42 protein-coding genes (1 of these 42 running past the window's edge) are annotated in these 57,671 nt (G+C 61.6%); 24 read left to right on the forward strand and 18 right to left on the reverse strand.

The features are described from left to right. Both IB241_RS18020 and IB241_RS18025 read left to right on the forward strand, forming a co-directional pair. On the forward strand, nt 1-335 hold a 335-nt coding region (locus tag IB241_RS18020; protein WP_169903231.1), incomplete at its 5' end, for a ribonucleotide-diphosphate reductase subunit beta. 85 nt (nt 336-420) lie between these two features. Next, nucleotides 421-909 (forward strand): DUF1289 domain-containing protein, encoded by a 489-nt coding sequence (locus IB241_RS18025; RefSeq protein WP_192299580.1) that lies wholly within the window; start codon nt 421-423, stop codon nt 907-909. Nucleotides 910-1,033: 124 nt separating this feature from the next. Here the strand turns inward: IB241_RS18025 and mdeB are convergent, their stop codons facing one another. Beyond that, a complete protein-coding gene (gene mdeB, locus IB241_RS18030; RefSeq protein ID WP_192299581.1) occupies nt 1,034-3,694 on the reverse strand; it encodes an alpha-ketoglutarate dehydrogenase in 2,661 nt (886 codons plus the stop codon). A gap of 192 nt (nt 3,695-3,886) precedes the next feature. Here mdeB and IB241_RS18035 point away from each other — a divergent pair, with 192 nt between their 5' ends. The 3 genes from IB241_RS18035 to IB241_RS18045 all read left to right on the forward strand — a co-directional run bounded on the left by IB241_RS18035 (nt 3,887) and on the right by IB241_RS18045 (nt 6,626). Next, nucleotides 3,887-4,801, forward strand: a complete 915-nt coding sequence (locus IB241_RS18035; RefSeq protein WP_192299582.1) for a class I SAM-dependent methyltransferase — start codon at nt 3,887-3,889, stop codon at nt 4,799-4,801. Between the two features lie 150 nt (nt 4,802-4,951). Then, nucleotides 4,952-5,671 (forward strand): phosphatidylcholine synthase, encoded by a 720-nt coding sequence (gene pcsA, locus IB241_RS18040; RefSeq protein ID WP_192299583.1) that lies wholly within the window; start codon nt 4,952-4,954, stop codon nt 5,669-5,671. 175 nt (nt 5,672-5,846) lie between these two features. After that, complete coding sequence (locus IB241_RS18045) at nt 5,847-6,626, forward strand: TSUP family transporter (protein WP_192299584.1); 780 nt, start codon at nt 5,847-5,849, stop codon at nt 6,624-6,626. On the opposite strand, the gene nudC is transcribed toward IB241_RS18045, so the two are convergent. Next, nucleotides 6,594-7,427 carry an NAD(+) diphosphatase gene (nudC, locus tag IB241_RS18050; protein ID WP_192299585.1) on the reverse strand — a complete coding sequence of 278 codons (834 nt, stop codon included), beginning with the start codon at nt 7,425-7,427 and terminating at the stop codon, nt 6,594-6,596. The genes IB241_RS18045 and nudC overlap by 33 nt on opposite strands. A 5-nt stretch (nt 7,428-7,432) precedes the next feature. Then, nucleotides 7,433-8,245 carry a crotonase/enoyl-CoA hydratase family protein gene (locus tag IB241_RS18055; RefSeq protein ID WP_192299586.1) on the reverse strand — a complete coding sequence of 271 codons (813 nt, stop codon included), beginning with the start codon at nt 8,243-8,245 and terminating at the stop codon, nt 7,433-7,435. A gap of 172 nt (nt 8,246-8,417) precedes the next feature. Here IB241_RS18055 and IB241_RS18060 point away from each other — a divergent pair, with 172 nt between their 5' ends. The 3 genes from IB241_RS18060 to IB241_RS18070 all read left to right on the forward strand — a co-directional run bounded on the left by IB241_RS18060 (nt 8,418) and on the right by IB241_RS18070 (nt 10,742). After that, complete coding sequence (locus IB241_RS18060) at nt 8,418-8,972, forward strand: UPF0149 family protein (protein ID WP_192299587.1); 555 nt, start codon at nt 8,418-8,420, stop codon at nt 8,970-8,972. Between the two features lie 91 nt (nt 8,973-9,063). Continuing rightward, nucleotides 9,064-10,320 (forward strand): 3-phosphoshikimate 1-carboxyvinyltransferase, encoded by a 1,257-nt coding sequence (locus IB241_RS18065; protein ID WP_192299588.1) that lies wholly within the window; start codon nt 9,064-9,066, stop codon nt 10,318-10,320. 32 nt (nt 10,321-10,352) lie between these two features. Further along, on the forward strand, nt 10,353-10,742 hold the full coding sequence (locus tag IB241_RS18070) for a hypothetical protein (RefSeq protein ID WP_192299589.1): 390 nt from the start codon (nt 10,353-10,355) through the stop codon (nt 10,740-10,742). A 1-nt stretch (nt 10,743) separates the two neighbouring features. Here the strand turns inward: IB241_RS18070 and IB241_RS18075 are convergent, their stop codons facing one another. Continuing rightward, on the reverse strand, nt 10,744-11,343 hold the full coding sequence (locus tag IB241_RS18075) for an NAD(P)H-dependent oxidoreductase (protein WP_192299590.1): 600 nt from the start codon (nt 11,341-11,343) through the stop codon (nt 10,744-10,746). Between the two features lie 69 nt (nt 11,344-11,412). Between IB241_RS18075 and IB241_RS18080 the strand changes: the two genes are divergently transcribed. Continuing rightward, a complete protein-coding gene (locus IB241_RS18080; RefSeq protein ID WP_192299591.1) occupies nt 11,413-12,045 on the forward strand; it encodes a TetR/AcrR family transcriptional regulator in 633 nt (210 codons plus the stop codon). 148 nt (nt 12,046-12,193) lie between these two features. On the opposite strand, the gene IB241_RS18085 is transcribed toward IB241_RS18080, so the two are convergent. Further along, nucleotides 12,194-12,871: a GNAT family N-acetyltransferase gene (locus IB241_RS18085; RefSeq protein WP_192299592.1), complete on the reverse strand. Its 678-nt coding sequence runs from the start codon at nt 12,869-12,871 to the stop codon at nt 12,194-12,196. A gap of 28 nt (nt 12,872-12,899) precedes the next feature. Next, nucleotides 12,900-13,793, reverse strand: coding sequence for a LysR family transcriptional regulator (locus IB241_RS18090; RefSeq protein ID WP_192299593.1), 894 nt, complete (start codon nt 13,791-13,793; stop codon nt 12,900-12,902). 113 nt (nt 13,794-13,906) lie between these two features. Here IB241_RS18090 and IB241_RS18095 point away from each other — a divergent pair, with 113 nt between their 5' ends. The 6 genes from IB241_RS18095 (at nt 13,907) to IB241_RS18120 (ending at nt 21,785) form a co-directional block, all read left to right on the forward strand. Then, nucleotides 13,907-15,079, forward strand: a complete 1,173-nt coding sequence (locus IB241_RS18095; RefSeq protein ID WP_192299594.1) for an MFS transporter — start codon at nt 13,907-13,909, stop codon at nt 15,077-15,079. Between the two features lie 54 nt (nt 15,080-15,133). Beyond that, on the forward strand, nt 15,134-15,844 hold the full coding sequence (locus IB241_RS18100; RefSeq protein ID WP_192299595.1) for a FadR/GntR family transcriptional regulator: 711 nt from the start codon (nt 15,134-15,136) through the stop codon (nt 15,842-15,844). 103 nt (nt 15,845-15,947) lie between these two features. Beyond that, the gene (lhgO, locus tag IB241_RS18105; protein ID WP_192299596.1) at nt 15,948-17,141 is read left to right on the forward strand and encodes an L-2-hydroxyglutarate oxidase; all 1,194 of its coding nucleotides are present in this window, start codon (nt 15,948-15,950) and stop codon (nt 17,139-17,141) included. 58 nt (nt 17,142-17,199) lie between these two features. Then, entirely contained in the window at nt 17,200-18,525 is a 1,326-nt protein-coding gene (locus IB241_RS18110; RefSeq protein ID WP_192299597.1) for an MFS transporter, read from the forward strand. Between the two features lie 82 nt (nt 18,526-18,607). After that, nucleotides 18,608-19,459 carry a CAP domain-containing protein gene (locus IB241_RS18115; protein ID WP_192299598.1) on the forward strand — a complete coding sequence of 284 codons (852 nt, stop codon included), beginning with the start codon at nt 18,608-18,610 and terminating at the stop codon, nt 19,457-19,459. 139 nt (nt 19,460-19,598) lie between these two features. After that, on the forward strand, nt 19,599-21,785 hold the full coding sequence (locus IB241_RS18120) for an ATP-binding protein (RefSeq protein WP_192299599.1): 2,187 nt from the start codon (nt 19,599-19,601) through the stop codon (nt 21,783-21,785). Nucleotides 21,786-21,789: 4 nt separating this feature from the next. Here IB241_RS18120 and IB241_RS18125 read toward each other — a convergent pair whose 3' ends face one another. From IB241_RS18125 to IB241_RS18140, 4 genes are all read right to left on the reverse strand, one after another. Beyond that, nucleotides 21,790-22,956 (reverse strand): sensor domain-containing diguanylate cyclase, encoded by a 1,167-nt coding sequence (locus tag IB241_RS18125; RefSeq protein ID WP_192299600.1) that lies wholly within the window; start codon nt 22,954-22,956, stop codon nt 21,790-21,792. A gap of 51 nt (nt 22,957-23,007) precedes the next feature. Then, on the reverse strand, nt 23,008-25,245 hold the full coding sequence (gene glgB, locus IB241_RS18130; protein ID WP_192299601.1) for a 1,4-alpha-glucan branching protein GlgB: 2,238 nt from the start codon (nt 25,243-25,245) through the stop codon (nt 23,008-23,010). After that, nucleotides 25,242-28,583 carry a maltose alpha-D-glucosyltransferase gene (gene treS / locus IB241_RS18135; RefSeq protein ID WP_192299602.1) on the reverse strand — a complete coding sequence of 1,114 codons (3,342 nt, stop codon included), beginning with the start codon at nt 28,581-28,583 and terminating at the stop codon, nt 25,242-25,244. The genes glgB and treS overlap by 4 nt, the downstream gene beginning before the upstream one ends. Before the next feature lie 97 nt (nt 28,584-28,680). Further along, entirely contained in the window at nt 28,681-30,657 is a 1,977-nt protein-coding gene (locus IB241_RS18140) for an alpha-1,4-glucan--maltose-1-phosphate maltosyltransferase (RefSeq protein WP_192299603.1), read from the reverse strand. A gap of 203 nt (nt 30,658-30,860) precedes the next feature. On the opposite strand from IB241_RS18140, the gene IB241_RS18145 reads away from it, so the two are divergent. Then, complete coding sequence (locus IB241_RS18145) at nt 30,861-31,037, forward strand: hypothetical protein (RefSeq protein ID WP_192299604.1); 177 nt, start codon at nt 30,861-30,863, stop codon at nt 31,035-31,037. On the opposite strand, the gene IB241_RS18150 is transcribed toward IB241_RS18145, so the two are convergent. Further along, a complete protein-coding gene (locus IB241_RS18150; RefSeq protein WP_192299605.1) occupies nt 31,015-31,506 on the reverse strand; it encodes an MgtC/SapB family protein in 492 nt (163 codons plus the stop codon). The genes IB241_RS18145 and IB241_RS18150 overlap by 23 nt on opposite strands. A gap of 121 nt (nt 31,507-31,627) precedes the next feature. Between IB241_RS18150 and IB241_RS18155 the strand changes: the two genes are divergently transcribed. From IB241_RS18155 to IB241_RS18170, 4 genes are all read left to right on the forward strand, one after another. Further along, entirely contained in the window at nt 31,628-31,867 is a 240-nt protein-coding gene (locus tag IB241_RS18155) for a DUF3203 family protein (protein WP_192299606.1), read from the forward strand. A gap of 185 nt (nt 31,868-32,052) precedes the next feature. Beyond that, the gene (ccoG, locus tag IB241_RS18160; protein ID WP_192299607.1) at nt 32,053-33,468 is read left to right on the forward strand and encodes a cytochrome c oxidase accessory protein CcoG; all 1,416 of its coding nucleotides are present in this window, start codon (nt 32,053-32,055) and stop codon (nt 33,466-33,468) included. A 160-nt stretch (nt 33,469-33,628) separates the two neighbouring features. After that, complete coding sequence (gene mapR, locus IB241_RS18165; protein WP_192299608.1) at nt 33,629-35,038, forward strand: GntR family transcriptional regulator MpaR; 1,410 nt, start codon at nt 33,629-33,631, stop codon at nt 35,036-35,038. A 66-nt stretch (nt 35,039-35,104) separates the two neighbouring features. Next, entirely contained in the window at nt 35,105-35,362 is a 258-nt protein-coding gene (locus tag IB241_RS18170; protein ID WP_225595589.1) for a hypothetical protein, read from the forward strand. 7 nt (nt 35,363-35,369) lie between these two features. Here the strand turns inward: IB241_RS18170 and IB241_RS18175 are convergent, their stop codons facing one another. From IB241_RS18175 to tpx, 7 genes are all read right to left on the reverse strand, one after another. Next, nucleotides 35,370-36,116, reverse strand: coding sequence for an SDR family oxidoreductase (locus tag IB241_RS18175; RefSeq protein WP_192299610.1), 747 nt, complete (start codon nt 36,114-36,116; stop codon nt 35,370-35,372). Nucleotides 36,117-36,170: 54 nt separating this feature from the next. Next, a complete protein-coding gene (locus tag IB241_RS18180) occupies nt 36,171-38,267 on the reverse strand; it encodes a putative bifunctional diguanylate cyclase/phosphodiesterase (RefSeq protein WP_192299611.1) in 2,097 nt (698 codons plus the stop codon). 395 nt (nt 38,268-38,662) lie between these two features. After that, nucleotides 38,663-40,132: an efflux transporter outer membrane subunit gene (locus IB241_RS18185; RefSeq protein ID WP_192299612.1), complete on the reverse strand. Its 1,470-nt coding sequence runs from the start codon at nt 40,130-40,132 to the stop codon at nt 38,663-38,665. Continuing rightward, a complete protein-coding gene (locus IB241_RS18190) occupies nt 40,129-43,236 on the reverse strand; it encodes an efflux RND transporter permease subunit (protein WP_192299613.1) in 3,108 nt (1,035 codons plus the stop codon). Before IB241_RS18190 ends, IB241_RS18185 begins: the two co-directional genes overlap by 4 nt. Beyond that, nucleotides 43,233-46,334 carry an MdtB/MuxB family multidrug efflux RND transporter permease subunit gene (locus tag IB241_RS18195; RefSeq protein WP_192299614.1) on the reverse strand — a complete coding sequence of 1,034 codons (3,102 nt, stop codon included), beginning with the start codon at nt 46,332-46,334 and terminating at the stop codon, nt 43,233-43,235. The genes IB241_RS18190 and IB241_RS18195 overlap by 4 nt, the downstream gene beginning before the upstream one ends. After that, nucleotides 46,331-47,635: an MdtA/MuxA family multidrug efflux RND transporter periplasmic adaptor subunit gene (locus IB241_RS18200; RefSeq protein WP_192299615.1), complete on the reverse strand. Its 1,305-nt coding sequence runs from the start codon at nt 47,633-47,635 to the stop codon at nt 46,331-46,333. Before IB241_RS18200 ends, IB241_RS18195 begins: the two co-directional genes overlap by 4 nt. A 232-nt stretch (nt 47,636-47,867) precedes the next feature. Then, complete coding sequence (gene tpx, locus IB241_RS18205; protein WP_192299616.1) at nt 47,868-48,368, reverse strand: thiol peroxidase; 501 nt, start codon at nt 48,366-48,368, stop codon at nt 47,868-47,870. Between the two features lie 156 nt (nt 48,369-48,524). On the opposite strand from tpx, the gene IB241_RS18210 reads away from it, so the two are divergent. The 4 genes from IB241_RS18210 to IB241_RS18225 all read left to right on the forward strand — a co-directional run. Further along, the gene (locus IB241_RS18210; RefSeq protein ID WP_192299617.1) at nt 48,525-49,814 is read left to right on the forward strand and encodes a glycosyltransferase; all 1,290 of its coding nucleotides are present in this window, start codon (nt 48,525-48,527) and stop codon (nt 49,812-49,814) included. Nucleotides 49,815-49,886: 72 nt separating this feature from the next. Further along, nucleotides 49,887-50,792, forward strand: a complete 906-nt coding sequence (locus IB241_RS18215) for an AraC family transcriptional regulator (RefSeq protein WP_192299618.1) — start codon at nt 49,887-49,889, stop codon at nt 50,790-50,792. Nucleotides 50,793-50,931: 139 nt separating this feature from the next. Then, nucleotides 50,932-57,327, forward strand: coding sequence for a hypothetical protein (locus IB241_RS18220; protein ID WP_192299619.1), 6,396 nt, complete (start codon nt 50,932-50,934; stop codon nt 57,325-57,327). A 254-nt stretch (nt 57,328-57,581) separates the two neighbouring features. Continuing rightward, nucleotides 57,582-57,671: the 5' portion of an ABC transporter substrate-binding protein gene (locus IB241_RS18225; RefSeq protein ID WP_192299620.1), read on the forward strand. It continues 1,221 nt past the right edge of the window; 90 of the gene's 1,311 nt are visible here — the first part of the coding sequence; the start codon lies at nt 57,582-57,584; its stop codon lies off the right edge, out of view.

Consider the following 57,671-nt stretch of genomic DNA (forward strand, 5'->3'; position numbering starts at 1 on the left):
TCAACCAGATCAAAATCGAAAACCCACACCTGTGGGATGCCGAGATGAAGGAAGAAGCGACCCAGATGATCCTGCAAGGGACCCAACTGGAGATCGAATACGCCCGCGACACCATGCCCCGCGGCGTATTGGGCATGAACGCCGCGATGATGGAGGACTACCTCAAGTTCATCGCCAACCGTCGTCTGTCGCAGATCGGCTTGAAGGAAGAATACCCAGGCACCACCAACCCGTTCCCGTGGATGAGCGAGATCATGGACTTGAAGAAAGAGAAGAACTTCTTTGAGACCCGTGTGATCGAGTACCAAACCGGCGGCGCGTTGAGCTGGGACTGAAAATGTGGGAGCGGGTTTGCTGTGGCGAGCCCGCGTCTACATTATTGGTTTTCGGTGTTCTCTGGATTTTGCAAGCAAGCGACTTATGCCCAACCAAACCATCAAGACCCCGTGCATCGGCCTGTGCTCCACCGTCTACGGGGACCTCGTCTGCCGGGGCTGCAAGCGTTATCACCACGAAGTGATCCAGTGGAACGGTTACAACGCCGAGGAAAAACAGGCGGTGTGGCTGCGTCTGGAACAGTTGCTGGTGCAGGTGATGGCCAGCAAGCTGGAAGTGTTTGATCCGCACCTGCTGCGCCAGCAACTGGAAAGCCGCAAGATCCGCTTTGTGCCGCATCAGTCACCGTATTGCTGGGCGTACCAGTTGATTGCCCGCGGGGCGCGGGTGATTTCCCGGCTGGATGCGTATGGGCTGGTGCTGCAACCGGAATTTCGTGAACGTCATTTGGCGGATCTGCGCGATGCGATTGATCGTGAGTTTTTCCTGTTGTCCGAAGCGCACTACGAGCGCTATATCGCCCCAGGGTTTCTGAAGGAAGCATTTGGGCCGGCCCTGATAGCTACCCTCTAAAGACCAGCACAAAACCCATGTGGGAGCGGGCTTGCTCGCGAAGGCGGTGCATCAGTCAGCACATGCATTGCCTGACACAGCGCTTTCGCGAGCAAGCCCGCTCCCACATTTTGATTTGCGCTTGTCAGGAGATCCAGGACGCCGCACGTTCCGTCTGCAAACCGTATTTCTCAATCGCCAGCTGACCCATCCGCGCATCCAATGCCGTCAACGCCGCCAGCACGATGTGATACCGATCTACCTCAAAAAAGTCGCGCAACGCCGCCCGCGTATCACTGCGCCCGAACCCGTCAGTACCCAGCACGGTGTAGCGACTGTCCAGGTACGAAGCGATCATCTGCGGCACCGCCCGCACATAGTCAGAAACCGCGATGACCGGCGCGCCGTGGGGCAAGCAGGCATTCACATGGCTTACCCGTGCAGCCTCTTGCGGATGCAACCGATTCCAGCGTTCCACCTCCCGCGCATCCCGCGCCAGTTCGCTGTAACTGGTGACGCTGAACACCTCGCTCGTCACTTGCCAATCCTCGGCCAATAGCTGCGCCGCCGCCTGGGCTTCGCGCACCAGCGTGCCCGAACCCAGCAACCGCACCTGGGCGCCAACCGTGCCTTCCAGACGGTACATGCCCTTGATGATCGCCGCTTCAACCCCTTGCGGCAGGCTCGGCTGCGGGTAGTTTTCGTTCATCAGCGTCACGTAGTAGAACTCGTCCACCTCGTGCTCCAGCATCTGGCGCATGCCGTGGTCGAGGATCACCGCGAATTCCCCGGCGAACGCCGGATCGTAGGCGCGGCAATTGGGCACGGTGGCCGCCATGAGATGGCTGCTGCCGTCCTGATGTTGCAAGCCTTCACCCCCCAAGGTAGTGCGCCCGGCCGTCGCGCCGAGCAGGAAGCCACGGGCACGCTGGTCGGCGGCGGCCCAGATCAGGTCGCCGACACGCTGGAAGCCGAACATCGAGTAATAGATGTAGAACGGCAGCATGCGCAGGCCATGCACCGAATAGCTGGTGGCCGCCGCGACCCAGGAGCTGATGGCGCTGGCTTCGCTGATGCCCTCTTCGAGGATCTGCCCGTCGGTGGCTTCGCGGTAGCTGAGGATTGAGCCGATGTCTTCCGGCTCATAACGCTGGCCGACGCTGGAGTAGATGCCGATTTGCTTGAACAGGTTGGCCATGCCGAAGGTGCGCGCCTCATCGGCGACAATCGGCACAATGCGCGGCCCCAGGGCCTTGTCCTTGAGCAGGTTGGTCAGCATGCGTACGCAGGCCATGGTGGTGGACATTTCCTTGCCGTCGGCCGCCGTGGCAAACCCGGCATAGCCCGCCAGCGGCGGCACGCTGAGCGGCGCGGCAAGCGGGCTGCGGCTCGGCACATAACCGCCGAGCGCCTGGCGGCGCTGGTGCAGGTAGCGTATTTCCGGGCTGTCGTCGGCGGGCTTGAAGAAGCTCAGGGATTCGGTCTGCGCATCGCTCAGGGGCAGTTGGAAGCGATTGCGGAAAGCAAGCAACGCGTCGCGATCCAGCTTCTTCTGCTGGTGGGTGGTCATCTTGCCCTGCCCTGCTTCGCCCATGCCAAAGCCCTTCTTGGTCTGGGCGAGGATCACCGTGGGTTTGCCTTTGACCCGGCGCGCGGCATGGTAGGCCGCGTGGATCTTGACCATGTCATGGCCGCCACGCTTGAGGCGGTCGATCTGCTCGTCGCTCATGCCTTCCACGAGTTTGGCCAGGGCTTCACTCTGACCGAAGAAGTGCTCGCGATTGAAGGCGCCGTCCTTGGCGGCGAAGGTCTGCAATTGACCGTCGACGGTATGCGCCAAGGTGTTCACCAGCGCGCCGTCGTGGTCCTTGGCCAGCAAGGGGTCCCAATCCGAGCCCCACACCAGCTTGATCACGTTCCACCCGGCGCCGGCGAACAACGCTTCCAGCTCATCGATGATCCGCCCGTTGCCGCGCACCGGGCCGTCAAGGCGCTGCAGGTTGCAGTTGACCACCCAGGTCAGGTTGTCCAGGCCTTCGCGCGCAGCCAGGGTCAGGGCCGACATGCTTTCCGGTTCGTCCATCTCACCGTCGCCGAACACCCCCCAGACGTGGCGGTCAGTGGTGTCCAGCAGGTTACGGTGTTGCAGGTAACGCATGAAACGCGCCTGGAAAATCGAGCTGATCGGGCCGATCCCCATGGAACCAGTGGGGAACTGCCAGAAGTCAGGCATCAGCCACGGGTGCGGGTAGCTGGACAGGCCACGTGCGCCAGCCTTGGGCCCGCCGATTTCCTGGCGATAATGGGCCAGGTCTTGCTCGCTGAGGCGCCCTTCAAGGAAGGCACGGGCGTAGATACCGGGCGCGGAATGGGGTTGATAGAACACCAGGTCGCCGCCAAATCCGTCACGGCGGGCGCGAAAGAAATGGTTGAAACCCACTTCGAACAAATCCGCCGCACTGGCATAGCTGGCGATATGCCCGCCCAACTCGCCATAGGCCTGGTTGGCGCGGACCACCATGGCCAGGGCGTTCCAGCGGACCAGCGAGGCCAGGCGTTCTTCGGTGGCCAGGTCGCCGGGAAACGCCGGCTGCTGCTCGACGCTGATGCTGTTGACGTAGGGCGTGCCGTGGCGCGGTTTCCAGTCGATGTGCGCAGCGCTGGCGTCCTGGGCCAGTTGGTCGAGGATCTGCCGGGCCCGCGCAGGACCGGCGTTGGCCACCAACGACGCCAGGGCGTCGCGCCACTCGTCCAACTCTTGCTGATCCAGGGCGGTGTGATTGACTGCGCTCGCGAAACCGTTCATGGGCATCTCCAGGCCTTTTTTTCCAGTTTATGTCGACGCCCAAGGATTTTTTGCCTGTTTTCAGGCGTAAAATTCTGAATTTTGAGCATGAATCACTGGTATTGCGATTTTTCCCAGCACGTTGTGCTCAACCACCCCGTAACCTTGCCATTGTGTTTAAAATGCCGCCCGCTCAATGACTGACGTTTAATGATGAACCCAGACGCACTCGCTACCCTGCACGCCCACCTGCTCGACGCCTTGGCGACCCCACCAGACGAAACCCGGCGCCTGTTCCACGGCCGCGGGCGCTGCTGGCCGGGCCTGGAGCAACTGACGGTGGACTGGCTGCAAGGCGTGATACTGGTCGCATTGTTCAAGGAGCCGGAACCGGCCCAGTTGGAAGCCCTGAAACAGTTGCTGCAAACGCAGTTGAGTGCCTACACCGTGGCGCTGCAACACCGCTACCTGCCGCAAAGCACCACCGAATGGCTGGTGGGCAGCCCCATCGACGAGTTGACCATCACCGAAGGCGGCCTGCGTTATTTGATCGACCTGGGTAAAAAGCAGAACAGCGGACTGTTCCTCGACATGCGCTACGGCCGCAACTGGGTGCGCGAACACGCCAAGGGCCAGCGCATCCTCAACCTGTTTGCCTACACCTGCGGCTTCTCCGTGGCCGCCATCGAAGGCGGCGCCGACCATGTGGTGAACCTGGACATGGCCCGTGGCGCCCTCAGCCGTGGCCGTGACAACCATCGCCTGAACGGTCATGACCTGAGCCAGGTCACGTTCCTGGGCCACGATCTGTTCAAGTCCTGGGCCAAGGTCACCAACAGTGGCCCCTATGACTTGGTAATCATCGATCCGCCGTCGTTCCAGAAAGGCAGTTTCCTGTTGACCAAGGACTACCAACGCGTGCTGCGCCGCCTGCCGGACTTGCTCACAGCTCAGGGTACGGTGCTGGCGTGCATGAACGACCCGGCCTTCGGCGAAGACTTCCTGATCGACGGTGTGACCCGTGAAGCACCGGGGCTGCGATTTGTCGAACGCCTGGAAAACCCGCCGGAATTTCCGGATATTGACGCGCAAAGTGGTCTCAAGGCGCTGGTGTTCCGCCAGGGTTGATGCCGAAACGGCCAGCGCTTGCTACGCTTAGCTCTAACGCCGGGGTGGTGAACCTTATCCCCCCCTTCCCGGTCGATACCTGCATTCCCTGGCCAGACTCGACCGCGCTTCGCTGTCGGCTGCCCCGTTTCACCTTTTGGAGAACCGCCCGTGATAACGACCCTGCATGTAGCCAGACTCAAAGCCTGGGGCGCCCACGGCTTTACCGCCACCGGCGTGGTACTGGCTTTTCTGGCCACTCTGGCGCTGCTGGAAAATTCCCCCAAGGCCTGCCTGCTGTGGCTGGGCCTGGCGCTGGTGGTCGATGGCGTCGACGGTTCCCTGGCGCGCAGGGTCAATGTCAGCACGGTGTTGCCGAGCTTTGATGGCTCGGTGCTGGACCTGGTGATCGATTACCTCACCTACGTGTTCATCCCCGCGCTGTTTATCTACCGCTATATCGACCTGCCGGACTTTACCCACCTGTTCACCGTGTCGGTGATCCTGGTGTCGTCGTTGTTCTGCTTCTGCAACGTCAACATGAAGAGCAAGGACAACTACTTCGTCGGCTTCCCCGCCGCCTGGAACGTGGTGGCGCTGTGTGTGTACATCATCCAGCCGGATGCCTGGGTCACCTTGCTCACGGTGATCGGCCTGGCCCTGCTGACCGTGACGCCGATGAAGTTCTTGCACCCGTTCCGCGTGAAGCGGTTCATGCCGATCAATATCGCAGTGACCACCATCTGGTTGCTGTGCAGCTTCTTGATGGTGGTGGATTATCCGAACACCAACCCGTGGACGTTTGGGTTGTGGTCGCTGATGTCAGCGTACTTTCTGGGGATTTGCATCTGGCGCACGGCCTTGGAATGGTTGGATAAACGTCACGGCTGATCGCAGTTAGACATGTGGGAGCGGGCTTGCTCGCGAAGGCGGCAGTTCAGTCAAAAACTTAGTGACTGACACACCGCCTTCGCGAGCAAGCCCGCTCCCACATTTGGTTCTGTGTACATCTGGCAGTAAGATGGCGGCCTTCCGCATAGCGCCTTGCCAACCATAAGCCCTGCCCATGCCCTTCGAACTCAGCGTTGACCTCACCACCCTCGCCATTCTCGCCGTCGTGGCCTTCGTCGCCGGTTTTATCGACGCCATCGCTGGCGGCGGCGGCCTGCTCACTACCCCAGCCCTGCTCACCGCAGGCATGCCACCGCATCTGGTACTGGGCACCAACAAGCTCAGTTCCACCTTCGGCTCGGCTACCGCCAGCTTTACCTTCTACCGCCGTAAGCTGTTTCACCCGCGCCAGTGGGTACACGCCATTGTCGGCACCTTCATCGGCGCACTGACCGGCGCGGTGGTCGCCCACTATCTGCCAGCCGAAACCCTGAACAAGATGCTGCCGGTGATCGTTTTCGGTTGCGGCCTGTACCTGTTGTTCGGCGGTACGCCCAAGGCGCCGCTGGAAGCCGACGCACCGATAAAGAAGAAGTGGCAATCCACCCAGGGTTTCGGCCTGGGCTTCTACGACGGCGTGGCCGGCCCCGGCACCGGCGCGTTCTGGACCGTCAGCACCCTGCTGATGTACCCCGTCGACCTGGTGAAGGCCAGCGGCGTGGCGCGCAGCATGAACTTCGTCAGCAACGCGGCGGCACTCTCGGTGTTTATCTTCAACGGCACGGTGGACTGGATCGTCGGCCTGACCATGGGTATCTGCGTGATGTTCGGCGCATTCTTTGGCGCTCGCAGCGCGATCAGCGGCGGCGCCAAATTCATTCGCCCGGTGTTTATCACCGTGGTCCTGGGCCTGACCGTGCGCCTAGCCTGGCAGCACTGGTTCAGCGTGGCCTAAGCGCCGCGCCAGGTAGAGGTCGATCAGGTAGCGCGCAATCGAACGTGACGCCGGCAACGGCGGCAGGTCATGGATATTGAACCATTGCGCATCTTCGATCTCGTCGGCTTGGGGCACGATGTCGCCACCGGCGTATTCGGCATGAAAGCCCAGCATCATCGAATGGGGGAACGGCCAGCATTGGCTGCCCATGTACTGGATGTTCTTGACCTCCACCTGCACTTCCTCGCGCACCTCGCGGATCAGGCAGTCTTCGGCCGACTCACCCGGCTCGGCAAAGCCCGCCAGGGTGCTGTAGACACCACTGACGAAGCGCGGCGAACGCGCCAGCAGGATCTCGTCGCCACGGGTCACCAGCACGATCATGCTCGGCGAAATCCGTGGGTAGCTGCGCAGGTCGCAAGCCTGGCAGAACATCGCCCGCTCCCGTGGCACCTGGGCCATGGCCTGGCCGCAACTCCCGCAAAACCGGTGTTCCCGCGCCCAGGTGCCGATCTGCGCGGCGTAGCCCAGCACTTTGTACAGCCTGTGATCACCTTGCAGCATAAAGCCGCGCAGGCCCTGCCAGCTGCACCCCGGCACGTCGACGGGGGCGTTGAGTTCCAGCAGGTACACCGGCTCGCCGTCGAGGTGGCCGATGCCGTGTTCGGCAAACACCGACACATCCTGGCGCTTGAGCCATTCCCGGGGGAACAGCGGGCCATTGCTGTCATGCAAAAAGCCCTCGCGGCTGCGGGCGACGGCCCAGCCGCCAGGGGTGTCGTTGTCCAGCAATGTGGTGGTAATCCAGCCTGGGGTCATGTCAGTCAATCCACGAATTCGGGTTTCTGCTTGCTCATATGGGCCGCGATGGCCACGCGCAGGTCGTTGGATTGCAACATAGCCGCGTTCCAGGTGGCAACGTATTCCAAGCCATCATTGACTGTATGGTCACGCATGTAGCTGATCATGGCTTTGGTGCCGGTCACGGCAATTGGCGACTTGGCGGCGATTTCACGGGCGATCTCCATCACACCGGCCAGCAGGCTTTGCTGATCGGCGTAAACGCGATTGACCAGGCCGATGCTGCGCGCCTCTTCGGCGCCGAACTGGCGACCGGTGTAGGCCAGCTCACGCAACATGCCGTCACCGATAATGCGCGGCAAGCGTTGCAGGGTGCCGACGTCGGCGGCCATGCCGATGTCGATTTCCTTGATCGAGAATTGCGCGCCCTCGGCGGCGTAGCGCATGTCGCAGGCGCTGATCAGGTCGATGGCGCCGCCGATGCAGTAACCCTGGATCGCCGCCAGCACGGGTTTGCGGCAGTTGTCGACGGCGTTGAACGAGGCTTGCAGTTCGAGGATCTTGCGCCGCAGCAGACGCGCATTGCGGCCCACGTCCTTACCGAATTCGTTGGCCACCGAGGCCAGCATCATCAAATCGATCCCCGAGGAGAAATGATTGCCAGCACCGCTCAGTACCACGGCGCGTACCGCGTCGGTGTCTTCGATCCACTGGAAGATGTCGATGATCTCGGTCCAGAACGCCGCGTTCATCGCGTTGATCTTTTCCGGGCGGTTGATCTGCACATGGGCAACATTGCCGCTGAGTTCGACAACGAAAGCTTGATATTCGGACATGGCAGTGATCCCTGACTGGCGAGTGATAAGGGCCGAACTATAACAAGGGTGCACAACGGCGCATCGGCCAAAAGCGGGACTGGGAAAACGCTGGATAAAACCCCGCACACACGCCATCCTTCGCGTTTTAAGCCGCCCCGTCCGCGGCGCTCGACGTTTGAAGGATATGCCCATGCACGCCCAACCCCTCTCCCCGGCCGAATTCGACTTTATCGAAGACACCCTGCAAAAGTACGGCGACGACCATTCGGTGCTGAACCTCGCCGAACTGGACGGTTACTTCACGGCACTGGTGTCGAGCCCGGCCCAGGTGGACGTGGCCGAGTGGTTCCCGGCGATCTGGGGCGGCCAGAATCCCGCGTGGGACAACATGGACGAGGCGCAACGCTTCCTTGAACTGTGCGTCCGCCACATCAACACCCTGGCCGGGCAGCTGGCGACCGATGCGACGGGCTTCAAGGCCCGCTTTGACGACACCGAACACCAAGGGCAAACGGTGACCCTCGCCGAGGAATGGTGCTTTGGTTATATCCGTGGCGCCGCCATCGGCAACTGGCCCGCGCTGCCAGCACCACAGGCCGCCGAACTGGAAAAAATCTCCTGGTGCGCCGAGCAGGACAACTTCGAACTGCCAGCCGACCTGGATGTGGCAGCGCACCAGCAGCGCGTCAGCCAGATCGAACCGGCGGCGCGGGCGCTGCACGATTACTGGCTCAGCCAGCGCTAAGCCTCGACAAGCACTGCGGGTTTGGCCGATTATTCGGGTCCGCCCGTCGGCCACTCCGTACCACCTTGCCTTGCATCAGGAGCCTTGTACCTTGAGTTCGCAGAAAACCGTGACCGTTACACCGCCCAATTTCCCCCTCAATGGCAAGGTCGCGCCCCCCGGCTCCAAATCCATTACCAACCGCGCCCTTTTGCTGGCGGCCCTGGCCAAGGGCACCAGCCGCCTGAGCGGCGCGCTGAAGAGCGATGACACCCGCCATATGTCGGTGGCCCTGCGCCAGATGGGCGTGAGCATCGACGAGCCGGACGACACCACCTTTGTCGTCACCAGCTGCGGCAAGCTGCAACTGCCGACGCAACCGCTGTTCCTCGGCAATGCCGGCACCGCGATGCGCTTTCTGACCGCCGCCGTCGCCACCGTGGAAGGCACCGTGGTGCTGACCGGCGACGACTACATGCAAAAACGCCCGATCGGCCCGCTGCTGGCGACCCTGCGCGCCAACGGCATCGCGGTCGACAGCCCGACCGGCTGCCCGCCAGTGACCGTGCACGGCGTGGGCAAGGTGCAGGCCAAGCGCTTCGAGATCGACGGAGGCCTGTCCAGCCAGTACGTCTCGGCCCTGCTGATGCTCGCCGCCTGCGGCGACGCCCCGATAGAAGTGGCGCTGACCGGCAAGGACATCGGTGCCCGTGGCTACGTCGACCTGACCCTCGATTGCATGCGTGCCTTCGGCGCCCGGATCGAAGAAGTCAACGACACCACCTGGCGCGTGGCTGCGACCGGCTACAGCGCCCACGATTACCTGATCGAACCGGACGCGTCCGCCGCCACCTACCTGTGGGCCGCCGAAGTGCTGACTGGCGGGCGCATCGACATCGGCGTCGCCGCCCAGGACTTCACCCAACCGGACGCCAAGGCCCAGGCCGTAATCGCCCAGTTCCCAGACATGCAGGCCACAGTGGTCGGCTCGCAGATGCAGGACGCGATCCCGACCCTCGCGGTACTCGCAGCGTTCAACAACACCCCGGTGCGCTTCACCGAGCTGGCCAACCTGCGCGTCAAGGAATGTGACCGCGTGCAGGCGCTGCATGACGGCCTCAATGAGATCCGCCCGGGCCTGGCGACCATCGAAGGCGACGACCTGCTCGTAGCCAGCGATCCGGCACTGGCCGGTACCTCGTGCAATGCGTTGATCGACACCCACGCCGACCACCGCATCGCCATGTGTTTTGCCCTGGCCGGGTTGAAAGTCGCGGGCATCCGCATTCAGGACCCCGACTGCGTGGCCAAGACCTATCCTGACTACTGGAAGGCCCTGGGCAGTCTTGGGGTCCAGCTCAGCGACTGAGCCGGCAGCGTCGGAATGGGGAGGCCAAGCACATGAATATTCGCCAACCCTGCCCACCCGGCGCTTGCGACTGCGACCGCGAACAACTGCTGCAAAGCCCTGGCGCCGATGTGCGCATCCTCAACCTCACGCGCCAGGAAGAGAAGAAACTGGTTGAGCGCCTTGAAGACCTCAAGAGCCTGCAAGACCTGGAGCGCATGCAGCAACTGATGTACCAGCAATTGGGCATCCGCGTGCAGGTCGCGCCGGGGCACACCGAGGTCAGGAGCATGCGCGGGATTCAGATCGAGATCGACGCCTTGCCGGGCCTGTGCCGCAAGACCCGGCAAGCGATTCCGGCAGCGATTCGCCGGGGCCTGGAGAAGCGCCCGGAGATTGCCTACCGCCTGCTCGACGCCCACGACCTGTTTCGCGAAGGTTGAATCAACCCGCCACGGTTTCCCCTTGGAACAGCCGCTGCCCGATCGCCCGGGCGGTGTTCAGATGCGCCTGCGCGCTGCCGCTTTCCGACTCCAGCATCAGCTCAGAGGTCAGCACCTTCGCCCCGCAGTAATCAAAAATCCCATGGTCGATCTGCGTGCGCATGGCCTTGGCGTAACCGTGACGCTCAAATGCGCTTTCATCCGCCGCACCGACGGCCAGCAAGTGCACGTGCAAGTGCCGCAGCTTTTTCACCACTGGTTTATCCGGACCGTAATCAATCGCCCAGCCGTTGACGAACACGCGGTCGATCCAGCCTTTGAGCAGGCCCGGCAGCGACCACCAGTAGATCGGGAACGCCAGTATCAGCGCATCGGCACGGTCGATACGCGCCTGTTCGGCCAGCACATCGGCAGGCGGCTCGGCGCGGCTGCGATGCACGCGCTGGTCGGCGGCGCCGTAACGTGGGTCGAAACCTTCGGCGGCGAGGTCGGCGATCTCATGGGTGTGACCGGCAGCGGTCAGCCCCGCTGCGGCTTGCACAGCAATGCTATGGGTGAGGGATTGCGGGTCGTGATGGGCAACAACGATCAGAGCGTGCATGACATTGACTCCATTTCGGTTTAGGCTGGGCTTAAGTTACCTTTGGTAAGTTACTTTTGGTATATAAGCATGTCAAGCCATGAATCCCCTGCCCCACGTCGCCGCCTGTCGCGCGAAGATCGCCTGCGCCAGCTGTTGGATGTGGCCTGGCAACTGGTGCGCGATGAAGGTACCGACGCCCTGACCCTGGGCCGCCTCGCGGAACTCGCGGGGGTGACCAAGCCGGTGGTCTACGACCACTTTGTCACCCGCGCCGGGTTGCTCGCCGCGCTGTATGAAGACTTTGATGGGCGCCAGAATCAGCTGTTTGCCGAGGCTATCGAGGCGAGCAACGCGACACTGGAGGACCGCGCGTGGGTGATTGCCTCGTCCTACGTCGATTGCGTGTTATTGCAGGGCCGCGAAATCCCAGGGGTGATCGCCGCGCTGAGCAGTTCACCCGAGCTGGAAAGCCTCAAGCGCCAGTACGAGGGGATTTTCCTGGATAAATGCCGCGACGCGCTGTCGCCGTTTGCGCCCGACGGGTGTGTGTCCCAGGCCGGATTGCGCGCCATGCTGGGGGCGGCGGAAGCGCTGTCCCAGGCGGCGGCCAGTGCTGAAATCAGCCGGGAAGAGGCGCAGCAGGAGCTGTTGGCGACGATCATGGCGATGGTGAATCGGCGATCTGTATCGCCAGTGCCGCCGCTTTCGAAGCCGCGCTGAAGCTCGACATCTCCCACAGGGGATTGGCAGTGCCTGGACGATCTCCAGCCGAACACTCACCCTCCATCAACCGCGATCAAATGTGGGAGCGGGCTTGCCCGCAAAAGCGTTGGCTCGGGCAACACATCTCACACAGCGGCGCGCTATTTCAGCCCCGCCCCGGCAAAAACACCTGCACCTTGCGCGCCAGTTGATCAAGGTGACGGTCGCGCTGCTTCTCGGCATCGACCATCGCGCGCTTGCCGTGTTTTTGCAGCAGGTAGGTGTGGATCTGCCGCACTTCAAGCGAGCTGTAGATAGGCGCCACTTCCACCACGCCCATCAGCCCGTCGGTCGCGTAATCGCGGGTATTCATCAGCACCTGGGTGTCGCGTGCGCCGCGCACCTGGAAGCCCATGGCTTCGAAGGCCGGCACCTTTTCCACCGCGCAGGCCAGCTCGGCGTGGGGATAGCGCGCAAGCACCTCGCCCACCATGCCGCGCGCCACGCCCTGGCGCCGGCACCCCTGCTGCACCGCCATGAACGCAATGCCGCACGCCTCGGGGTCGTCCTTGACCGGCAAATACAACACAAAGCCGATCACCTTTTCCGGGTCCTGGGCATCGGTGGCCACGACCAGTTCAACCGCAATCCCCTTCGCACCGTTCAAGGCTTCCAGGTACAGGTGCACCTCAAAGCCGATGGCGTACTGGTAGATGTTGTAGAGCAAGTTGCTCGGTGGCAGTGCCACGCTGCTGATGTCGGTGAGGTTGTCCACCACCAGTTGCAGGATCTGGCCATTGATGGACTCCGGGCACGGCGTGGTGTAGCGGGTAAGGCTGAACATGCAAATTCCTGGGGTTGGGGTGCGGCGATTATACCTGTTGCTGCCCGCACACCTCACGCAAACATCCACGCAACCAGCGATGGGCCAGGTCGGCGTCCAGACGCGGGTGCCAGAGCATGGCCACGGTAAACGTCGGCAGGCTCAATGGCAGCGCAAAGCTGTGCAAGCCTTCGCGTTGGTGCAGGGTGTAGCGCTCGGGCACGCTGGCGATCAGATCGGTGCTGCGGGCCAGGGCGATGGCGGTGGCGAAACCGGCAACGATGGTGCTGATCTGCCGGGCCAGGCCCAGGCCTTCGAGGGCAACGTCGATCTGCCCACGGTCCTGTCCGCGACGGGAGACGTAGACATGCTGGCCTTCGGCATAGCGCTGCACGCTGACGTCGCCCTGGCTCAGTGGATGCCCACTGCGCACCACGCCAATCAAACGGTCGCGGAACAACGCCTGGGTCAGCACTTCCGGGCTGCCGGCGGGGTCGACCACGCCAGTTTCCAGGTCGACGCTGCCTTCGCGCAGCAACGCACTGTCCTTGTCGGTCTTGTTGACGAAACGCAGGCGCACGCCGGGAGCCTCGCGGGCAATCCGTGCGAGCAGCGCCGGGCCGACGTTTTCGACGAACTCCTCGCTGGCGCGCAAGGTAAAGGTGCGCTCGACAGAGGCCATGTCCAGGCTTTGCAAGGGCCGCAGTACGGCATGGGCGTCCTGCACCAGTTGGCTGACCTGTTCGCGCAACTGCAGCGCACGCGGCGTCGGCACCAGGCCACGCCCGGCGCGCACCAGCAACGGGTCGCCGGTGGTTTCACGCAGGCGCGCCAATGCACGGCTCATGGCGGAGGGGCTCAGGCGCAGGCGCTTGGCTGCACCGGCAACGCTGCCTTCGGCGAGCAACACGTCCAGGGTGATCAACAGATTCAGATCGGGCATCGGCGCTCCTTATCAGGCGTTACACGCAGGTATTCAGTGCAACCCATGCGTCTTCCGCCATGTTAGGCGACGCCGTAGATTTGTAACAGTTGCGATCACTCAAGGAATTCCGGATGCAGACCTCTTCACGCGGCGCGCTGTTCAGCCTGTCACTGTCCATGTTGCTGGCCTCCCTTGGCACCAGCATCGCCAATGTCGGCCTGCCCAGCCTGGCGCAGGCGTTCGAGGCGCCGTTCCAGGCAGTGCAGTGGGTGGTCATCGCGTATCTGCTGGCGATCACGGCGGTGATTGTCAGTGCCGGGCGCCTGGGGGATCGACTTGGGCGCGGGCGGCTGTTGCTGGCTGGCTTGCTGGTGTTCGCGGCGGCCTGCGGGCTTTGCGGCATGGCGCCCACCCTGCCCTGGCTGATCGCCGCGCGGGTGCTGCAAGGCTTGGGCGCCGCGGTCATGATGGCGATGCCCCTGGGTATGGTCGGTGACACCGTCAGCAAGGAACGCACCGGCCGGGTGATGGGTTTGCTCGGCACGCTCTCGGCCGTCGGCACCGCCATGGGCCCCAGCCTCGGCGGTGTGTTGTTGAGCCTGTGGAACTGGCGCGCGCTGTTTCTGCTTGGCGTGCCACTGGGCCTGTTGGCGGCCGCGCTCGCCTGGCGGTATCTACCGATGGAGGACGGGGCACGTCCAGGCGGGCCATTCTGGTCGGCACTCGGAACCCCCGGCCTGCGTTCGGGCTTGGCCCGGAGCGCGCTGGTATCGGCGGTGATGATGGCGACGTTTGTGGTCGGTCCGTTCTACTTGTCCCGCGGCCTGGGGCTCGCGCCGGGCTGGATGGGCCTGGTGATGGCGGTCGGGCCGTGTGTCGCCGCCGTCACCGGCGTACCGGCGGGCCACCTCACCGACCGTTTCGGTAGCCCGCCCATGACCCTCGCCGGGCTCGGCATCATGGCCGTGGGCGCGCTGTCACTCGCGCTGGCCGCCGGGCTGCCGGCCTACCTGGGCGCGCTGGTCTTGCTGACGACGGGTTACAGCCTGTTCCAGGCCGCCAACAACACCGCAGTGATGCGCGATGTGGACGGCGCGCGCCGGGGCACGGTATCGGGGCTGCTGAACCTGTCGCGCAATATCGGCTTGATTGTCGGCGCCTCGGGCCTGGGTGCGGTGTTCGCCTGGGCCACGCCGGATGTGATCCGCGCCACCCCGCAGGCCGTGGCTTTTGGCCTGCACAGCACCTTTGGCGTGGCGGTGGGCCTGATCCTGCTGGCGGCAGGAATACGACACAAATATTGACAAGGTAAAATCGTAACGACTATTGTCTGACAACCTGATTACCAAGGTTGTCCCATGCTTGAGCTCCAGCGCCCCGACTCGCTTGTCGTGCGGGTTGTCAGCGCGATTCGCGCAGAAATCGATTCCGGTCAATTGCCGCCGGAATCGCGCATGCCTACCGAACAGCAACTGGCCGAACAACTCAACGTCAGCCGCTCGGTGGTGCGCGAAGCCATCGCCCAGCTCAAGGCCGACGGCATCATCACCGCCCGCCGTGGTCTGGGCTCGTTTATCTCGCAGACGCCTGCCGGCACGGTGTTCCGGTTCCCGCAGCCCAATGGTCGCAGCCCGGACCTGGCGCAGATGTTCGAAGTGCGCCTGTGGATCGAAACCCAAGCCGCCTCGATTGCCGCAAAGCGCCGTGACGAGGCCGACCTGCACCGCATGAAAAGTGCCTTGCAAGCCATGCAGGACAACCGCGATAACTTCGAAGCCGCCGCCATCGCCGACGTGGAATTCCACCGCGCCATCGCCGACGCCAGCAAAAACGAATACTTCGTCGCCTTCCACGACTTTCTCAGGAGCCAATTGGCCAGCGCGCGCAAAACCGCCTGGGAAAACTCCGCATCACGCTTCGCCACCGGCTCTGCCGACGCCACCCAGGAGCACCAGCAGCTCTTTCAGGCGATTGCCGATGGCGACGCCCAACGCGCCGCCGCCAGCGCTGAAGCCCACCTGCGCGCAGCGGCACGGCGTCTGAGCCTGGAGCTGCCCGAGACAAACTGATCCTTTAAGTAGCGTGTCCTGGACACGCCATTTTTTTAACAAAAACATTAGTCTGACAACCTGATAAGCAGACCGAAATGTGCAACTTTAGGTAGCCCACCCCATGATTCACGACTATTGCATTATCGGCGGCGGCATCGTCGGCCTGGCCACGGCGATGGAACTGCTCAAGCGCCAGCCCGGTGCCTCGCTGGTGATCCTGGAAAAAGAGCCAGTGCTGGCCAAACACCAGACCGGCCACAACAGCGGCGTGATCCACGCCGGCATCTACTACGCGCCGGGCAGCCTCAAGGCGGACCTGTGCAAGCGCGGCGCCGAGCAGACCAAGCAGTTCTGCACTGAACACGGGATCAAGTTCGAGGTATGCGGCAAATTACTGGTGGCCTCCAGCCCCCTGGAAATGCAGCGCATGGAAGCCTTGTACGCACGCTCCCAGCTCAATGGCATGAAGGTCGAGCGCCTCGACGCCGACCAGTTGCGCCAGCGTGAACCGAACATCGTCGGCCTCGGCGGGCTGTTCCTCGACGCCACCGGCATCGTCGACTATCGCCAGGTGTGCGACACCATGGCCCGGGTGATCCGCCGCAACGGCGGCGAGATCTGCCTGGAGCGTACCGTCACCGCGATCCATGAAGACACCGACAAAGTCACGGTCAACACCCGTGGCGAAAGCTGGCAGGCCCGCCGCCTGGTGGTGTGCGCGGGCTTGCAGTCGGACCGCCTGGCAACGCTGGCCGGCATACCGATCGACCACCAGATCATCCCGTTTCGCGGTGAGTACTTCCGCCTGCCAGCGGCGAAAAACAACATCGTCAACCACCTGATCTACCCGATTCCCGACCCGGAGCTGCCGTTTCTCGGCGTACACCTCACGCGCATGATCGACGGCAGCGTCACCGTCGGCCCAAATGCCGTGCTTGGCCTGGGCCGCGAGAACTACCGCAAGTTCTCGGTGAACTGGCGCGACGTGGCGCAGTACGCCAGCTTCCCCGGCTTCTGGAAAACCATCTGGCAAAACCTCGGCTCCGGCACGACCGAGATGAAGAACTCGCTGTTCAAGTCCGGCTACCTGGAGCAGTGCCGCAAGTACTGCCCATCGCTGACCCTCGACGACCTGCTGCCCTATGAGGCGGGCATCCGCGCCCAGGCGGTGATGCGCGACGGCAGCCTGGTACACGACTTCCTGTTCGCCCAGACCCCACGAATGCTCCACGTGTGCAACGCGCCCTCACCCGCCGCGACGTCCGCCATGCCCATCGGCGCGATGATCGCCGACCGCCTGTTCAAGCCCGAGTAACACCCCGCACCACGCGTCCATTTGACAATAACTACAAAGACCCAGAAGGAAGTACAGCATGACGGTAACTGCCCCGATTCCCGGCACCGAAACCCCCGAGCAAACCCGCAAGCGCCTGCGCAAGGTGGCCGCCGCGACCATCTTCGGTTCGATGCTGGAGTGGTACGACTTTTACCTGTACGCCACCATGGCGGCCATCGTGTTCTCGAAGATCTTCTTTGATAACAGCGACCCCAAGACCGCCACACTGATGGCCTTTTCCACCTTTGCCATCGGTTTTATCGCACGCCCGTTCGGCGGGATTCTGTTCGGCTACCTCGGTGACAAGTTCGGCCGCAAGCAAGTGCTGGTGCTGACCTTCTGCCTGATGGGGGTGTGCACCACCCTGATCGGGCTGATCCCCAGTTACGCCTCCATCGGCATCTGGGCGCCGATCCTGCTGGTGTTTATCCGCATCATCCAGGGCCTGGGCGCCGGTGCCGAGCTGTCGGGCGCGGCGGTGACGTCCTACGAGCACGCCTCCCAAGGCAAACGCGGCAGCCAGGGCGCCTGGCCGGCACTGGGCCTTAACCTGGGCCTGTTGCTGTCGTCGCTGACCGTGTACCTGCTGACCATCAATGGCAACGAGTTCCTGCTGGCCGGTGGCTGGCGCATCCCGTTCGTGTGCAGCATCGTGCTGGTAGGCGTCGGCCTGTGGGTGCGCAACAGCATTCCGGAAACCCCACAGTTCAACCAACTGAGCAAAGAAGCGACCAAGGCCAAGGCCTCGCCACTCAAGGCGCTGTTCAAGAATGACCTCAAGGGCCTGGCCGTGGTGTTTTTCGTGGCGATTGGCTACAACGCCCTGAGCTACATCTTCAAGACCTTCTCCCTGGCCTACCTGACCCAGTTCAAAGGGGTGGATGTGCACGTCACCTCGCTGTCGGTAACCATCGCCAGCCTGATCGCGATTGTCGCCGTACCCTGCTTTGGCTGGCTGTGCGACAAGTGGAGCAGCAAGACCGTGCTGATGCTCGGCGGGCTGTGCTCGCTGCTGTTCGCCTACCCGTTCCTGGCCCTGCTCAACACCGGCGAAAGCCTGATGATCTACATCGCCATCGGCGTTGGCACCGGCATCCTTGCACCCATGATGTTTGCCCCGCAGGGTTCGTTCCTGAGCCGCCAGTTCCCGACCCAGACCCGCTCCTCGGGTTTTGGCACCGGGCGCGAAATCGGTACCGCCATCGCCGGCGGGCTGGCACCACTGGGTGCGTTGTCGATGGTGGCGGCATCGGCCACCCACTCCACCGATGGCGTGGTGATCATCCTGGCGATTTCCGCGCTGCTGGTGGTGGTATTCGCCCTGTGTGACCAGGGTCGCAAGCACTCCACATTCAAGAACTGAAGGAAAAAGTTCAGACCAACGGGTGCATGGACGCACCCACATCGCGCATCATGGGCACTTTACAAGCTCAAGGGTAATGTCCATGCGCGTTCTGTCATTGATGATGGGTCTCACGACGCTGGCCGCCAGTTCGGTGTTCTGCGCCAGCGCGATGGCGAATGAAGAAAGTCAGTTGATACAACAGATCAACGTCTACCGCAGCCAGCTCCAGCGCTGCGGCGACCAGGGTTCCCAGGAACTGCCACCGCTGACCAGCGATACGCGGCTGGTGTTGCCGGCCAACAACGTCGGCGACCTGCAACAGGCCCTGGCGCGGGCGGCGTATCCGATGGTCAACGTACAGGCCATCAGCCTGTCCGGTCCCAAGGATGCAACGTCGGCGATGAAGGCCGTGCGCGAAAGCTTCTGCCGCGTGGTGCTGGACCCGCAATTTGTCGACATCGGCGTAAGCAACAGCGGCCAGGACTGGCGCATCGTGCTCGCCCGCCCGCTGCTGTCCAGCGGCCTTGGCGACTGGCAGACCGAAGGCAAGCAACTGCTCAACCTGATCAACACCGCCCGATCCCAGGCACGCCAATGCGGCACCCAGGCGTTTAGCGCCACCACGCCGCTGAGCTGGAACGACGACCTGGCCGGCGCTGCCAACAGCCACACGCGCAACATGGCCAACGGCAACTTCTTCGACCACCTCGACCATGACGGCCGCACGCCGGGCGATCGTGCCGAGTTGGCGGGGTACATTGCAAAGAACATCGGTGAAAACATCGCCGCCGGTCTCGACACCCCGCGCAAAGTGGTAGACGGCTGGCTCGCCAGCCCCGGGCATTGCGCCAACCTGATGAACCCGCAATTTCGCGAACTGGGTGCGGCGTACGCCATGGACCCGAAGAGTGATGCAGGCATCTATTGGACGGGGTTATTCGGCAGCCAATAGGGGCAATCATTTGGACTGAGCATCAAATTGCTATCACGTGGATAATAGCGCTGAACTGCCAACGGCGATTCCGGTCTGTAGCTTGTTGGCCTGACCCTCCGGGCCACTAAAAGGTTGCGGCAAACAAGGTGTTCTCCCAATGATGAATTGGCTGCAAAGCAGCAGCGACATGGCCGAGCAGGTGCGCGTGTATGACTGGGCCAGTACGCCGCTGGGCCCGCTTGAGCTATGGCCGGACGTACTCAAGACCACCGTCGCACTGTGCTTTGCCTCAAGCTTCCCCCAAGCCATCGTGTGGGGGCCGTCGCTGACCATGCTCTATAACGATGCGTTTATCCCGATCCTGGGTGACAAGCCCTACGCCCTGGGTCGCCCATTCAGTGAAGTGTGGAGCGAAGTCTGGCGTGATATCAGCCCCATCGCCCAGGCGGCCTTTGAAGGGCATGCGACCTACATTGAAAACTACCCGCTGGTGATCGAACGCGGCGCCGGGCCCGAGCAGGCGTATTTCACCTTTTGCTACAGCCCGATCCGTGACCCTCGCGGCGCCGTGGTCGGCATGCTCGACACCGTCACCGAAACCACCGCGACCGTGTTTCTCACCCGTCGCCTGGCCATGCTCGATGCCATCGGCAACGCCGTGGCCAATGCCACCGATGCCGAAGCCATCATGACCAGCACCACGCGCTTGCTGGCGCAGCACCTGCAAGTCACCAATTGCGCGTATGCCGACATGGACGCTGACGAGGATGGCTTTACCATTCGCGGCAATTGGGCGGCTCCCGGCTCGCCAAGCATCGTCGGGCGCTACAGCCTGGCGTCGTTCGGCGAGCGGGCGGTACGCCGCCTGCGGGCCGGCGAACCGTTGGTGATCCGCGACAACCGGGTCGAATTCCCGCCAGAGGAGTCGGCCAGCTACCAAGCCCTGGGGGCTACCGCGACGGTGTGTTTCCCACTGATCAAGGAGGGCCGGCTGACAGCGCTGATGGCCGCGCACCACAAATCCCCGCGCACCTGGTCGCCCTACGATCTGGCGCTGGTGGGCGAAGTCACCGAACGCTCGTGGGCGCATATCGAGCGCGTACGCGCCGATGTGGCCGTACGCGAGGGGCTGGCGGCATTTTCAGAACTCAATGCCACGCTCGAGCAACGGGTCGCCGAGCGCACCCTCGCCCTGACCCAGGCCGAAGCCGCACTGCACCAATCGCAAAAACTCGAAGCCATCGGCCAATTGACCGGCGGCGTGGCTCACGACTTCAACAACTTGCTGACCATCATTCGCTCCTCGGTGGACTTCCTGCGCCAGCCGGGGCTGTCCGAAGAGCGCCGCCAGCGCTACATGGCGGCAGTGTCGGACACCGTCGAGCGCGCCAGCAAGCTCACCAGCCAACTGCTCGCCTTCGCCAGGCGCCAACCGCTGAACCCGCAGGTGTTCGACGCGTGCCAGCGGGTGGCAAACATCGGTGAGATGCTCGAAAGCCTCACGGGTGCGCGCATCCACGTGCAGGTGGAACTGCCCGCACAGGCGTGCCATGTGCGCGTCGACTCCAGCCAGTTCGAAACCGCGCTGATCAACATGGCCCTCAACGCCCGCGACGCCATGGACGGCCAAGGCACCTTGACCCTGCGCGTGTCGACTGTCAGCGCGCTACCGCGCATTCGTGGCGATGCCGGGTTGCATCAGCCGTTCGTGACGGTTTCACTGAGCGACACCGGCGCCGGCATTGGCTCGGACGTCTTCGAACGTATCTTCGAGCCGTTCTTCACCACCAAGGCCGTCGGCAAAGGCACCGGGTTGGGCCTGTCGCAAGTGTTCGGCTTCGCCAAACAATCGGGCGGCAACGTCGATGTGACCAGCACCCAGGGTCAGGGCACGCGCTTTACCCTGTACTTGCCCGCCGTGGCCGCAGAGGCGGACTCGCCTGCCCCGTCAACCCACGAACAGGCCCCGGTCACCGACACGAGGCAGCGCCATATCCTGATCGTGGAGGACAACCTGGAAGTCGGCCGTTTCGCCAACCAGATCCTGCAAGACCTGGGCTACCAGACCACCTGGGCCACCCATGCCGAACAGGCACTCACCTTGGCAGGCCCGGATGCGATGGCGTTCGACGGGGTGTTCTCGGATGTGGTGATGCCCGGCATGACTGGCGTGGTGATGGCCAAAGTTCTGCGCCAACGGCGGCCGGACCTGCCGGTGGTGCTCACCTCCGGCTACAGTGAAGAGCTGGCCGACAGCGGCTACGAAGGCTTTGAGTTCCTCGCCAAGCCCTATTCCGCCGACCAGGTGGCACGGGTCCTGGCCAAGGCCATGCAGCGCGACTGACGCCCTACTCCGCCACTGCGACGCGGTTGCGACCCTCGGCCTTGGCGCGGTACAGCGCCTTGTCGGCCGTATTCATCAGGCTGTGCAAGTCCTGGTCAAGGTTGCGGCTCGAGGCCACGCCCAGGCTGGCGGTCAAGCCGTGCACCGGCTCGGCGGCCAGCCCGGAGATGGACTTGACCAACTGTTCGGCGATGTCACGCGCGGTGTCCAATGAAGTGTTGGGCAGCAATACGCCAAACTCTTCGCCGCCCAACCGACCGTACACATCCGACTGGCGAAATGACGCGCTGATCACCCCGCCGATCTGGCGCAACACTTCGTCCCCGGCCTGATGGCCGTAGGTGTCGTTGATGTCCTTGAAGTGGTCCATGTCCATCATCAGCGCACACAAGGGCTGCCGGTTGCGCCGGCATTGCGCGTACAGCAACTGGGCGTGCTCAAAGAAGGCGCGGCGGTTCATCAGGCCCGTGAGCTCATCGGTCTGTGCGGCGCGGGCGGAAATATTGTGGGCACGTTCCATCTGCCGGGTCAGGCGAAAGGCTTTTTCCAGGGCGTCCGAGAGTTTGCGCGTGGCGCTGACCACAAAGGTCGAAAACACCAACACCGCCGCCGCCACCCCGACTTGCATCGGTGACGGCTGGAACAGCAGCCACAAGGTACACGGCAACAACACCAGGAACATGGACATCAAGGTCATGTAGCGATATGCCGAGTAACACGACACCGCACTGACCGACATACCCACGGTAAACAGCATCACCAGCACCTGGGACACGCGGTCATCGGTGGGCATCACTGCAAACGCGCCCAACCCCCAGATTCCGGCGGACAGCATCAGTGTCAGCCAGTAGCGCCGTTCCCAGCGTTCCGGCGTGCGTTCGGCACGGGGACAGCGAAACCAGCCCATGAACAAGTGGATACGCAGCAGCGAGGACGCGCTCAGCGCGACCAGCCAGATCAGGATGACCTGATGATCGAACCGGTCCCAGCACAGCCAGCACAGCATGATCGCGGCGAAGAAACTGCCGAAAATCGCGGCAAATGACTGGCGAAACAGCTGGTGCAAACGATCGGTTCGCACCTGCTCTTCGATAAAGCAATCCTGGTCCTGCTCACGCCCAAGGCCATTCATGAAATCCGCCTGCTTTGACTGCCACGACAAAGGCGCCATTGTGGCATCCTGCCAGCAGCGCGGACAACAGAATCCATTACGCCAGAGCCTTTAAAGCGTGTCCGGCCGCAGAATCAGCACCCCCAAAGGTGGCAGATTCAGCGTCAACGACACCGGTTGCCCATGGCGCGGTTCATCCTGGGTAAACACTTCGCCGCCGTTGCCATAGTTGGAGCCGGCATAAGTGTCGGCATCCGTATTGATCACCTCGCTCCAGCGCCCGGCAAATGGCACGCCCACGGCGTACGCCTCGCGGGGCACTGGGGTGAAATTGGCCACCACCAGCACCGGCCTGCCGTCCTTGCTCCAGCGCAACCAGGCGTAGACGCTGTTGATCGCATCGTCGCCGATCAACCACTGGAAGCCCTGGGGCGCGTCGTCCTGCTCGTGCAGTGCCGGTTCCTCGCGGTACAGCCGGTTGAGGTCGCCGACCAGTTTTTGTACGCCCTTGTGTTCGGCGTACTGCAACAGGTACCAGTCCAGTTGCTGGTCGTGGTTCCACTCGCGCCACTGGCCGAATTCGCAGCCCATGAACAGCAGTTTCTTACCCGGATGCATCCACATGAACGCCAGGTAGGCGCGCAGGTTGGCAAACTTCTGCCAGCGGTCGCCGGGCATCTTGTCGATCAGCGAATGTTTGCCGTGCACCACCTCATCGTGGGAAATCGGCAGGATGAAGCGCTCGGACCAGGCATACACCAGGCCAAAACTCAGCTCGTTGTGATGATGGGCGCGGTACACCGGGTCTTGCTGGATGTAATGCAGCGAATCGTGCATCCAGCCCATGTTCCACTTGTAGTTGAAGCCCAGGCCGCCCTGTTGGGTCGGTTGGCTGACGCCGGGCCACGCGGTGGACTCCTCGGCGATCACCAGTGCGCCGGGGGCTTCCAGGGCGACAACGTCGTTCAGGTGGCGCAGGAAGTCGATGGCTTCCAGGTTCTCCCGACCACCGTGGCGGTTGGGCACCCATTCCCCGGCCTTGCGCGAATAATCGCGGTACAGCATCGACGCCACCGCATCGACGCGCAGGCCGTCCACATGGAAGTGTTTCAGCCAGTGCAGCGCCGAGGCCAGCATAAAGCCATGCACTTCGGTGCGACCAAGGTTATAGATCAGCGTGTCCCAATCCTGGTGAAAGCCTTCCAGCGGGTTGGCGTATTCGTACAGCGCAGTGCCGTCGAATTGCGCCAGGCCGTGGGTATCCGTAGGAAAATGCGCCGGGACCCAATCCAGAATCACGCCAATATCTGCCTGATGCAGCGCGTTGACGAAGTAGGCGAAATCTTCGGGTGAACCAAAACGTGCGCTCGGTGCAAATTGTGACAACGCCTGGTAACCCCACGAGCCGCCGAACGGGTGTTCCATGATCGGCATCAGTTCGACGTGGGTGAAGCCCAGTTGCTGCACATAGGGCACCAAGCGCTCGGCCAGTTCCCGCCAGCCATATTGGCGCGCGACCTCGCCGGCTTCGTCCAGCTCGCACTGCCAGGAGCCCACGTGCAGCTCGTAGATCGAGAGCGGCGCGGTGGTTTTGTGTTTGTCGGCCCGCGCCTGCATCCACCCATGGTCCTGCCAGTCGACCTGCAACGGCGGGGCGACTTTGGAGGCGGTGTCGGGCGGCAGCTGGGTGGCCAGCGCCATGGGGTCGGCCTTGAGCGGCAAGATCCCATGGGCACCAAGAATCTCGTATTTATAGGCCGCGCCCGGTTGCAGGCGTGGGATAAAGATCTCCCACACGCCAGACGGGTGCCGCAAACGCATCGGATGGCGCCGACCGTCCCAAATATTGAAATCTCCCACCACTGACACGCGCCGCGCATTCGGTGCCCACACGGCAAAGCGCACACCCTGCACGCCATCCACCGTGGTCACCTGGGCGCCGAGGCAACTGCCGAGGTCGCGGTGGTTGCCTTCGGCAAACAGGTACAGGTCCATTTCACCCAGCAACAATTGGGCGAAGCTGTAGGGGTCCTCGGTAATCTGCTCGCCACCGGCCCACTGGATTTTCAGCAGGTACGCCTGGCGATGCTTGAAGTGCCCGACAAACAGGCCCGGCACCTGGGTTGCGTCCAGGCTGCCGATCAGTTCGCCGCTGTCGCGCTCCAGCACTTGAACGCTCAAGGCTTCTGGCAGAAAGGCGCGGATAAACTGGCCACCGTGTTCATCATCGTGCGGGCCCAGAACCGAGAACGGGTCCGGATGTTCGGCGCGTACCAGCGCATCGACGTCGTGGGACGCCGGCAGTGCTGTCAACTTAGGCTGCAGCGGTTCTTTATTCGTAAAGCTCATGACTTCTCCCCACCGCGTGCGGTTTTCGATACAAGCCCGCTGAGCAGACCGTGCAACCCTTGCAGGGGCACCGGCAGCCAGCTTGGGCGATTTTCCGCTTCGTAAGCCACTTCATACGCGGCCTTCTCCAGGCTGAACAACGTCAGCGCGGCGTCCTGGCCTTTGGCATCCTGCCAGTCATGCGCCAGTGTAGACGTAGCTGACTGATAAGCCTGGATAAATGCCTGACGTGCGTCAGTCAGGTAACGCTCGGTCACGCGTCGGCGCGCCAACTGCGCGGCAGGCGATTGATCCAGGCCTTGGTCATTGCGCGCCATCGCAGCCGCGTAATCGAACGAGCGCAGCACGCCGCTCACATCCTTATAGGGGCTGTGCTTGCCACGTCGTTCATGCAATGGTCGCGCCGGCTCGCCTTCAAAGTCGATCAGGTACGCATCGCCCTTCACCACCAGCACCTGGCCCAGGTGCAAATCGCCGTGGACGCGTATCCGCAGACCGCCCAGGGTGGCTTTCGCCAATGCCTGAACGTGGCTGGTGATGGCTTTTTTCTGCGCCAGCAAATCACTGACCAACGCCTGATCCGCGGGGTTCAATTGATTTTGATGCAGGTCAAGCAGGTGCAAGGCGCGCTCGATCTGCGCGGCCACATCCTTGGCCCAGGCCTGGGCCTGCCTGGCCGTGGTGAGCTCGGGGCGGAAGTCCTTGTCGCTGGTTTTGGCCCCCAACACCCCATGCATCTCGCCCAGGCGGCGGCCGAGCAACCCGGCAAACTCCTTGAGTTCGTCAAGGGCGTTGTAATGCTGTTCCTGCTCGGAGATGGCTTGGGCCAGCTCATCGCGAATCGCCCGTTCCAGGTTGTTCTGGGTCCAGGCCCACGCATCGCCCTGATTGCTCAGGTAACCCTGGGCGATCATCAACAGGTTGTCCTGCCCTGCCCCGTCACGGCGAATCACCGAGCCCAGCAGCGGCGAGATATTCGGGTAACCGGCAGCGGTCAGGTAGGCGCTCATTTCCAGTTCAGGGTGCACCCCAGAGGCAACTTTGCGAATCAGCTTGAGCACCAGGCTTTCACCCACCACCACCGAGCTGTTGGATTGCTCGGCCGACAGGTAGCGCACTGGCGCGTCGTCGCCCAATGGCAGCTTGGCCAAGTGTGGTGTGGCTTCAAAGCGCAGTTCGCCCTCGCTCGAGTTCAATAGCGTACCGGCTTGCAGCCCATGGATAACGGCACGGATGAACGGCTCAAGGCTGAACGCGTCGGTTACCAACCCCACCTGACGCGCCCGTCGCACACGGGCCAGGGCCAATTGCTGGGGCAAGGCGCTGGTGAACTGGTCCTCACCCAGAAAACCGAACGGCAACTGATAACGGCTGACCTGCCCGCCGCTGCTCACGTCAATTTCGCTGAGCAACACCGGGTGCTGCGGGTCGCCAAAGCGCACACCGTAGGCGATATGCACGCTGTCGATGCTCGCATCCTTGCCCGCGAACCAACGGCGTTTGGGCAGCCAGGCGGGTAGCGAAGTCTGCTCCAGGGTGGCGCGGCACGCGGGTTCAAGCAGTTCTTCCAGGCGCTGTTTAAGCACCAGGGTGGTGAAGTCCGGCATGCTTTGCGCAGGTTCCACGTGCCAGCTGGGCATCTGGTTTTCCGCGGCCAGCACGAACCAGTAGAAACCATAGGGCGCCAGGGTCAACAGGAAATTCAGCTGGCCAATGGGCGGGAAGGCATTACCGCCAAGCATCTCTACCGGGACCATGCCGGCGTAGGCCGACAGATCCAACTCGGCGGCCTGGGCGCTGCGCGACACGTTGGCCACGCACAGGATGATTTCGCTGCGACCATCCTCGCCGGTGAACTCGCGGGTATAGGCGAGGATGCGGCGGTTGCTCGGCGAGAGCATCTTCAAGCTGCCCCGGCCAAACGCCTTGGACTGTTTGCGCACCGCGAGCATGCGCCGGGTCCAATTCAACAGTGAATGGGGATCTTGGGCCTGGGTTTCGACATTGACCGACTGATAACCGTATTGCGCATCCATGATCGGCGGCAGTACCAGGCTGGCCGGGTCGGCGCGGGAGAAGCCGCCATTGCGGTCGATGGACCACTGCATCGGCGTACGCACGCCGTCGCGGTCACCGAGGTAGATGTTGTCACCCATGCCGATTTCATCGCCGTAATACAGGGTCGGCGTGCCAGGCATCGACAGCAGCAGGCTGTTGAGCAGCTCGATGCGGCGGCGGTCGCGCTCCATCAGCGGCGCAAGGCGCCGACGAATGCCCAGGTTGATGCGCGCGCGGCGGTCGGCGGCGTAGTAGTTCCACAGGTAGTCGCGTTCCTTGTCGGTGACCATCTCCAGAGTCAGCTCATCGTGGTTGCGCAGGAAGATCGCCCACTGGCAATTGGCGGGAATCTCCGGGGTCTGGCGCAGAATATCGGTGATGGGGAAGCGATCTTCCTGGGCCAGCGCCATATACATGCGCGGCATCAGCGGAAAGTGGAAGGCCATGTGGCATTCGTCGCCGTCGTCGCCTTTTTTGTCACCGAAGTAGAGTTGTGTGTCCTCCGGCCATTGGTTGGCTTCGGCCAGCAGCATGCGGTCCGGATAATGGGCGTCGATCTCGGCGCGGATCTGTTTGAGCACCTCGTGGGTTTGCGGCAGGTTTTCGTTATTCGTGCCGTCGCGCTCGATCAAGTAGGGGATGGCGTCCAGGCGCAGGCCGTCGATGCCCAGGTCGAGCCAGAAGCGCATCACTGCGAGCACGGCCTGCATGACTTGCGGGTTGTCGAAGTTGAGGTCGGGCTGATGGGAGTAGAAGCGGTGCCAGAAGTACTGGCCGGCGACCGGGTCCCAGGTCCAGTTGGAGGTCTCGGTGTCGAGAAAGATGATGCGGGTGCCGGCGTATTTCTGGTCGTCATCGGACCACACATAGAAATCCCGCGCGGCCGAACCCGACTTGGCCTTGCGCGCCCGCTGGAACCATGGGTGCTGGTCGGAGGTGTGGTTGATCACCAACTCGGTAATCACCCGCAGCCCGCGCTTATGGGCCTCGGCGATAAAGCGCTTGGCGTCGGCCAGGGTGCCGTAGTCCCTGTGCACGCCACAGTATTCGGCGATGTCGTAGCCGTCATCACGGCGGGGCGAAGGGTAGAACGGCAACAGCCAGAGGGTGTTGACGCCAAGGTCGGCGATGTAATCGAGTTTGGCGATCAGGCCGGCAAAATCGCCGATACCATCGTTGTTGGCGTCGAAAAACGATTTGACGTGAACTTGATAGATCACCGCATCCTTATACCAGAGCGGGTCTTGGGTAAAGGTGTTCGGGGCGGGCTTCTTCGCCATTGGAAACTCCTGAGAATACGTTCAAAACCACCTGGAGACACTCGCTCAATGTGGGCGCCGGCTCGCCTGCGCCCACATTTTTGGATCTCCAACAGGTTCAAGGGAGGGTGATACGCCAGATACCGAACGGCATCTGCGGCTCCAGCCGCATCCACTGGGTCTTGCCGTACCATGTCCAGCGATGGCCATTCATCAGGTCTTCCCCCCCGGTCTGGGCATCGTCCGGCAGGCCCAATTCCCACAGAGGCAACTCAAAATTCGCCTCCTGGGCGTTGTAGGGATCAAGGTTCACCGCCACGAGGATAAAGTTGCTGCCATCCTCACTGCGCTTGCCGAAATACAGGATGTTGTCGTTCCACGCGTTGTAGAGCTTCAGCCCCAGGTGCGTGTGCAACGCCGGGTTTTGCCGGCGGATGCGGTTGAGCTGGGCGATCTCGGCGATGATGTTGCCGGGCGCGCTGAAGTCTCGTACGCGGATCTGGTACTTCTCCGAATCCAGGTATTCCTCTTTGCCCGGCACCGGCGCGGCTTCGCACAGTTCATAGCCCGAATACATGCCCCACAGGCCCGAGCCCATGGTCGCCAGTGCAGCGCGGATCAAAAAGCCCGGGCGCCCGGATTCGTGCAGGAACGCCGGGTTGATGTCCGGCGTATTCACAAAGAAATTCGGCCGGAAACACTCGCGCCACGGCGACTGGTTCAGTTCGGTGAAGTACTCGCTCAGTTCGGCCTTGGTGTTGCGCCAGGTGAAATAGGTGTAGCTCTGGGAGTAACCGACCTTGCCCAGGCGCGCCATCATCGCCGGGGTGGTGAAGGCTTCAGCGAGAAAGATCACCTCGGGGTGCTTGGCGCGCACATCGCTGATCAGCCATTGCCAGAACGGCAGCGGCTTGGTGTGGGGGTTGTCGACGCGAAAGGTCTTCACGCCCTCTTCCACCCACCCGACCACGATGTCGCGCAGCTCGGTCCACAGACTGGGGATCGCATCCGCCGCATAAAAGTCGACGTTGACGATGTCCTGGTATTTCTTCGGCGGGTTTTCCGCGTATTTGATCGTGCCGTCCGGGCGCCAGTTGAACCAACCCGGATGCTGCTTGAGCCACGGGTGGTCCTGGGAACACTGGATAGCGAAGTCCAGGGCGATTTCCAGGCCATGCTCGGCGGCGGCCTTGACCAGCCGGCGGAAATCTTCGCGGCTGCCCAGCTGCGGGTGAATCGCCTCGTGGCCACCTTCCTCGCTGCCGATGGCGTAGGGGCTGCCGGGATCATCGGGGCCAGCCGTCAGGGCGTTGTTGCGGCCCTTGCGATGGCTGCGGCCGATGGGGTGGATCGGCGGGAAGTACAGCACGTCGAAACCCATATCGTGGATCGTCGACAAGCGCGAGTGCACGTCATTGAATGTGCCGTGACGCGCCGGATCGTCGGTGATCGAGCGCGGGAACAGCTCGTACCAACTGGCAAATTGCGCGGCGCTGCGTTCCACATCGATCGGGTACACGGTGCTGATGCTCAAGTAGGCGCGGTGGTCGGCCAGGGTCATCAGGTGTGCACTGTCTTCGTGCAGGAACAGCGCGACCTGCTCGGTTTCCAGCAGGCCGGAGAGTTCGTGGTGCAACAACATCAGGCGGTCGCGCAGCTCGTTGTCGCTGCGCTCGGCAGCTTGCAGCACCAGGCTGCGGCCTTCCTGCAACTCCAGGCTGACCGGCACGCCGGCCTCATGTTTCTTGCGCAGTTCGTAGCAGAAGCTGGCGAAGGTATCGATCCAGGCTTCGATGCAGTATTCGTGGGGGCCCTGGTCAACCACGGTAAACGCGCCCGCCCAGCCGTTGTTACCCACATCCGTCATCACCACGCTGTGCCAGCTTTCTTCATGCAGCGCGCGCCAGCGAATCAGTACGGCGAGTTTGTCGTGGCCGTCGGCGAACACCTTGCTGCTGACATTGACGCGCTGGCCAACCACGGCCTTGACGGCAAATTCGCCGCCGTCGATCACGGGTGTGGTGCTTTCGATTGCGATCCTGGGCAACAGCAGCGCCTGGGACAGTGGTAACAAAGCCTCTGTTTCAGCAGTCATCGAGCATCTTCCCCTTACGCCCTGTGGACGCTCTTTGCTTGATCCGGATTCCGATACGGCGGCGCTTCCCTGAGCCAGACCGACTTAGGTCCGAGCCCGGGCCCGCGGGAAAAGTTCAGATGGATGTGCCGCCATTGGGCGGGGAATCAAATCCCCCTGGCGGCTGTCCACCGATAGAGCAAAGCACAAAGGAGGCCACACCGATGAATATCCCGATCCCGGCAGAAACCCCAGACCCGAATATCGATAACCCGACCCTGCCGCCCAGTGAACCGGAGCCGATTCCTGAGCAGGAACCACCGCAACACCAGCCGCCACCGGTCGAAGAGCCGCCGACGAGCATGCCGCCAGTGATCGTCAGTCCTTGTCGAAACGCTTGACGATTTTCGGCATCACGCTGAACACCGCCAGCGCCAGCAACGTACTCAACACCGCTGTGGATTCCCGGCCCAATCCGGCCGAGACCCCAATCGCAGCGGTCATCCACAGGCCCGCCGCGGTGGTCAGCCCCTTCACGTGACCCTCTTCATCATCCTTGCCCTTGATGATCGTACCGGCGCCAAGAAAGCCGATGCCGGCTATCACGCCCTGCACCACCCGGCTCATTGCGTCCGCCTGGTTGCCGGACATCTGCGGCACCATCACAAACAGCGCCGCGCCCAACGCCACCAACATATGGGTGCGCACGCCGGCGGCCTTGCCCTTGCTCTCGCGCTCGAAGCCAAGAATGCCGCCGAGCACGGCGGCGATCAGCAAGCGCACGGTGATCTGGGTCAGCTGTTTCGCATCACCGATATCGGCGAACTCGGTTTGTAAGGTTTGCCACACTTGATGCCACCAGGCGTCCATGAACAGCTTCCTTTGTCGGGATGGGTAAAGGATGGACAGCAGCGACCGCCAGTCAGTTGCCGGGAACGCTTGGCGATGCACCGGCCCCTAACCTTCACCAGCCTTTGAGAAGGAGATCACCATGCCCGTGCGTATTGAAAACCAGACGTGCTATTTCAAGCTCAACACTGATGGCCAGGAACAAAGCCTGCCTGCCAGCGCGGTGACGGTCAGTACCGACATCCCCAAGGCCATGTCCTACGTGGAATTGGCCACCGGCCGGGTGTACATCACCGAACAGGAAGCCGACGCCCTGACTGTTGCCGGCGCAACCGATGGGCGTCAGCACAAGAAGGTCACCGAGCCTGGTTCGGCGATTTGATTGATCTGTATCAGCACAGCAAAAAAACCAGCTGCACCCCAGGCGGGACGGGGTGCAGCAGATTGACGCAGGGTTGCCTGCTGAGCGCATCTGATCCGCTTTTTATCGCCATACCTGAGTCTGTTATGCAAACAGTCCCACGCGCATAGTTCATCGGCCTGATGGAGGCTGATGAGCGAACGACCATGAGCGAGAGAATCCCCGTCCGAACCGTGGAAACCTTTGAGCCACTTCACCCAAAGAAGGTGAAGGCCAAATCCAGCGACAACCTGATCCACACCCGTAGTTTCACCGGCCTGTTCCGCACCTTGCGCTTGAGCGGTGCAGGCTTTCTGTTCCTGGCCTTTTTCGGCACCGTGTGGCTGAACTGGGGTGGGCGCCAGGCCGTGCTATGGGACTTGGCTGAAAGTAAATTCCATATCTTTGGCGCCACGTTCTGGCCGCAGGATTTCATCCTGTTGTCGGCGTTGCTGATCATCTGTGCCTTTGGCCTGTTTGCGATCACGGTGTTCGCCGGCCGCGTGTGGTGCGGCTACACCTGCCCGCAAAGCTCGTTCACCTGGCTGTTCATGTGGTGTGAAAAAGTCACCGAGGGCGAACGCAACCAGCGCATCAAGCTGCAAGCCGCGCCGTGGAGCCTGAACAAACTGGCGCGGCGCTCGGCCAAACACACCTTGTGGCTGGGCATCAGCGTGCTGACCGGGCTGACGTTTGTCGGTTACTTCACGCCGATCCGGCCACTGGCGGCCGAGTTGCTGACCTGGCAGATGGGCGGTGTGAGCCTGTTCTGGGTCCTGTTTTTTACCGGCGCCACCTACATCAACGCCGGCTGGCTGCGCGAAGCGGTGTGCATGCACATGTGCCCCTATGCGCGGTTCCAGAGCGTGATGTTCGACAAGGACACCCTGACCATTTCCTACGACGCCGCCCGCGGCGAGCAGCGTGGCCCACGCAAACGCGAGGTGAACCCCGCCGACGTCGGCCTCGGGGATTGCATCGACTGCCAGCTGTGCGTACAGGTCTGCCCCACCGGCATCGACATCCGCGACGGCTTGCAAATGGAATGCATCGGCTGCGCGGCGTGCATCGATGCCTGCGATTCGATCATGGAAAAAATGGGCTATGCCCCAGGATTGGTCAGCTATACCAGCGAGCATCAGTTGCAAGGTGGCAAGACCCACCTGCTGCGCCCGCGCCTGATCGGCTACAGTGCAGTGCTGCTGGTGATGATCGCGGCGTTGGTGGTGGCGTTGGTCGAACGGCCGATGGTGTCGCTGGATGTGACCAAGGACCGTGGCATGTTCCGCGAGAACGCCCAGGGCTTGATCGAAAACATCTACAGCCTCAAGGTCATCAACAAGACCCAGCAGCGCCAGGATTACCGTCTGGAACTGGTGGACGCCGAGGGCTTCCAGTTGCAGGGCAAGACCGAGATCAGCCTGGCGCCAGGGGAAATCGTCGATGTGCCGGTGTCGGTGGCGTTACTGGCAGATAAACCGGCAAGCAGCTCGCAGACCTTGCGTTTCAAGGTCACGGATGTGGATGAACCGTGGGTCTACAGTGCTGCCGACAGCCGCTTCGTAGCACCGCTGAACCGCTGAGACCTGTCCGAATAGATGCAGATCCAAATGCGGGAGCGGGCTTGTTCGCGAAGGCGGTGTATCAGTCACCTTATTGATGAACTGACCCAGCGCCTTCGCAAGCAAGCCCGCTCCCACAGTGTGTTCCGTTTACATTCTGAAGAATTTGTTTAAGGCCAAAATGAAACGCTACGAAAAATTCGCCGACGACATCGCAGAACTGATCCGCTCCGGCGTCCTCGGCCCCGGCCAGCGCGTGCCCTCGGTGCGCTATGCCAGCCAGACCTACGGCGTCAGCCCGTCCACGGTGTTCCAGGCCTATTACCTACTGGAGCGTCGCGGCCTGATCCGCGCACGCCCGCGCTCCGGCTACTTCGTCAACACCCACGCACCCAGCCCGTTTTCCGAGCCGGTGGTGAGCGAGCAAGTGCACGAATCCACCGAGGTCGACGTGAGCGAGCTGGTGTTCTCGGTCCTCGACTCGATCAAGGACCCGAACACCGTGCCCTTCGGCTCGGCGTTCCCCAGCCCGATGCTGTTCCCGCTACCGCGCCTGGCGCGCTCCCTGGCCAGTGCCAGCCGTGAGATGGACCCGCGCCTGGTGGTCACCGACATGTCGCCGGGCAACCCGCAACTGCGCCGCCAGATTGCCCTGCGCTACATGGTCGGCGGCCTGATGCTGCCCATGGAAGAGTTGCTGATCACCAACGGCGCGCTGGAAGCCCTGAACCTGTGCCTGCAAGCCGTGACCGAACCCGGCGACCTGGTAGCCATCGAAGCCCCGGCCTTCTACGCGTGCCTGCAAGTGCTGGAGCGTCTAAAGCTCAAGGCCGTGGAAATCCCGGTGCACCCGCGGGACGGCATCGACCTCAACGCCCTGGCGCAAACCCTGGCGCGCTACCCGATCAAGGCCTGCTGGACCATGACCAGCTTCCAGAACCCCATGGGCGCCACCGTGCCCGAAGCCAAGAAACAAGCACTGGTGGAACTGTTGCGCAGTCACCAGGTGCCGTTGATTGAAGACGATGTCTATGCCGAGCTGTATTACGGCCAGCACGCCCCGAAACCGGCCAAGGCCTTCGACACCGAAGGGTTGGTGATGCATTGCGGCTCGTTCGCCAAGAGCCTGGCCCCGGGTTATCGCGTTGGCTGGGTCGCAGCCGGGCGTTTCGCGCAAAAGGTCGAACGCTTGAAGCTGATGACCTCGCTGTGCCCGTCGATGCCGGCCCAGGCGGCGATTGCCGATTACCTGCAACACGGCGGGTACGACCGGCACCTGCGCAAATTGCGCTATGCCCTGGAAGAACAGCAAAGCGCCATGCTCGCCGCCATCGCCCGTTATTTCCCGGCACAGACGCGGGTCAGCCAGCCGGCCGGCGGGTATTTCCTATGGTTGGAATTGCCGGAACAGACCGACTCGTTGAAGTTGTTCCAAATGGCCCTGGCCCAAGGCATCAGCATCGCACCGGGGCCGATTTTCTCGGCGACCCAGCGCTTCAGGAACTGCATTCGCTTGAACTATGGCAGCCCGTGGACGGAGGCGTCGGAGCAGGCCATGGAGACCTTGGGAAGGATCGTGCGGTCGTTTTGAATTGGAACCGAATCTGCCAGAAAGCCACAGAGGCCAAGACTTTTCCTCACTGCAATGATCGATGACTTGAAACGACAGGTGGGCGATTGGAGCGGCGCCAACCCCAACCCGCAGACCCGGGCGGACGCGGCCTACGACCTGGACAAAGTCTTGCGCTTTATCGACAACCTCGACGACCGCCAACTGAACGCCAGTCACAGCCGCAACGGCAAAATCGACGGCTTCGCCGACGACGGCTACAACACGCTGGAAAACTCCGAAGCCAGCGTACTCAAGGAATTTTCCGACAAGGGTTATCCAGTGCTGCGCGAGTTTCTCACTTGAGCGTTGTCTAGCGACCGCCACCCAGATCCAGGAACGTCCCGGTCGTGTAGGAAGCCTTATCCGACAACAACCAGATAATCGCTTCCGCCACCTCGTCCGGGCGCCCGCCTCGGGCCATGGGGATGCCCGACTCCAACTTGCTGACCCGATCCGGGTCGCCGCTGAGCGCATGAAAATCGGTAAAGATATAACCGGGGCGCACGGCGTTGACCCGGATACCCTCCCCCGCAACTTCCTTCGACAGCCCGATGGTGAAGGTATCCAGCGCGCCCTTGGACGCGGCGTAGTCCACGTATTCTCCCGGCGCGCCCAACCGCGCTGCCACCGACGACACGTTGACGATACTGCCCCCCTGCCCGCCATGCTTGGGCGACATGCGCAGCAGCGCATGCTTGGCACACAGGATCGGCCCCAGCACGTTGGTTTTCATGACCTTGAGGATACGGAACTCGGACATCTCATCGACCCGCGACTTGTGCCCCACGGTGCCGGCGTTGTTGACCAACGCTGTAACGCGCCCCAGTTCGGCATCGACGCGATTGAACAGCATGATCACTTCATCTTCGATGCTGACATCTGCCCGCACCGCGATGGCCTGTGCACCCAACGCGCGGACCTGCTCAAGCACGCGGTGGGCAGCGTCCTCGTCGGACTGGAAATTGATGCAGATGCGATAGCCCTGGCGCGCCGCCAGCAAGGCCGTCTGCGCGCCAATCCCCCGACTGCCCCCGGTGATAATGACGACTTTGTCCATGGGAGTGATCTCCTGTTTCAACCGAATGTTTAAGGTTGGGCCCAAGAATACCCGTCACACACGGTTTTTGTCAGGCGCAACGGCCGCTTCCGCGCGTTGGATATCGGCCATGAACCGCTCCGCCGGCAACGGATGGCCCAACAGGTAGCCCTGCAACGAGTTACAGCCCAGCCGCGTGAGGAAGGTTTGCTGCATGTCGGTCTCCACCCCTTCGGCGACGATGCGCAAGCCCAGGGCCTGGCCGAGGGCAACGATGGCCGAGACAATGGCGGCGTCGTCGCCGTCGTGCTCAAGGTCGCGCACAAAACCACGGTCGATCTTCAGCTCGTTGGCCGGCAGGCGCTTGAGGTACATCAGGCTGGAATAGCCGGTGCCGAAATCGTCGATGGACAAGTCCACGCCCATGTCCGAGAGCTGCTGCAACACGGTCATGCTCGCGTCCGCATCACTCATGGCGGTGGTTTCGGTGATCTCCAGGGTCAGGCTGTTGGCCGGCAACTGGTGACGTTCAAGCGCCGTGGCCACGCTGTTGACCAGCCCGGCGTGGCAGAACTGCAGCGCCGACAGGTTCACGGCGATACGCCAGTCTTCATAACCCAGCACGTACCACAGGCGCATCTGGCGACAGGCTTCATTGAGCACCCATTCGCCGATAGGAATGATCAGCCCGGTTTTTTCCGCCAGCTCGATAAACGTCGCCGGTAGCAACAGGCCTTGTTGCGGGTGTTCCCAGCGCAACAACGCTTCGGCGCCGACCGGGATGCCAGTCACCGCGTCGAACTTGGGCTGGTAATACAGACGGAACTGTTGCTGCTCGACGGCGTTGCGCAGGTCCTGCAACAACTGCAATTGCTTGCGCGCGTTGGTGTTCATCGACACGTCGAAGAAGCTGTAGCCGTTCTTGCCCATGCCTTTGGCGTGGTACATCGCGGCGTCGGCGTTCATCAGCAGTTCCTGGGGGTTGCTGCCGTTGCCGGGGTAGATTGCAATGCCCACGCTGGCGGAAATCTTCAGCTCATGCTCGGCAACCTTGAAGGCGCGGTTGACCAGGCCCACCTGGCGCTCGGCCAGGCGCAGCGCATCGTCGGGCTGGCTCAGGCGTACCAGCAATACAAATTCATCACCGCCGATGCGCGCCAGGGTGTCCTGGCTGCGCAGGTCTTCGCGCAGGCGCAGGCCGACTTCGTACAGCAATTGGTCGCCCATATGGTGGCCGAACGCATCGTTGACCGGCTTGAACCCATCCAGGTCGATAAACATCAGGGCAAAGCAGCCGCCCTTTTCGTTGACCGCCTGCATCGCTTGTTGGATACGGTCGGCGAGCAACGTGCGATTGGGCAGCCCGGTCAGGGGGTCGTGCAGGGCCAGGTGGGTCAGTTCCTGATTGGCCAGGCTCAGGGAGTCGGCCAGTACCGAGGTACGCGCTTCCAGGCGGGCATCCAGCACCGAGGTGAGCAAGGCAATCACCAGGACCGCCAGGCTGGTGACCACGACCAGGTTGTCCAGGCCCTTGCCACTGAGGCCCGACACCGCAGCGCCGCAGTAACTCTCGTCGGCAAATTGCGCCGCCGCCATGCCGGTGTAATGCATACCGACGATGGCCAGCCCCATGATCACGGCAGCGCCACCGCGCATCAGACGCACGTAAGGCGTATTGCGTCGCAGGTGGAAGGCGATCCACAACGCTGCGCCGGAGGCCACCACCGCGATCAGCAACGAGGCGCTGAAGAGTGTGGGGTCGTAGTCGATGCCGGGGGTCATGCGCATCGCGGCCATGCCGGTGTAGTGCATGCTGCTGATGCCCGCGCCCATGACCAGCGCACCCAATGTCAGTTGCCAGGCGGGCAAGCGTGACTGGTTGACCAGCCACAACGCAAAGCCGCAGGACAACACCGCGATCAGCAGCGACAGCGCAGTGATACCCACGTCGAAACCCAGGGCGAACGGCAGGCGCAGCGCCAACATGCCAATAAAATGCATGGACCACACGCCCACGCCCATTGCCACGGCCCCACCGCTCATCCAATAAAAGACCGCACGGCCCTTGGCGGTCGCAATGCGCCCGGCCAGGTCCAGCGCGGTATAGGAAGCGAGGATCGCAACGAGCAGAGAAATCACGACCAGCGAGGGGGAATAGCTACCGATAAGCATGGGACTTCTCAAGACTGACGGGCCTTAAAAAACCCGTGCCAGGTGGCAAAGGCGGCGATTGTAGCGAGATTGATTATTGGACAGTTGAAATATTAGCGCATGGCCATCATGGACTTTTTGACGCCAAACTACTGGCTCAAATACCCCGGAATCCGGAGGCTGATTGACACCAGATGTGGGAGATTCCATGGCTGAGGAGCAACCCCTCAACCACAGCGCCGCCTCGCTCAGAAGACTAGCAGTGTCTGGGCGATCCAGCAGAGCACTGACACCCCATCAACCCCCATCAACTGTGGGAGCGGGCTTGCCCGCGAAGGCGCTGGATCAGCCAATGAATCCGTTGACTGACACACCGCATTCGCGAGCCAGCTCCCACATTTAGTCCATGTTTGCGGTTAATCCTTTGCGTCAAACGCGGTTTTCCCGTCCCAACCGCCGCCCAACGCCGCAATCAATTGCACACTCGCCACCAGTTGCGTCTGCAACAGGGTCAGCACGGTGCGCTCATTGCTCAGGGCCGTCGCTTGCACTTGCACCACGTCCAGGTAGGCAATCAACCCGGCCTTGTACTGGTTCTGGGTCAGGCGCAGCGACTCACGCGCGGCCTCCAGCGCCTCGTTGCTGACCACCGCCTCGTCTTCCAGCACCTTGAGCTGGACCATGTAGTTTTCCACTTCGCGGAAACCATCCAGCACGGTCTGGCGGTACTTGGCCACGGTCTCGTCATAGCTGGCGACGGTGCGGTCGACTTCCGCCGAACGCTGGCCGCCGTCGAACAGGGTCATGGCGAGTTTGGGCCCCACCGACCAGAAGCGGTTCGGCAGGCTGATCCAGTCGGCGTAGGTGCTGCTGGAGTAACCACCGGCCAGGCTCAGGGTCAGGTCCGGATAATAGGCGGCCTTGGCCACGCCGATATTGGCGTTGGCGGCGATCACCGCGCGTTCGGCCGAGGCGATGTCCGGGCGCCGTTCCAGCAGCTGCGACGGCAGGCTCACCGGGATCTGCGGCAACGCGGGAATATCATTGCTCACCGCCAGCTTGAAGTTGGCCGGAGCCTCGCCGATCAACACCGCGATGGCGTTTTCCAGCTGGGCGCGCTGCCAGATCAGGTCGATCAGGCTGGCCTGTGTCGACTTGAGCTGGGTTTGCGCCTGAGCCACCGCGTCCTTGCCGGACACACCGGCGCGGTATTGGTTTTCGGTCATTTGCAGGGAGCGTTGATAGGTCTCCAGGGTCGCTTGCAGCAGGCGCGTCTGTTCGTCCATGACGCGCAACTGCAGGTAGCTTTGTACCAGTTCCGACTGCTGGCTCAGGCGCATCGCCGCCAGGTCCGCCGAGCTGGCTTCGGCGCTGGCCTCGTTGGCCTCCAGGCCACGGCGTAATTTACCCCAGATGTCCGCCTCCCAACTCACCCCCAATTGAGCATTGAGGGTGTCACGGATACCGCTGCTGGAACTGCTCAGGCTCGCGCTGCTGCTGCCAGTACCCTGGCTGGCGCGGGTTTTCCCGGCGCTCAGGTCAACCGTGGGGTAAAACGCGCCACGGGAACTGCGCACCAGCGCCTGGGCCTGACGAAAGCGCGCTTCGGCCTGGGCCACAGTCTGGTTGGCACTGTTCAGGCGCAGCACCAGCTCATTGAGCTGGCGGTCGCCGTACAACTCCCACCAGGCGCCACGGGCCAAGGAGTCGCTTGGGGTCGCCTGGCGCCAACCCTGGGCTTCCTTGAATTGTGCCGGCTCGACCACGTCCGGGCGCTTGTAGTCGGGACCGACGGCGCAGGCACTGAGCAACGCGCCGCAGAGCACCAGGCTCGCCACGCGGGAGCCCCGCAACAGGGCCAATCGGGCAAAGGTTGAATCGGTCATAGCGCAGTGTCCAGGGCAGCATCGGTACGCACGCCGCGCCAGGCGTTGAAGCGGTGGCGCGCGCGGTCGAGATAGAGGTAAACCACCGGGGTGGTGTAAAGGGTCAGGATCTGGCTGAACACCAGGCCGCCGATAATGGTCAGGCCCAGGGGACGGCGCATTTCCGCGCCATCGCCGGCACCCAGCAGCAGCGGCAAGGCGCCGAGGATGGCGGCCAGGGTGGTCATCAGGATCGGCCGCAAACGCAGCAGGCAGGCACTGCGAATCGATTCGAGCGGCCCCATGCGGTCATTGCGCTCCAGCTGCAACGCCAGGTCGATCATCAGGATCGCGTTCTTCTTCACCACCCCAATCAACAGGAACAGGCCCAACAGGGAGATCAGGCTGAACTCGCCTCCCGTCAGGTAGATGGCGAGCATGGCGCCGACACCTGCCGACGGCAAGGTCGAAAGAATCGTCAACGGGTGAATGTAGCTTTCATACAGAATGCCCAGCACCAGGTACACCGCCACCAGCGCGCCGAGGATCATGAACGGCTGGCCCTTCTGGGTCGCCGCAAACGCATCGGCGGTACCGGCCATCTTGGCGATCACATCTTCCGGCAAACCGACCTTGGCGATCGCCCGCTCGATGGCCGCCGTGCCCTGCTCGACCGTGACCCCGGGTGCCATGTCGAAGGCAATGTTCTCGGAAGCGAATTGGCCTTCGTGGCTGACACGGTCGTCGGCCAGGCTGTTCTCATAATGCGCGATGGTCGACAACGGCACCCGCGCCCCGCTGGAGGTGATCACCTGCATCTGGTTGAGGGTGATCGGGTCCTGGGCGTATTTCGGGTTGACCTCCATCACCACCTGATACTGGTTCAGGCTGTCGTAGATGGTGGAAATCTGCCGCTGGCTGTAGGCGTTGTTCAGCACCGCGGTGACCATATTCATATCGATACCCAGGCGCTTGGCCTGGTCGCGGTCGACCACCAGCGTAACCTGCGCCGCGCCACGCCCCTCGCGGGCGTCGATGGCGGTGAGTTCCGGCAGCTCGCGCAAGGCGCTGACCACTTTCGGATACCACAGGCGCAACGCGGCCAGGTCGCCGCTTTGCAGGATGTAGGAATACTGCGCGCTGGTCTGGTCGCGGCTGCCGCCGAACTGCAGGTCCTGGTCAGCCATCAGGAACAGGCGCCCGCCCGGCACCAGCGGGACGTTCTTGCGCAGACGCTCGATCACCGCCTGGGCCGAGACCTTGCGTTCACTGATCGGCTTGAGGCGCACCAGCATCACCGCGTTATTGGTGCCGTTGTTGCCGCCGATAAAGCCCGCCACGCTGAGTACCGCCGGGTCCTTGAGCACCGCTACCCGGAAGGTCTCCATCTTCGGCTGCATCACGTTGAACGACAGCCCGTCATCGCCGCGCACAAAACCGATCAACTGCCCAGTGTCCTGTTGCGGCATGAAGGTCTTCGGCACCACCACGTACAGCGCAACGTTCACACCCACGGTGATCAACAGGCTGAGCAGCGTCAGGCGGCGATGGCGCAACGCCCAGTCGAGGCTGGTGGCGTAGCCGGCGACCATGCGGTCATTGACCTTCTGGCTCCAGCGCTGCAACCCACTCAGCTGGCCTTTGACATGGGGCTTGAGCCAGCGCGCGCAGAGCATCGGGGTCAGGGTCAGCGACACCACCAGCGAGACGATGATCGCCGCCGACAAGGTGATGGAAAACTCGCGGAACAGGTTGGTGACGATCCCGCCCATGAACAGGATGGACAGGAACACCGCCACCAGCGACACGTTCATCGACAGCAAGGTGAAGCCGACCTCCTTGGCCCCCAGGTACGCCGCCTTCATCGGCGGCACACCCTCGTCGATATGCCGGGAAATATTCTCCAGCACCACGATGGCATCGTCCACCACCAGCCCGGTGGCGAGGATCAGCGCCATCAGCGAGAAGTTGTTCAGCGAGAAACCGAACAGGTACATCACCGCAAAGGTGCCCACCAGCGACACCGGCACCGCCAGGGTAGGAATCAGCGAGGCGCGGAAATTGCCGAGGAACAGGTACACCACCAGGATCACCAGGGCCACGGCAATCAGCAGGGTCATTTCGGCTTCATGCAGGGTCGCGGTGATCACCGGCGAACGATCCATGGCCAGGTTCAATTTAACGCTGGACGGCAGCACCGCCTGCAACGCCGGCAACTGCGCCTTGATCTGCCTGACGGTCTCGATGATGTTGGCGCCGGACTGGCGGTTGATCACCAGCAGCACCGCCGCATCGTTGTTGAAGAAACCGCTGTTGTAGCGGTCTTCCACGCCGTCGCTGATCCTGGCCACATCGCCCAGGCGCAAGGCCGCGCCATTCTGGTAGCGGATCAGCAGCGGCTCGTAGTCCTTGGCTTTTTCCAACTGGTCGTTGGCCTGGATCTGCCAGTTGCGCTCGCTGTCTTCCAGCGAGCCCTTGGGCCGCCGCTGGTTGGCGTTGGCGATGGTGTTGCGCACATCGTCCAGGGCCACACCGTATTGATCCAGGGCCTTGGGTTCGAGTTCGATACGCACCGCGGGCAAGGAACTGCCGCCGATCTGCACTTCACCCACGCCCGGCACCTGGGACAGGCTTTGCGACAGGATGGTCGAGGCCAGGTCGTACAACTGGCCCTTCTGCAACACGTCCGAGGTCAGCGACAGCACCATGATCGGCGCCTGGGACGGGTTGATCTTCTTGTAGGTCGGCATGCTGCGCATACCGCTGGGCAGCAGGTTGCGCGAGGCGTTGATCGCGGCCTGCACTTCCCGCGCCGCGCCGTTGATGTCGCGGTCGGAGTCGAACGCGAGGATCACCCGCGTCGAACCCTGACTGGAGCTGCTGCTCATGGTGGTGATGCCGGCAATTGCGCCGAAGGAGCGCTCCAGCGGCGTCGCCACGGTGGAGGCCATCACCTCGGGACTGGCCCCGGGCAAGCTGGCCGAGACCACGATCACCGGAAAGTCGATCTGCGGCAGCGGTGACACCGGCAACAGGTTGAAGCTCACACCGCCCAGCAGCATGATCGCCAGGCTCAACAGCATGGTGGCGACGGGGCGGCGGATGAAAGGTCCGGACAGGTTCATGACTCAACCGGCTCCAGGCTTTGCGGCTCTTTGCGCCAGCGACGGCCAAGGCGGTCGAAATACAGGTAGATCACTGGCGTGGTGAACAGGGTCAATACCTGGCTCACCAACAAGCCGCCGACCATCACCAGGCCCAACGGCTGACGCAACTCTGCGCCGGAACCGGTGGCCAGCATCAACGGTACCGCGCCAAACAGGGCCGCCAGGGTGGTCATCAGGATCGGCCGGAAACGCAGCAACGCGGCCTGATAGATCGCGGTCTGCGGGTCCAGGCCTTGATTGCGCTCAGCGTCGAGGGCGAAGTCGATCATCATGATCGCGTTCTTCTTCACGATACCGATCAGCAAAATGATGCCGATGATCGCGATCATGCCCAGGTCATTGCCACTGAGCAGCAAAGCGAGCAAAGCGCCCACCGCCGCCGACGGCAAGGTGGAAAGAATGGTGATCGGGTGGATATAGCTCTCGTAGAGCACGCCAAGCACGATGTACATGGTCACCACCGCCGCCAGGATCAGCAGCAAGGTGCTCGACAGCGACGCCTCGAACGCCTGGGCCGCGCCCTGGAACTGGGTCTGCACGCCCACCGGCATGCCGATGTCCTTCTGCGTCTGGTTGATCAGTTCCACGCCTTTGCCCAGCGCGACGCCGGGGGCCAGGTTGAACGACATCATCACCGCCGGGAACTGGCCGATATGGGCAATCGCCAACTGCGCCTGGCGCTGCTCGACCCGGGCCAGGCTGGACAGGCGCACCTGGCCGCCATCGGTGGTCTTCACGTGGATCTGGTTCAGCGCGTCCGGGCCGAGGGTTTCGCCGGACTGGGCCTGCAACACCACGCGGTACTGGCTGGCCTGGGTGTAAATGGTGGAAATCTGCCGCTGGCCGAAGGCGTCATACAGCGCGTCGGTGATGGTAGAGACCGTCACGCCCAGGCGCGACGCCGCATCGCGGTCGATCACCAGAAACACCTGCAAGCCTTTGTCCTGCAAGTCGCTGGCGACGTCAGTGAGTTCCGGCAACTGGCTCAAGGCATGCACCAGCTTGTCACTCCACAGCGCCAGCAAATCGGCGTCTGGCGACGACATGCTGAACTGGTACTGGGTACGGCTCACGCGGTCTTCGATGGTCAGGTCCTGCACCGGCTGCATGTACAGGCGGATGCCCACAAGCTTGTCGATTTGCGGTTGCAGGCGGGTGATCACCTCGGCCGCACTCAAGTCGCGCTGGCCGTGGGGCTTGAGGTTGATCAGCAGGCGACCGCTGTTGAGGGTCGCGTTGTCGCCATCCACGCCGATATAGGAAGACAGGCTTTGCACCGCCGGGTCGGCCAGGATGACCTTGGCCAACGCCTGCTGGCGCTGGCTCATGGCCGCAAAGGAAATCGACTGCGGCGCTTCGGAAATGCCCTGGATCACACCGGTGTCCTGCACCGGGAAAAAGCCCTTGGGCACCACCAGGTACAGGAACACGGTCAGGCCCAGGGTGGCGATGGCCACCAGCAGGGTCAGCGGCTGGTGCTTGAGCACCCACTGCAACTTGCGGCCGTAGGCTTCGATCATCCAATCGATCCATGCGCCGCTGGCCTTGTAGAAGCGGCCCTGTTCCTCTTCCTTGGGTTCACGCTTGAGCAGGCGCGCGCACATCATCGGCGTCAGGGTCAGGGACACCACCAGGGAAATCAGGATCGCCACCGCCAGGGTGATGGCAAATTCGCGGAACAAGCGCCCCACTACGTCGGCCATGAACAGCAACGGGATCAATACCGCGATCAGCGACAGGGTCAGGGAGATCAGGGTGAAGCCAATCTGCTTGGCGCCCTTGAGTGCGGCCGCCAGCGGGGTCTCGCCCTCTTCGATATAGCGCGAGATGTTCTCCAACATCACGATGGCATCGTCCACCACAAACCCGGTGGCGATGGTCAGGGCCATCAACGTCAGGTTGTTGATGGAGAAACCGGCCAGGTACATCACCCCAAACGTGCCCACCAGCGACAGCGGCACGGCGATGGACGGGATGATCGTCGCGCTGAACCGACGCAGGAACAGGAAGGTCACCATTACCACCAGGGCGATGGCGATGAGTAATTCGTGTTGTACGTCAGTGACCGAGGCGCGGATGGTCTGGGTGCGGTCGGTCAGCACGAGCACATCGAGGCCGGCCGGCAGGTTGTCGGTGATGCTTGGCAGCAGCGCCTTGATGCGGTCGACCACTTCAATCACGTTGGCGCCAGGTTGGCGCTGGATATTGAGCAGCACGGCCTGGTTTTCGTTGGCCCAGGCAGCGAGGCGTTCGTTTTCGGCGCCGTCGACGATCTGTGCGACGTCCTTCAGGCGCAACGGCGCGCCATTGTTGTACGCCAGGATCAACTCGGCATATTGCTGGGGCGAGACCAACTGGTCGTTGGCGTCAAGCATCGACACGCGGGTCGGGCCGTCGAAGTTGCCCTTGGGCTGGTTGACGTTGGAGGCAGCGATCAGGGTGCGCACGTCCGACAGGTTCAAGCCGTTGGCCGCCAGGGCCTCGGGGTTGACCTTGATACGCACGGCCTGGCGCTGGCCGCCGGCAATACTGACCATGCCGACGCCACTGATCTGCGCGATTTTCTGCGCCATGCGGGTGTCGACCAGGTCGTTGAGCTTGGGCAGCAGCATGGTCTTGGAGGTGACGGCCAGGGTCAGCACCGGGGTATCCGCCGGGTTGACCTTGTTGTACACCGGCGGCGCGGGCAAGTCCTTGGGCAACAGGTTGGTAGCGGCGTTGATCGCGGCCTGCACCTGTTGCTCGGCGACGTCCATGTTGACGTCGAGGTTGAAGCGCAGGGTCAGCACCGACGCACCACCGGAACTGGTGGACGCCATCTGCGTGAGGCCGGGCATCTGGCCGAACTGGCGCTCCAAAGGCGCGGTGACGGCACTGGTCATCACGTCCGGACTGGCGCCGGGGTACAGGGTCATCACGCGGATGGTCGGGTAATCCACCTGGGGCAGCGCCGAAACCGGCAGCAGGCGATACGCGATGATGCCGGCCAACACAATGGCCAGCATGCTCAGCGTGGTGGCGACCGGGCGAAGAATAAACAGCCGCGACAGGTTCATGAACCGACCTTTTGCGCCTTGCCGGCGGTGGTGCCGGTCTCCCCTTTCGCCGCAGGCTTGCCTTGCAGGTGTTCGGTCGGGGTGGTCAACACTTCGCTGCTGTCGTTGACCACTTCGATTTCACTGCCGTCCTTCAAGCGGTCGGTGCCTTCCAGTACCACGCGGTCACCCGCCACCAGGCCTTGCTTGATCACGGTGTTGTCGCCATCGGTGTCACCGACCACCAGCGGCTGGATCTTGACCTTCTTGTCGCCATCGAGCTTGTAGACAAAGGTGCCGTTGTTGCCGAACTGGATCGCCGCGGACGGCGCCAGCACAACGTTGTGCAGGGTGTCGGCGAGCAAGTGCACATTGACGAACTGGTTGGGAAACAGCGCCTGGTCCTTGTTATCGAAACGGCCCTTGAACTTCAGGGTGCCGGTGGTGACGTCGATCTGGTTGTCGAGGCTTTGCAGCACGCCGACCGCCTGCTTCTTGACGTCGCCACGGTCCCAGGCTTCCACCGGCAGCTTGTTGCCGGCGTGATAGCGGGCGAGCACCGTGTCGAGGGTGTTTTCCGGCAGGGTGAAGGCCACGTTGATCGGCTGGGTCTGGGTGATCACCGCCAGCGACGTGGTGTCATTGGCCGCTACCAGGTTGCCCACATCGACCTGGCGCAGGCCGACACGACCACCGATAGGCGCACGGATCTTGGTGAATTCAAGGTTGAGCTTGGCGTCGTCCACCGCGCCCTGGTTGGTCTTGACCGTGCCCTGGTATTGCAGGACCAGCGCTTCAGCGGTGTCCAGGGTCTGCTTGGCGATACTGTCCTGGGCATACAGGCCGCGATAACGCTCCACATCCACCTGGGCGTTCTTCAACTGCGCCTGGTTTTGCAGCAGCGTGCCCTGGGCCTGGAGCAAGGCGTTCTGGTAGCTGCGCGGGTCGATCTCTGCCAGCAGGTCGCCGGCCTTGACCATCTGCCCTTCTTCAAAGGCGATCTTGATCAGCTCGCCGCCCACCCGGCTGCGCACATTGATGGTGTTGAGCGCCGTCACGGTCCCCAGCGCCTTGTAATACACCGGGAAATCACCGACTACCGCAGGCGCGACACGCACCGGGATCGGCCCCGTGGAACCACCAAAGCCCGGGCGCATCATCCCCGACTTGCCAGCACGCCCGGCCGGCGCCTGTGCGGCGGCGTCCTTGTGGCTGGCGGGCCAGAATTTCCAGCACAGGCCGGCGATGACCAGCAGCACGAGCAGGCCGAACAGCCAGCGGCGGGACTTACGGGGGGAGGATTGCATGGATTGATCAACCATTGGGCGCGAGAGCTTCTTCTTCGGGAGGCTGAAAGATAAGCACTGGAGCGCGTTTAGAGAAGCGCCTTTACCGGCTATTTACCTTGGGCTTACAACTTTTGACTTCTGACTTTAGTCCATCCGCTAATTCGGCTAAGCGGTTGACCCTTAAATGAAAACGGCCTGGACTAGGCCAGGCCGCAATCATGTAGCACGCGTGTTACTGTCAAGCGACAGCAATGCGCCGAAACAGTTACTTCAATACAGCCAGGGCTGCATCGTAGTTTGGCTCTTGGCCGATTTCGGCGACCAGTTCGCTATGCAGCACGTTATCGTTTTCGTCCAGTACCACGACAGCGCGAGCGGTCAGGCCTTTCAGCGGGCCATCAGCAATCGCGACACCGTAGCCAACGGCGAACGCCGCGTCACGGAAGTCCGACAGGTTCTTCACGTTTTCCAGGCCTTCGGAGCCGCAGAAGCGCGCCTGGGCGAACGGCAGGTCGGTGGAGATGCACAGGACAACGGCGTTGTTCAGCTCGTTGGCCTGGGCGTTGAACTTGCGCACCGAGGTCGCGCAGGTCGGGGTGTCGACGCTTGGGAAGATGTTCAGCACTTTGCGCTTGCCGGCAAAGGTCGCCAGGGTTGCATCCGACAGATCGCCGGCAGTCAGGGTGAAGTCGGGCGCCTGGGTGCCAACTTGCGGCAATTGGCCTTCAACCTGGACAGGGTTACCACGGAGGGTGACTTGAGCCATGAACGGAATCCTTATGCTATTTGGGTTAAACGAATTCGAGAGGCCGAAGTTAACCACAAAGCGCGGTGGCTACCTACCGCCAGACACAAATTCTCATCGGTGGGGTTGTGGTTTAATTGCGCGCTTTTCGCCTGCCCTTCAAGAGAGTCGTTGTTGATGAATCAGCCCGCCACCAAAGTCCTGGTCATTGGTTATGTCTGGCCGGAGCCGCGCTCCTCGGCCGCTGGCGGACACATGATGCAAATATTGCAGAGTTTCCTTACGCAAGGCTGGGATATCACCTTCAGCAGCCCTGCCGCGCTTGGCGAACACAAGGCCGACCTGCAAATACTCGGCATCAGCGAATGCGCCATCGAACTCAATAACAGCAGCTTCGACGATTTTATCCGCGAACTGGCCCCGGACATCGTGCTGTTCGACCGTTTCATGATGGAGGAGCAATTCGGCTGGCGCGTTGAAAAACACTGCCCCGACGCCCTGCGCGTGCTGGAAACCAGCGACCTGCAAAGCCTGCGCGACGCGCGCCAGCAGCGCCTCAAGGACCACCTCAAGGCCCATCCCGACAGCGACGACTTCAGCGCCCTGTTCGCCCCGGCGCTGGAGGAAGAATTCCAGCTGATGGCCGACACCGATATCGCCAAGCGCGAGATCGCAGCGATTTACCGCTGCGACATCAGCCTGATGATCTCCGACGCGGAAATCCGCCTGCTCACCGAACACTTCAAGGTGCCGGCGGCCCTGCTGCACTGGTGCCCGTTGATGCTTGACGCACCGACCGCGCCCTTCACCCCGTTTGAAGACCGCGCGCATTTCCTCAGCATCGGCAACTTCCGCCACGCGCCCAACTGGGACGCGGTGCTGTGGATGAAGAACAGCCTGTGGCCGCTGATCCGCCAGCAGCTGCCGGGCGCCCAACTGCACATCTACGGCGCCTACACGCCGCCCAAGGCCACCGCGCTGCACAACCCGGCGCAGGGTTTTCATGTAATGAACTGGGCCGAAGACGCGCTGCAAGTGATGGGCGCAGCACGCATCTGCCTGGCGCCGCTGCGCTTTGGCGCGGGTATCAAGGGCAAGCTGGCGGATGCAATGCTCTGCGGCACGCCGAACATCACCACGCCGATTGGCGCCGAGGCCATGGGCGACAGGCAACCCTGGCCAGGCGTGATCGCCCACAGCGCACCTGCCCTGGCCGCTGCCGCCGTGGCGCTGTATCAGGACCGCGCACGTTGGACCGAGGCCCAGGAACAGGGGCGTCGATTGCTGGCAAGTCGCTACGACACCGCCCTCCACGCCCCGGCACTGGTGGCCTGCCTGGCGCAGTGCCGCAGCCGCCTCCAAGCCCATCGCCGCGACAACTTCACCGGCGGCATGCTGCGCCATCACGCCCATAAAAGTACCCAGTACATGTCCCAGTGGATCGAGGCGAAAAACCGCACCGTATAAACATCGGCGCTGGCAGGCTTACACGCATAGGGGCATTATTCGGGTCGCAACCAACAATAAAGCGACGGCAGCATGACCCGAGCAACGCGCATCACCGACCCTTCCTACGAGCTGATGGACGATCACAACGGTCTGTCCATCATCTATCGTCAGCACGGCTTCCCCTGCCCGCTGGTGCGCTGGCATTTCCACAAGGAATACGAGCTGCACCTGATCGTCGCCAGCTCCGGCAAGGTGTTTATCGGCGACTATATCGGCAATTTCTATCCGGAAAGCCTGTTCCTCACCGGCCCCAACCTGCCCCACAACTGGATCAGCCAGGTTGAAGAAGACGAAGTGGTGCCCAAGCGTGACATGCTGGTGAACTTCACCGATGAATTGCTGGAAAACGGTAGCCAGATCTTCGCCGAGCTCAAGAGCCTGGCGCCGCTGCTGGAGCGTGCCCAATACGGCATCGAGTTCCGCTGCAAAAAGACCATCGCCCAGGCCATGGCCTTGATGCAGCGCATCGAGGATGCCCAGGGCATGGCACGGTTGGGGCACTTTTTTATCCTGCTGGAAGTGCTCAGTGCTTGTGAGGATTACCAGTTGCTGTCTGGCGTGACCACGCCGCAACTGGCTGACGAACACAGCATCGACCGCACCAACCGCGCGGTGGACTACATCTTTGCCCACTACGCGCGGGAGTTGCCGCTGGAGGAAGTGGCGGATTACCTGGGGATGAAACCCACGTATTTCTCGCGGGTGTTCAAACAGGCCACGGGCCGCACGTTTATCGAATTTGTCAATCGCCTGCGCATCAGCAAATCCTGCGAATTGCTGGCCGATGGCGATAAAGCCGTCACGGATGTGTGCTTTGAGTCGGGCTTCAACAACATCTCCAATTTCAACCGACGCTTCCAACAGCTCAAGGGCATGACGCCCTCCCACTACCGACGCCTGGCGGTGCAGCGGCTCACTGAGCAAAACCTGGCCTGAAACCGCAACGCCGCAGCCATAGCCTTTCGGGGGTACAAAAAAGGAACCCATACACGGCCCGCCGCCACGCAATGAGGGAAGTTTCCAATACCGGTTTACGGGAAGTTCTTTCTCATATTCGCAGCTATCCAGGACCTCTATGATCAGACTTTCGCAGTCCACTCCCGCAGTGACCACTCCGCATTTTGACACGCAGCGCCCACCCGTCGAGCGCGCAACCCCCTCTGTCACCTCCAGCGTCATCGGACTTTTCAATCGGCGCACCGAACAAGATCCAACATCCTCCACCCCGTCCGTTGACGCGCCGGCCAGCACGCGTCTACCTATTGAATACCTGCTCAGATTTGCCGTGGCAAAAGGGCAACCCAGCCTGGCCGAGCAGATCAAACAACGCGTAATGAGCACCCCTGACCCGCTGAGCGCTTCTGCGGTACGGGCCGACGTAGAGAAACTTCTTGACCAGCCAAGTGCGCTCAATCCGCAAAAAAGCTACGCCCAGTTGATTAAAGAAATACTGGGGGGCACAGCGCACAGTGCGCCGAACATTCGTCCTATTTCATCGCGCTCACGTCGAGACCTGCAAAACACGCCCCCCACCCAAGACTCAGGCAAAGCCTTGTTGCGCAAATTCGCCGACACCCTGGTTAACAAAAGTGATGGGGAGATGGCGATCAATACCGCCTACACCCTCATCAACGCATTGCTTAACGCTGAACAACTTGCCTCAAAAAACCAGATGTATGTGGTGTCCGTCGAGCCCGACTCCACCTTTGGCATGGCCCTGGCCGAGCTGGATGATGCGCTGCGCTCGGAACCCTTCAAGTCGTTTGCCCAAACCCATGACATCGATATTGAATCTTTGGTGTTTGACCCCGCCGGGAGCATCTATATACAGCGGGAGGACGACGACATCGACATCCGCCATTACGATGAAAACAGTTTTATAAAAGCCACATCAGCGGTGTTCAAAGCCGTCACAAAGCTGGCAGACCCAGGGGGTGAACGCTTCGGATTTCACGGGCGGGATCAGGCACTTCCCGAGCAGGTTGCCAACTTCTATGGCATGCAACTGCCCAGTGATTATTCCCGCGACTTCAACGGCGATACATTGTTCAGGATTGGGCAGTTGATTCATGAAGGAACATTCCCTTCGCTGAGTAATTCCAATCCGCTCTACGAGAGCCAATTTGCCCCCGTCAAGCAACGTCAACGGGACGCCAAGCAACACATCGTCGATCTGCCAGCGCAACAACTGGATCAACCTCTCGCTCGCCATGCTCCATTGACAGCGGCCCAGACAGTGCAGGACGCAGACAAGGCGCTCGCGTGGCAGTGCAGCAAGATGCTGCTAAAACAAGTGCCAGAACTGAAGGGTGGACGTGATAGAACACCGCCTATCCTCGATACAATTCCAGAATATTCAACCTTCAATCAGGTCCGCCAACAGCTCCTGAATGCACTCACAGGCCCGGCTTTCAGCGATTTTGCGCAGAAGCATGGCATTGACCCCATGACTGCGCGCATCAACCCTAATGATGGAAGCCTGACTGCCAGCGTGAACCGGGTGGAAACCACCTTCACCGTCAACGATGTGTCGGAAGATTGGAGCAATGTCTGGAACGCGATAAAGGATGCGGTGCAACAGATGGCTGCGGGCTCCAATGCGGATGTGCATTACCCCACTGCGTCTAGCGCCACACTGGAAGAGGTGATGCGTTTCTACAACGAAGAAATGCCCGCTCGACCAGACACAAAACAACAAGAAGGGAACACCCCCCGACTCACGACGTTACTAAGCCACGGTTTGGAGCTGGTTCGAAAAAGCAGTTTCAAAGCACTGGTCGACCCATCATTGAACGATCCCAGGTCTGTTGCCGTACGCAAACACCAGGACACCGTAACGAAAATGCTGGCCTCTGCGCCGCTGGCTCTCTCGCCGATTCAAAACCTGGCCGCCGCCATCACCGCCAACCGCCCTACGCCAGTGGAAACTGCAGATAACCGCGAAGCACTTTTGGCGCGCGCCGAAGTTGAACTCGCAACCACTGTTCATCGCGCAATGCTTGAGCTCAAAGCCAAGCCGGAGCAAGCCGCGTCAAAAATCATCCAACCGATACCGGCCAACAGCCTGTTCGGTGAATGGCAGGCCTACCTGAATAAAGCCCTGCAGGGCCGCGGTTTCCAGGAATGGGCACGTAATCAAGGGGTTGACCTCGCCACCCTGCGCTATGACCCCACCGACAACGCGCTGGTTGGCAAAGTGCAGGGAGTGGACCAGCGCTTCACTACCCGCGACTTCGCGAAACAGTATCCCGAACACTTTGATGTGCTCGAGCCCGTGCTGACCGCGGCAAAGGCATTCGCGAACAATACGCACCCTATCGCACTGTTTAACGCCGAATCCAGCGGCGCACCTTACCAATGGGTGGCCAACTTTTATAACCTCAGCGACCTTCCAGGCAGCCCGGAATTCGAACAACAGGTTGCGCTGATGGGCCGTACCCAACAGTTCCCCGACCACCCTGATGATCCACAAAGCGTAGTGGCCTTTGTGGGCCGGCAAAAAACCGCACTGGGTGATAGCAACAACCGGTATGGGCTGATCAACGAACTGAAAAACTGGACGCCGGACAGCGGTTCCAAGGACTTTATGGTCGACCCGGACTCTTCTTACCCGCCTGACGGTACGACGTCGGTTGCAACCTTCATCTCGCAAAACGACTGGTACCCAGTGCGTTCAAGGTCAGACGCTGACAATTTGCTGGCTGCCTTGCAGACGCCGATGCCACAGTCCCCACCCCTGGGCAATCGCTGGGGGTTCCTGTCAACACAACTGCCGTTGAGTACCGAACAACGCAACGCACTGGTCAACGAGGTGAAAGAGGCGATAGGCCCCGACACCCTCCTCAACTACCTCGGCAACCAGGTGACCACACTCGACACCAACCCTGAACGCGCCTTGGAGCAACTGCTCACCAGCGGCAAGGCGCTTGATCTTGCCGAGCACCTGCAAACCCAGATGAAAGGCGCCTTGACCCCATCCAGCGCTAAACAATGGCTTTTGACCGCCTTGGTACTGGAGCTTGATCCAACGGCCGGCACTCAACACAAGACCGTCGCAGGTGCGGATTTAACCGGCCCCGATAACGTCGGGCGCGGCGTTTCATCGATCCGCGACCGATTTGACCAATACCTGACCGCCCAGAAAAATATACCTGCCCACCTTGCCCCCATAGCGTCATACGTGTTGCTGTCAGGGGCTGCGCCGCAGTTGTTGGTCAACGAGGTACCGAAACAAATAACGCTTGGCTCCCCCGAGTATTTCAACTTTACGGCAGCGGTAAACCTGGTCGAGTGGACCGCACCCGGCGCTAGCGCAAACATGACCTACCCGCAGGTCATGAGGCATTACAACATCCAGCCTGTTTCAGCACTGGAAACGCAGATACAAAGTTACGCACAGATGGCCCCCTTACTGGAATGGGCCTCCATCCATAACAAGATCGACAAGAACAACTACACCCTGGAACAGTTGAAAGACAGCCAGCAAAAACTCCAGACACAGATCAATAGCACGACTGAAGCGGTGCGCTGGCTGAACACAGCTGAAGCGCCCACTAGACGGGACATGGCGCTTAAGGTGCTAAGAGAAAAGTTCGGTGCCGATATTGACTATGAAAAACGCTTTATGGTGGAAAACGAATTCGCCGGCATAATCACCGGTAATCACTACAGCCTCGTAGAGATCTATGAAGCAGGCAGGCTGGATGAAAGCTGGATACAGGAAGGCAATCATGTGGACTTCAACAGCCTGCGTGAAAAAGCCAGAGAGCCTGGGTTTCCGGTCATCAACGATGAATTCGACAAGGCCATAAAAGAAGATTTCAACCTCCGTAGACAGCACACCACGACGTTGTTCGAAAACATGCTCAAAAAGATGCCTGTCGAGGAGCAAAAGAGCCTGCTCTATGGCGACGTAGAATTTTTGAATGTTGAAGGCCCCGGTGGTCGCAGCGGCATGGTGATAACGTCTATCTACAACGGGGTCAGAAGAGATTTTGCGGTTTATCCGACGTGGGGCCAGATCGTAAGAATTGCTGACATCGATCCCTCCACCCCGCAGGGCAAAGTGGTCAACCTCGAAATCGACGCCGAGGCGTTCAAAAGTGGCAAAGAGCCCAGGACGGGAGTTAAAACCAACGTCGTATTGCGCACCACTGACCAACACCTGCTGGATGACAACAATGAACCCTGGCCGTTGGAAGTGACCCTTCCAGCCCACAACGAAAATGACGCGCGCGCTCCCCACTATGTGGCCGGCAGAATTTCCACATTGGCCAAGGTCATGATCGACTCGACTTACCTGAATAAAAGCGAGTTTGTGAACCTTCACCGCAATTGGTCCAGCAATACACTCGAAACGGCCACCGAGCCCAGTGACTTCTTCAAAGCGCTGTGGCACGCCTTGCCCGGGGCCAGCACGCTGGAGGACCTCTATCATGGCCAGTTCCTCAAAGCAGCCGTAGACCTTGCCATTGATGTCGCGATCGTGATGGTCACAGAGGGCGCAGGCAAGCTGTGGGGCTTGGCAAAATCTGCGGCGTCCTGGGCGGCTGCCAAGGTATCTGCGGGGTTTATCGAGAAGTTTGGCGTTAAAGAAACGGAAGCGATTGCCCTCAAGGACTTCACGGCTGCCACGACCACGCAATCGACTCGCTCCCTGAGCCGGCTACAGAATGGCCAGCTCACTGAGCAGACAGCGGATATGGCAAATGGCAGCGTGTCACTTTCCGGGGCTCAGGGCAGGGTCGAACTCACAGCCATACGCCAGGGCGGCGAGTGGTATGCCTACGACGCGAAGACCGCGGCCGCTTACGGTCCTGCGCTTGAGGGTTTCGTGTCTGACACCTCATCGATCGTGAAACAGGAAACCTTTTCCGACGGCACCCAAGCCCTGGTTACCGAAAAACCTTTGGCCGCAGACGCGTACACCATCACGCGCACCCATGGCTTCGACTTGATCAATGAGGGCAAGGTTTATCGCTACGACTCCCGCAATCCAGGCTTGCTCCGCGATCTGGAGTCGGCCGATCACTATCAGCCACTGGAAGGCTTCGAAGCTTTCTGCCCGGCCCCCGGTATCGGCGGCCGCATCAAGCGCGGCGCCAACGACACGTGTTTTACCAAGGTCACCGAGGACGTATCCAGCGAGTTGAAACAGGAACTTCAGGCGCTTGAGCACGTGCGCTTGTTTCCCTCGGCACCGAAGTTCCTGCGAAAGAACCAGTTTGTGGTTTTCGAACGCCGCCGCTGGAAAATGAAAGACACAGCAACGGGGCCAGAATTGATTCCGGTGTCTGAGACCACGCACATCACCTACAAACCAACGATCACCGGCACGCTCAAAAACGAACCCCAATTCGGCTTTTTCGACGCACAAAGCAGTGAGGGGCTGGAGCGCGAAACACGTGTGGTCAAGCTCAACGGCATCACTGATGCCGTCGACGATAAACGTGAACTGCGTGGCGTGATCGTTAACGACCCGGCACGCGGCAGTACCGCCAAATACCTGGTGATCGAGGCGGATACCGCCGAGTTCTACTACGCGCGATTGGATAATGCACCCGGCGGCCAACTGACGTTCAACAAATGCACGAGTAGAGAGCTGCCGATGGTGGCGGCCTACCGGAATAAATTCAGCATTCGTCAAGGTGCTGCCAACGCACCGTTTGATGCCAATTTCATTGCGCTGCCGAAATTGAAATCTGCCTTTCAAAAACTGGAGCGCGCGGGCTACTTGAAAGAGGATATAGAGGCGTTAAAAGCAAAGTGCAAAGACCTGACCGAGGAACAGCAACGCGAGGTTGTCTATCAACTGCAGCGGGCCAAAGCGATCGATAAAGCGAATATCGCCTTGACACCCAACCAGGTTTCCGCGCTGGACAAACCCGCCAATTTCTCAGCGTGGACGGCCGAGCAGCAAAACAAATTCTACGCAGAACAAGCGCGAGACAACGTGAACCGTTCCATGAAAGGCACCGGCCTGGGACCGAGTAACCAACTGCGCTCACAAGCGGACCTAGCCCGCTCTGACGCCGCGAATATGACCATTAACTGGTTGCGCAGCACCGTACCGCCTGGCGCGCTAAACCGAGCAGACCTGATTCTGAAGTCCGGGGCCGGAAACTGTGGGGAAATGGCTATGCTGGCCGAAGACATCATCAAAAAAAGCGGAGGAAACGCACAAACCTGGTATGTGGAAGGAGGAGACCACGTGTTCACCGTTATCGGCGGACCGGCTTCAGGAGCTAAAGCCACCGTTGACTTTTCACAAGCCGAATGGAAAGACGCCTGGATCGTCGACCCCTGGGCCGAAATTTCATGCAAGGCATCCGAGTACACCGAGCTCGTGAAGAAGAAAATGGCTGAGTGGGACGCAAAAGGCCTGCAAATTCACACCCGTGGCGAATGGCGTAAGCCGGTGGACCCACAGTGGATCAAAGAGCTGACCACGTTTGAAAAAGAATCCTATTAAACCGTAGCGTCGCAACCTCCAAAGACCTGGCGCTGCCGCGCTATTCACGGCGCCAGGTTTTCGGTTGCAAGCCAGCTTCAAGCAGCCACCCGAACTGGAGTGCAAAAAAGTATCAGTCCCAGTGCTCCCAAGGATTTGTCACATCACCATTTCAAGGCTGTAATCGACGCACACTCTTCCTGACTCCCTGTAGGAAGACACAACAACAATAACTGTCCTTCTGTAGCCCCCCGGGCGCGGAAAAGGAGTGCGCGATGAAGTTCACAGCAAAAGTTCTGCTTGCCTCTACCTGCTTGACTATCAGCGCCGTCAGCCTTGGCGCGCAGACCCTGACCATTGCCACC

Source organism: Pseudomonas sp. PDM05, assembly GCF_014851685.1.
Taxonomy (GTDB): domain Bacteria; phylum Pseudomonadota; class Gammaproteobacteria; order Pseudomonadales; family Pseudomonadaceae; genus Aquipseudomonas.

Excerpts from the sequence above, each read along its gene's own strand:
- IB241_RS18025 (WP_192299580.1), top strand. The coding sequence starts at position 421 with ATGCCCAACCAAACCATCAAGACCCCGTGCATCGGCCTGTGCTCCACC.
- mdeB (WP_192299581.1), bottom strand. The coding sequence starts at position 3,694 with ATGAACGGTTTCGCGAGCGCAGTCAATCACACCGCCCTGGATCAGCAA.
- IB241_RS18035 (WP_192299582.1), top strand. The coding sequence starts at position 3,887 with ATGAACCCAGACGCACTCGCTACCCTGCACGCCCACCTGCTCGACGCC.
- IB241_RS18045 (WP_192299584.1), top strand. The coding sequence starts at position 5,847 with ATGCCCTTCGAACTCAGCGTTGACCTCACCACCCTCGCCATTCTCGCC.
- nudC (WP_192299585.1), bottom strand. The coding sequence starts at position 7,427 with ATGACCCCAGGCTGGATTACCACCACATTGCTGGACAACGACACCCCT.
- IB241_RS18055 (WP_192299586.1), bottom strand. The coding sequence starts at position 8,245 with ATGTCCGAATATCAAGCTTTCGTTGTCGAACTCAGCGGCAATGTTGCC.
- IB241_RS18060 (WP_192299587.1), top strand. The coding sequence starts at position 8,418 with ATGCACGCCCAACCCCTCTCCCCGGCCGAATTCGACTTTATCGAAGAC.
- IB241_RS18070 (WP_192299589.1), top strand. The coding sequence starts at position 10,353 with ATGAATATTCGCCAACCCTGCCCACCCGGCGCTTGCGACTGCGACCGC.
- IB241_RS18075 (WP_192299590.1), bottom strand. The coding sequence starts at position 11,343 with ATGCACGCTCTGATCGTTGTTGCCCATCACGACCCGCAATCCCTCACC.
- IB241_RS18080 (WP_192299591.1), top strand. The coding sequence starts at position 11,413 with ATGTCAAGCCATGAATCCCCTGCCCCACGTCGCCGCCTGTCGCGCGAA.
- IB241_RS18085 (WP_192299592.1), bottom strand. The coding sequence starts at position 12,871 with ATGTTCAGCCTTACCCGCTACACCACGCCGTGCCCGGAGTCCATCAAT.
- IB241_RS18090 (WP_192299593.1), bottom strand. The coding sequence starts at position 13,793 with ATGCCCGATCTGAATCTGTTGATCACCCTGGACGTGTTGCTCGCCGAA.
- IB241_RS18095 (WP_192299594.1), top strand. The coding sequence starts at position 13,907 with ATGCAGACCTCTTCACGCGGCGCGCTGTTCAGCCTGTCACTGTCCATG.
- IB241_RS18100 (WP_192299595.1), top strand. The coding sequence starts at position 15,134 with ATGCTTGAGCTCCAGCGCCCCGACTCGCTTGTCGTGCGGGTTGTCAGC.
- lhgO (WP_192299596.1), top strand. The coding sequence starts at position 15,948 with ATGATTCACGACTATTGCATTATCGGCGGCGGCATCGTCGGCCTGGCC.
- IB241_RS18110 (WP_192299597.1), top strand. The coding sequence starts at position 17,200 with ATGACGGTAACTGCCCCGATTCCCGGCACCGAAACCCCCGAGCAAACC.
- IB241_RS18115 (WP_192299598.1), top strand. The coding sequence starts at position 18,608 with ATGCGCGTTCTGTCATTGATGATGGGTCTCACGACGCTGGCCGCCAGT.
- IB241_RS18120 (WP_192299599.1), top strand. The coding sequence starts at position 19,599 with ATGATGAATTGGCTGCAAAGCAGCAGCGACATGGCCGAGCAGGTGCGC.
- IB241_RS18125 (WP_192299600.1), bottom strand. The coding sequence starts at position 22,956 with ATGGCGCCTTTGTCGTGGCAGTCAAAGCAGGCGGATTTCATGAATGGC.
- glgB (WP_192299601.1), bottom strand. The coding sequence starts at position 25,245 with ATGAGCTTTACGAATAAAGAACCGCTGCAGCCTAAGTTGACAGCACTG.
- treS (WP_192299602.1), bottom strand. The coding sequence starts at position 28,583 with ATGGCGAAGAAGCCCGCCCCGAACACCTTTACCCAAGACCCGCTCTGG.
- IB241_RS18140 (WP_192299603.1), bottom strand. The coding sequence starts at position 30,657 with ATGACTGCTGAAACAGAGGCTTTGTTACCACTGTCCCAGGCGCTGCTG.
- IB241_RS18145 (WP_192299604.1), top strand. The coding sequence starts at position 30,861 with ATGAATATCCCGATCCCGGCAGAAACCCCAGACCCGAATATCGATAAC.
- IB241_RS18150 (WP_192299605.1), bottom strand. The coding sequence starts at position 31,506 with ATGGACGCCTGGTGGCATCAAGTGTGGCAAACCTTACAAACCGAGTTC.
- IB241_RS18155 (WP_192299606.1), top strand. The coding sequence starts at position 31,628 with ATGCCCGTGCGTATTGAAAACCAGACGTGCTATTTCAAGCTCAACACT.
- ccoG (WP_192299607.1), top strand. The coding sequence starts at position 32,053 with ATGAGCGAGAGAATCCCCGTCCGAACCGTGGAAACCTTTGAGCCACTT.
- mapR (WP_192299608.1), top strand. The coding sequence starts at position 33,629 with ATGAAACGCTACGAAAAATTCGCCGACGACATCGCAGAACTGATCCGC.
- IB241_RS18175 (WP_192299610.1), bottom strand. The coding sequence starts at position 36,116 with ATGGACAAAGTCGTCATTATCACCGGGGGCAGTCGGGGGATTGGCGCG.
- IB241_RS18180 (WP_192299611.1), bottom strand. The coding sequence starts at position 38,267 with ATGCTTATCGGTAGCTATTCCCCCTCGCTGGTCGTGATTTCTCTGCTC.
- IB241_RS18185 (WP_192299612.1), bottom strand. The coding sequence starts at position 40,132 with ATGACCGATTCAACCTTTGCCCGATTGGCCCTGTTGCGGGGCTCCCGC.
- IB241_RS18190 (WP_192299613.1), bottom strand. The coding sequence starts at position 43,236 with ATGAACCTGTCCGGACCTTTCATCCGCCGCCCCGTCGCCACCATGCTG.
- IB241_RS18195 (WP_192299614.1), bottom strand. The coding sequence starts at position 46,334 with ATGAACCTGTCGCGGCTGTTTATTCTTCGCCCGGTCGCCACCACGCTG.
- IB241_RS18200 (WP_192299615.1), bottom strand. The coding sequence starts at position 47,635 with ATGGTTGATCAATCCATGCAATCCTCCCCCCGTAAGTCCCGCCGCTGG.
- tpx (WP_192299616.1), bottom strand. The coding sequence starts at position 48,368 with ATGGCTCAAGTCACCCTCCGTGGTAACCCTGTCCAGGTTGAAGGCCAA.
- IB241_RS18210 (WP_192299617.1), top strand. The coding sequence starts at position 48,525 with ATGAATCAGCCCGCCACCAAAGTCCTGGTCATTGGTTATGTCTGGCCG.
- IB241_RS18215 (WP_192299618.1), top strand. The coding sequence starts at position 49,887 with ATGACCCGAGCAACGCGCATCACCGACCCTTCCTACGAGCTGATGGAC.
- IB241_RS18220 (WP_192299619.1), top strand. The coding sequence starts at position 50,932 with ATGATCAGACTTTCGCAGTCCACTCCCGCAGTGACCACTCCGCATTTT.